Source organism: Veillonella magna (genome assembly GCF_959600285.1).
Classification (GTDB): domain Bacteria; phylum Bacillota; class Negativicutes; order Veillonellales; family Veillonellaceae; genus Veillonella_A; species Veillonella_A magna.
The window spans coordinates 57,672-115,342 of sequence record NZ_CAUGKU010000006.1; the positions used below are offsets into that span (position 1 = coordinate 57,672).

The 57,671-nt window shown below is 44.0% G+C and carries 55 protein-coding genes, 1 other RNA gene and 1 other annotated feature (1 of these 57 only partly in view); all 56 genes read left to right on the forward strand.

The window, feature by feature from the left end:
• Nucleotides 1-39 precede the first annotated feature (39 nt).
• Nucleotides 40-228 (forward strand): 4-oxalocrotonate tautomerase, encoded by a 189-nt coding sequence (locus Q5873_RS04710; protein WP_028255627.1) that lies wholly within the window; start codon nucleotides 40-42, stop codon nucleotides 226-228.
• An 84-nt stretch (nucleotides 229-312) separates the two neighbouring features.
• Nucleotides 313-1,767: an IMP dehydrogenase gene (gene guaB / locus Q5873_RS04715; RefSeq protein ID WP_028255628.1), complete on the forward strand. Its 1,455-nt coding sequence runs from the start codon at nucleotides 313-315 to the stop codon at nucleotides 1,765-1,767.
• An 18-nt stretch (nucleotides 1,768-1,785) separates the two neighbouring features.
• Nucleotides 1,786-2,511, forward strand: a complete 726-nt coding sequence (locus tag Q5873_RS04720; RefSeq protein WP_303059540.1) for a WecB/TagA/CpsF family glycosyltransferase — start codon at nucleotides 1,786-1,788, stop codon at nucleotides 2,509-2,511.
• Nucleotides 2,512-2,525: 14 nt separating this feature from the next.
• Nucleotides 2,526-3,167: a phosphatidylserine decarboxylase family protein gene (locus Q5873_RS04725; RefSeq protein ID WP_205087387.1), complete on the forward strand. Its 642-nt coding sequence runs from the start codon at nucleotides 2,526-2,528 to the stop codon at nucleotides 3,165-3,167.
• The gene (gene pssA / locus Q5873_RS04730; RefSeq protein WP_303059542.1) at nucleotides 3,160-3,831 is read left to right on the forward strand and encodes a CDP-diacylglycerol--serine O-phosphatidyltransferase; all 672 of its coding nucleotides are present in this window, start codon (nucleotides 3,160-3,162) and stop codon (nucleotides 3,829-3,831) included. The genes Q5873_RS04725 and pssA overlap by 8 nt, the downstream gene beginning before the upstream one ends.
• A gap of 16 nt (nucleotides 3,832-3,847) precedes the next feature.
• Entirely contained in the window at nucleotides 3,848-5,107 is a 1,260-nt protein-coding gene (locus tag Q5873_RS04735; RefSeq protein WP_303059544.1) for a glycosyltransferase family 2 protein, read from the forward strand.
• Nucleotides 5,108-5,184: 77 nt separating this feature from the next.
• On the forward strand, nucleotides 5,185-5,955 hold the full coding sequence (gene surE / locus Q5873_RS04740; protein WP_288300833.1) for a 5'/3'-nucleotidase SurE: 771 nt from the start codon (nucleotides 5,185-5,187) through the stop codon (nucleotides 5,953-5,955).
• Between the two features lie 90 nt (nucleotides 5,956-6,045).
• On the forward strand, nucleotides 6,046-6,627 hold the full coding sequence (locus tag Q5873_RS04745) for a phosphatase PAP2 family protein (RefSeq protein WP_051245861.1): 582 nt from the start codon (nucleotides 6,046-6,048) through the stop codon (nucleotides 6,625-6,627).
• A 5-nt stretch (nucleotides 6,628-6,632) separates the two neighbouring features.
• Nucleotides 6,633-7,343 (forward strand): TVP38/TMEM64 family protein, encoded by a 711-nt coding sequence (locus Q5873_RS04750; protein WP_288189956.1) that lies wholly within the window; start codon nucleotides 6,633-6,635, stop codon nucleotides 7,341-7,343.
• A gap of 126 nt (nucleotides 7,344-7,469) precedes the next feature.
• Nucleotides 7,470-8,663, forward strand: coding sequence for an aminotransferase-like domain-containing protein (locus Q5873_RS04755; RefSeq protein WP_303059548.1), 1,194 nt, complete (start codon nucleotides 7,470-7,472; stop codon nucleotides 8,661-8,663).
• 236 nt (nucleotides 8,664-8,899) lie between these two features.
• Nucleotides 8,900-9,727 carry an Mrp/NBP35 family ATP-binding protein gene (locus Q5873_RS04760; RefSeq protein ID WP_028255636.1) on the forward strand — a complete coding sequence of 276 codons (828 nt, stop codon included), beginning with the start codon at nucleotides 8,900-8,902 and terminating at the stop codon, nucleotides 9,725-9,727.
• A 145-nt stretch (nucleotides 9,728-9,872) separates the two neighbouring features.
• Nucleotides 9,873-11,273 (forward strand): anion permease, encoded by a 1,401-nt coding sequence (locus Q5873_RS04765; protein ID WP_028255637.1) that lies wholly within the window; start codon nucleotides 9,873-9,875, stop codon nucleotides 11,271-11,273.
• Between the two features lie 226 nt (nucleotides 11,274-11,499).
• Nucleotides 11,500-12,780 carry a M18 family aminopeptidase gene (locus Q5873_RS04770; RefSeq protein ID WP_303059551.1) on the forward strand — a complete coding sequence of 427 codons (1,281 nt, stop codon included), beginning with the start codon at nucleotides 11,500-11,502 and terminating at the stop codon, nucleotides 12,778-12,780.
• 9 nt (nucleotides 12,781-12,789) lie between these two features.
• The gene (locus Q5873_RS04775; protein ID WP_205087380.1) at nucleotides 12,790-13,476 is read left to right on the forward strand and encodes a hypothetical protein; all 687 of its coding nucleotides are present in this window, start codon (nucleotides 12,790-12,792) and stop codon (nucleotides 13,474-13,476) included.
• 268 nt (nucleotides 13,477-13,744) lie between these two features.
• Nucleotides 13,745-17,194 carry a pyruvate carboxylase gene (locus Q5873_RS04780; RefSeq protein ID WP_303059553.1) on the forward strand — a complete coding sequence of 1,150 codons (3,450 nt, stop codon included), beginning with the start codon at nucleotides 13,745-13,747 and terminating at the stop codon, nucleotides 17,192-17,194.
• Between the two features lie 273 nt (nucleotides 17,195-17,467).
• Nucleotides 17,468-18,616: a Coenzyme F420 hydrogenase/dehydrogenase, beta subunit C-terminal domain gene (locus Q5873_RS04785; RefSeq protein ID WP_303059554.1), complete on the forward strand. Its 1,149-nt coding sequence runs from the start codon at nucleotides 17,468-17,470 to the stop codon at nucleotides 18,614-18,616.
• Nucleotides 18,617-18,671: 55 nt separating this feature from the next.
• Entirely contained in the window at nucleotides 18,672-19,589 is a 918-nt protein-coding gene (locus Q5873_RS04790) for a VirK/YbjX family protein (protein WP_303059556.1), read from the forward strand.
• A 42-nt stretch (nucleotides 19,590-19,631) separates the two neighbouring features.
• Nucleotides 19,632-20,129, forward strand: coding sequence for a transcriptional regulator NrdR (nrdR, locus tag Q5873_RS04795; protein WP_028255642.1), 498 nt, complete (start codon nucleotides 19,632-19,634; stop codon nucleotides 20,127-20,129).
• A complete protein-coding gene (locus tag Q5873_RS04800; RefSeq protein ID WP_303059558.1) occupies nucleotides 20,122-21,054 on the forward strand; it encodes a dipeptidase in 933 nt (310 codons plus the stop codon). Before nrdR ends, Q5873_RS04800 begins: the two co-directional genes overlap by 8 nt.
• Nucleotides 21,051-21,641, forward strand: a complete 591-nt coding sequence (gene gmhA, locus Q5873_RS04805; protein ID WP_205087375.1) for a D-sedoheptulose 7-phosphate isomerase — start codon at nucleotides 21,051-21,053, stop codon at nucleotides 21,639-21,641. Before Q5873_RS04800 ends, gmhA begins: the two co-directional genes overlap by 4 nt.
• Nucleotides 21,619-23,100, forward strand: coding sequence for a D-glycero-beta-D-manno-heptose-7-phosphate kinase (gene rfaE1, locus Q5873_RS04810; protein WP_303059560.1), 1,482 nt, complete (start codon nucleotides 21,619-21,621; stop codon nucleotides 23,098-23,100). Before gmhA ends, rfaE1 begins: the two co-directional genes overlap by 23 nt.
• Nucleotides 23,097-24,062, forward strand: coding sequence for an ADP-glyceromanno-heptose 6-epimerase (gene rfaD / locus Q5873_RS04815; protein WP_288189866.1), 966 nt, complete (start codon nucleotides 23,097-23,099; stop codon nucleotides 24,060-24,062). The genes rfaE1 and rfaD overlap by 4 nt, the downstream gene beginning before the upstream one ends.
• 55 nt (nucleotides 24,063-24,117) lie before the next feature.
• Nucleotides 24,118-24,639: a D-glycero-alpha-D-manno-heptose-1,7-bisphosphate 7-phosphatase gene (locus tag Q5873_RS04820; RefSeq protein WP_303059562.1), complete on the forward strand. Its 522-nt coding sequence runs from the start codon at nucleotides 24,118-24,120 to the stop codon at nucleotides 24,637-24,639.
• Nucleotides 24,626-25,657: a glycosyltransferase family 9 protein gene (locus Q5873_RS04825; RefSeq protein WP_303059564.1), complete on the forward strand. Its 1,032-nt coding sequence runs from the start codon at nucleotides 24,626-24,628 to the stop codon at nucleotides 25,655-25,657. Before Q5873_RS04820 ends, Q5873_RS04825 begins: the two co-directional genes overlap by 14 nt.
• A complete protein-coding gene (locus Q5873_RS04830) occupies nucleotides 25,641-26,681 on the forward strand; it encodes a glycosyltransferase family 9 protein (RefSeq protein WP_303059565.1) in 1,041 nt (346 codons plus the stop codon). The genes Q5873_RS04825 and Q5873_RS04830 overlap by 17 nt, the downstream gene beginning before the upstream one ends.
• A 9-nt stretch (nucleotides 26,682-26,690) precedes the next feature.
• A complete protein-coding gene (locus Q5873_RS04835; protein WP_288300848.1) occupies nucleotides 26,691-27,674 on the forward strand; it encodes a 3'-5' exonuclease in 984 nt (327 codons plus the stop codon).
• A gap of 1 nt (nucleotide 27,675) precedes the next feature.
• Nucleotides 27,676-29,088, forward strand: coding sequence for an aminopeptidase (locus Q5873_RS04840; protein WP_288300849.1), 1,413 nt, complete (start codon nucleotides 27,676-27,678; stop codon nucleotides 29,086-29,088).
• Entirely contained in the window at nucleotides 29,072-29,470 is a 399-nt protein-coding gene (locus tag Q5873_RS04845) for a hypothetical protein (protein ID WP_288300851.1), read from the forward strand. Before Q5873_RS04840 ends, Q5873_RS04845 begins: the two co-directional genes overlap by 17 nt.
• 30 nt (nucleotides 29,471-29,500) lie before the next feature.
• Nucleotides 29,501-29,869, forward strand: coding sequence for an arsenate reductase family protein (locus tag Q5873_RS04850; protein WP_303059567.1), 369 nt, complete (start codon nucleotides 29,501-29,503; stop codon nucleotides 29,867-29,869).
• A 119-nt stretch (nucleotides 29,870-29,988) separates the two neighbouring features.
• Entirely contained in the window at nucleotides 29,989-30,927 is a 939-nt protein-coding gene (locus Q5873_RS04855; RefSeq protein ID WP_438364093.1) for an ABC transporter substrate binding protein, read from the forward strand.
• Between the two features lie 61 nt (nucleotides 30,928-30,988).
• Nucleotides 30,989-31,858, forward strand: a complete 870-nt coding sequence (locus Q5873_RS04860) for an ABC transporter permease (protein WP_028255654.1) — start codon at nucleotides 30,989-30,991, stop codon at nucleotides 31,856-31,858.
• Nucleotides 31,859-31,869: 11 nt separating this feature from the next.
• Complete coding sequence (locus Q5873_RS04865; RefSeq protein WP_028255655.1) at nucleotides 31,870-32,661, forward strand: ABC transporter ATP-binding protein; 792 nt, start codon at nucleotides 31,870-31,872, stop codon at nucleotides 32,659-32,661.
• Nucleotides 32,662-32,797: 136 nt separating this feature from the next.
• Nucleotides 32,798-33,064, forward strand: a complete 267-nt coding sequence (rpsO, locus tag Q5873_RS04870; protein ID WP_028255656.1) for a 30S ribosomal protein S15 — start codon at nucleotides 32,798-32,800, stop codon at nucleotides 33,062-33,064.
• 176 nt (nucleotides 33,065-33,240) lie between these two features.
• Entirely contained in the window at nucleotides 33,241-35,310 is a 2,070-nt protein-coding gene (locus Q5873_RS04875; protein WP_303059572.1) for a polyribonucleotide nucleotidyltransferase, read from the forward strand.
• 144 nt (nucleotides 35,311-35,454) lie between these two features.
• Entirely contained in the window at nucleotides 35,455-35,901 is a 447-nt protein-coding gene (locus tag Q5873_RS04880; RefSeq protein WP_303059573.1) for a dCTP deaminase/dUTPase family protein, read from the forward strand.
• 146 nt (nucleotides 35,902-36,047) lie between these two features.
• Nucleotides 36,048-36,536 (forward strand): ferritin, encoded by a 489-nt coding sequence (locus tag Q5873_RS04885; protein WP_288189856.1) that lies wholly within the window; start codon nucleotides 36,048-36,050, stop codon nucleotides 36,534-36,536.
• A gap of 282 nt (nucleotides 36,537-36,818) precedes the next feature.
• The gene (locus tag Q5873_RS04890; RefSeq protein ID WP_303059576.1) at nucleotides 36,819-37,712 is read left to right on the forward strand and encodes a formate/nitrite transporter family protein; all 894 of its coding nucleotides are present in this window, start codon (nucleotides 36,819-36,821) and stop codon (nucleotides 37,710-37,712) included.
• A gap of 216 nt (nucleotides 37,713-37,928) precedes the next feature.
• On the forward strand, nucleotides 37,929-38,396 hold the full coding sequence (locus tag Q5873_RS04895; RefSeq protein ID WP_276788476.1) for a CtsR family transcriptional regulator: 468 nt from the start codon (nucleotides 37,929-37,931) through the stop codon (nucleotides 38,394-38,396).
• Between the two features lie 3 nt (nucleotides 38,397-38,399).
• Complete coding sequence (locus Q5873_RS04900) at nucleotides 38,400-38,936, forward strand: UvrB/UvrC motif-containing protein (RefSeq protein ID WP_276788479.1); 537 nt, start codon at nucleotides 38,400-38,402, stop codon at nucleotides 38,934-38,936.
• A gap of 12 nt (nucleotides 38,937-38,948) precedes the next feature.
• Nucleotides 38,949-40,016 carry a protein arginine kinase gene (locus tag Q5873_RS04905; protein WP_303059580.1) on the forward strand — a complete coding sequence of 356 codons (1,068 nt, stop codon included), beginning with the start codon at nucleotides 38,949-38,951 and terminating at the stop codon, nucleotides 40,014-40,016.
• 11 nt (nucleotides 40,017-40,027) lie between these two features.
• Nucleotides 40,028-42,460 carry an ATP-dependent Clp protease ATP-binding subunit gene (locus tag Q5873_RS04910; protein ID WP_303059581.1) on the forward strand — a complete coding sequence of 811 codons (2,433 nt, stop codon included), beginning with the start codon at nucleotides 40,028-40,030 and terminating at the stop codon, nucleotides 42,458-42,460.
• A gap of 162 nt (nucleotides 42,461-42,622) precedes the next feature.
• Nucleotides 42,623-44,002: a DNA repair protein RadA gene (radA, locus tag Q5873_RS04915; RefSeq protein ID WP_303059582.1), complete on the forward strand. Its 1,380-nt coding sequence runs from the start codon at nucleotides 42,623-42,625 to the stop codon at nucleotides 44,000-44,002.
• A gap of 89 nt (nucleotides 44,003-44,091) precedes the next feature.
• On the forward strand, nucleotides 44,092-45,237 hold the full coding sequence (locus tag Q5873_RS04920; protein ID WP_288300862.1) for a PIN/TRAM domain-containing protein: 1,146 nt from the start codon (nucleotides 44,092-44,094) through the stop codon (nucleotides 45,235-45,237).
• Nucleotides 45,234-46,409: a 2-C-methyl-D-erythritol 2,4-cyclodiphosphate synthase gene (ispF, locus tag Q5873_RS04925; protein ID WP_303059585.1), complete on the forward strand. Its 1,176-nt coding sequence runs from the start codon at nucleotides 45,234-45,236 to the stop codon at nucleotides 46,407-46,409. Before Q5873_RS04920 ends, ispF begins: the two co-directional genes overlap by 4 nt.
• Before the next feature lie 2 nt (nucleotides 46,410-46,411).
• On the forward strand, nucleotides 46,412-47,878 hold the full coding sequence (gene gltX, locus Q5873_RS04930) for a glutamate--tRNA ligase (RefSeq protein ID WP_303059587.1): 1,467 nt from the start codon (nucleotides 46,412-46,414) through the stop codon (nucleotides 47,876-47,878).
• A gap of 39 nt (nucleotides 47,879-47,917) precedes the next feature.
• Nucleotides 47,918-49,138 carry a peptidase T gene (pepT, locus tag Q5873_RS04935; RefSeq protein WP_303059589.1) on the forward strand — a complete coding sequence of 407 codons (1,221 nt, stop codon included), beginning with the start codon at nucleotides 47,918-47,920 and terminating at the stop codon, nucleotides 49,136-49,138.
• Nucleotides 49,139-49,206: 68 nt separating this feature from the next.
• Nucleotides 49,207-49,414 (forward strand) — a binding site (T-box leader).
• Between the two features lie 48 nt (nucleotides 49,415-49,462).
• Entirely contained in the window at nucleotides 49,463-50,911 is a 1,449-nt protein-coding gene (gene cysS / locus Q5873_RS04940) for a cysteine--tRNA ligase (protein ID WP_028255669.1), read from the forward strand.
• Entirely contained in the window at nucleotides 50,901-51,368 is a 468-nt protein-coding gene (locus tag Q5873_RS04945; protein ID WP_276627334.1) for a Mini-ribonuclease 3, read from the forward strand. Before cysS ends, Q5873_RS04945 begins: the two co-directional genes overlap by 11 nt.
• A 38-nt stretch (nucleotides 51,369-51,406) precedes the next feature.
• Nucleotides 51,407-52,132 carry a 23S rRNA (guanosine(2251)-2'-O)-methyltransferase RlmB gene (gene rlmB / locus Q5873_RS04950; protein WP_303059592.1) on the forward strand — a complete coding sequence of 242 codons (726 nt, stop codon included), beginning with the start codon at nucleotides 51,407-51,409 and terminating at the stop codon, nucleotides 52,130-52,132.
• Between the two features lie 4 nt (nucleotides 52,133-52,136).
• Nucleotides 52,137-52,694 (forward strand): YacP-like NYN domain-containing protein, encoded by a 558-nt coding sequence (locus tag Q5873_RS04955; protein WP_028255672.1) that lies wholly within the window; start codon nucleotides 52,137-52,139, stop codon nucleotides 52,692-52,694.
• A 97-nt stretch (nucleotides 52,695-52,791) separates the two neighbouring features.
• A complete protein-coding gene (gene sigH, locus Q5873_RS04960) occupies nucleotides 52,792-53,472 on the forward strand; it encodes an RNA polymerase sporulation sigma factor SigH (protein ID WP_028255673.1) in 681 nt (226 codons plus the stop codon).
• Nucleotides 53,473-53,477: 5 nt separating this feature from the next.
• Nucleotides 53,478-53,714 (forward strand): preprotein translocase subunit SecG, encoded by a 237-nt coding sequence (gene secG, locus Q5873_RS04965; RefSeq protein WP_028255674.1) that lies wholly within the window; start codon nucleotides 53,478-53,480, stop codon nucleotides 53,712-53,714.
• A gap of 80 nt (nucleotides 53,715-53,794) precedes the next feature.
• A complete protein-coding gene (gene rnr, locus Q5873_RS04970; RefSeq protein WP_303059621.1) occupies nucleotides 53,795-56,113 on the forward strand; it encodes a ribonuclease R in 2,319 nt (772 codons plus the stop codon).
• Between the two features lie 76 nt (nucleotides 56,114-56,189).
• The gene (gene smpB / locus Q5873_RS04975; RefSeq protein ID WP_028255676.1) at nucleotides 56,190-56,666 is read left to right on the forward strand and encodes an SsrA-binding protein SmpB; all 477 of its coding nucleotides are present in this window, start codon (nucleotides 56,190-56,192) and stop codon (nucleotides 56,664-56,666) included.
• Between the two features lie 69 nt (nucleotides 56,667-56,735).
• Nucleotides 56,736-57,079: a transfer-messenger RNA gene (gene ssrA / locus Q5873_RS04980) on the forward strand.
• Nucleotides 57,080-57,506: 427 nt separating this feature from the next.
• Nucleotides 57,507-57,671 carry the start of a hotdog family protein gene (locus Q5873_RS04985; RefSeq protein ID WP_303059597.1) on the forward strand. The gene runs 507 nt beyond the window's last position, so 165 of the gene's 672 nt are visible here — the first part of the coding sequence; the start codon lies at nucleotides 57,507-57,509; the stop codon falls past the right edge of the window.

The window sequence follows — 57,671 nt, forward strand, 5'->3', positions numbered from 1 at the left end:
AGAATTTATTTCTCTTTATTAATGATGGAGGTAATGGATATGCCAATCATTCATGTAGAATTAGTAGAAGGTCGTACGAAGGAACAGAAGAAACAGTTAGGGGAAGCAATTACGAAAGCAACTGTTGATATCGTAAAGGTACCGGTAGAAGCAGTAAAGGTTATCTTTGTTGATATGAAAGCCGATGAATTTATGGAAGGCGGCGTTTTACGTTCCGAACGTAAATAGAATATAGGAAGATGTTGATTACAGCGCTGCTATACAGCGCTTGCACACGGAAGGCGTATTGAAGTAAGGAGAAAGGAAGTTACCATGAGAGAAGATAAGTTTGGTCTACGGGGCTTGACTTTTGACGATGTGCTGTTGGTTCCGGCAGCATCAGATGTATTGCCACATGAAGTGGATTTAACTACGTATTTGACACGCGACATTAAATTAAATATTCCGATGATCAGTTCCGGTATGGATACTGTTACGGAATCCAAGATGGCTATCGCTATGGCACGTGAAGGCGGCCTCGGTGTTATCCATAAAAATATGTCGATAGAAGAGCAGGCCCATGAGGTCGACAAAGTAAAGCGCTCAGAGCATGGTATCATAGTTGATCCCATTTATCTTAGTCCGCAGAATTTATTATCCGATGCGGAAGAATTGATGAAGAAATACTCCATTTCCGGTGTGCCGATTACAGTAAACGGTAAACTTGTTGGTATTATTACTAACCGCGACTTGCGTTTTGAAAGCAATTTGGCGCGACCTATTGGCGAAGTAATGACACACGAAAATCTAATTACGGCGCCGGTAGGAACATCGTTAGAAAAGGCAAAGGAAATTTTGCGTGCTCACCGTATCGAAAAATTGCCGTTAGTAGATGGAGACGGAAACCTCAAAGGGTTAATTACTATTAAAGATATTGAAAAAGCAACAAAATATCCTAATTCTGCTAAAGATGGTAGCGGACGTCTTTTGGTTGGTGCTGCTGTCGGTGTAAGTAAGGATTTGTACGATCGCATGGATGCATTGGTAGCAGCCAAGGTCGATGTATTGATTGTTGATACGGCACATGGTCATTCTGCCGGCGTACTCCGTACGTTAAAGGAACTGAAAAAAGCAGTACCGCATGTTCCGGTTATTGCCGGAAATGTGGCTACCGCAGCCGGTACAGAAGCATTGATTGAAGCCGGTGCAGATGCGGTTAAGGTGGGTATCGGCCCTGGTTCCATCTGTACGACTCGTGTTATTGCGGGTATCGGTGTTCCACAGATAACCGCTGTATATGAAAGTGCTAAAGTGGCACATCGGTATGGTATTCCGATTATTGCCGATGGCGGTATAAAATACTCCGGAGATATTGCCAAAGCCATTGCTGCCGGTGCTCAAGTAGTTATGATGGGGAATATTTTGGCCGGTACGGAAGAAAGTCCGGGTGAAACAGTGATTTATCAAGGACGTAGCTATAAGGTATATCGTGGTATGGGTAGCTTGGGCGCTATGAAGCTTGGTAGTAAGGATCGTTACTTCCAGTCGGAAGCAAAAAAATTAGTGCCGGAAGGCATTGAAGGCCGTGTACCATACAAGGGAATTGCGGCTGATACAATTTTCCAAATGGTAGGTGGGTTGCGAGCAAGCATGGGATATTGCGGCTGCCATACTATCGAAGAAATGATGAATAATACACAGTTTATCCAAATTACAGCTGCCGGTTTGAAGGAAAGCCATCCGCATGATGTAAGTATCACGGTAGAGGCACCGAATTACAGCGGCTGATAGATGAGGTGTAAGGTTTTGCGTAAACAAGTAGACGTGTTAGGCGTACCTGTTGACGTAGTGACCATGAAGGAAGCAATTCAGCGTGTACAATATATGTATGAAGAGCCGGGGCTACATTTAGTAGCCACGGCTAACGCTGAAATGGTCATGTTAGCGCGACGGGATAAAGAATTACATACGATATTAAGCAATGCGGCATTAGTTGTGGCAGACGGTGCCGGCGTGCTTTGGGCCGGTGAACAGAAAGGACAACATTTCCCTGAAAGGGTAGCCGGTTGTGATTTGTCGATGGCATTGCTTGCTGAAGCGGCTAAACGGAGAACACCGGTATATTGTTTAGGGGCGGCTCCGGGAGTGGCTGAACAGGCGATTCGCAATGTAGAAAAAAAAGTAGGTTCATTGGTCGTAGTCGGTACTCATTCCGGCTTTTTTGATGACCGAGAAGAGGCACGTATTATAGATGCTATTGCCCAAAGCGGTGCTAAGCTGGTACTGGTAGCGCTGGGTGTGCCTAAGCAAGAAAAATGGATTAGCCAGAAGCTGGCACATTTGGATGGTGTGGTAGCTATTGGCATAGGTGGGTCGTTTGATGTTATGGCCGGTGTAGTAAAACGAGCACCGTTGTGGATGCAACGCAATCGTATTGAGTGGCTGTATCGCTTGGCTAAGCAGCCGCAACGCATCTTGCGGATGTTGGCGTTACCGCGGTTTATGTGGGCCGTATTAACAGCAAAAAAATAGAGAGGTGGTGCGCGATGCCCACAGGGATTATTGTAAAAGAAGGGTATCCGTTCATAGGGATTACTTTTCTTGTTACTTTTCTTGTCGGATATTTTGTTTCGGTATACGTAGCAATTATTCCTTTCATATTAGCTTGTTTTTTTACTTTTTTCTTCCGCAGTCCTAAGCGACAAATTCCGGAGGATCCCAATGTATTGGTTTCTCCTGCGGACGGGAAGGTGATGGATGTATCCGAAGTGTATGAAGATACATTTCTTGGCACTGAATGCAAAAAGGTAACTATTTTCTTATCCGTGTTCGATGTGCATGTCAATCGGGCACCGATGGCAGGTCGGATTACCTTTAGACAATATACATGCGGCGGATTTTTACCGGCGTATAAATCCTCGGTAGGTTATGAAAATGAACGTCATTCTATTGGGATTGACAATGGGCGTATATCTATTTTGGTGACACAAATTGCGGGCTTGTTAGCGCGGCGTATTGTGTCTTGGACTGATTTGGATAGCAACCTGGAAAAGGGGCAGCTTTACGGTATGATTAAGTTCGGTTCCTGTACGGAGCTCTTTGTACCAAAAAACGTGACGATTTGCGTTAAAAAGGGAGATCATGTTAAGGGCGGAGAAACTATTGTCGGGAGGCTGAACGATGAATAAATCAATTTTTCCAAACCTATTTACCGGTGCTAATTTAGCATTTGGTGTTATCGGTATTACATTTTCGGCGCAAGGTAACTTTACGGCAGCTGCTGTCTGCGTATTTTTATCATTGCTGGCTGATGGCTGTGACGGGCGTGTGGCTCGAGCATTAGGCGTGTCCGGGCCGATGGGTCGTGAGCTAGATTCCTTAGCCGATGTAGTCGGCTTTGGTGTTGCTCCTGCGTTTATGCTATTTGCTCGTGAGCTTACAGAATATGGTTGGCTAGGCTATGTACCACTTTTGGTATTCTCTGTCTTAGGCGCTTTCCGTCTGGCACGCTTTAATATTATGGCGGATGATGTACATGGGTACTTTTTAGGATTGCCAATTCCGGCAGCCGGTTGTATGGCAGCTGCGTATGTATTGAGTGGTATTCACATACCGGCATGGCTATTGATGATAGCTATGATTGTTGTGGGGTATTTGATGGTAAGTAATGTCCATCATCCTGATTTTAAAGGTAAAGGTGCTGATCCGGTGCATATGCCGGCGTTACTTATTGTAGCTGTATTAGCAGTGATTGCATTGGTTCTTGATTGGCACTCCTGGCCGGTATTGATTTTTTCGTTATATGCGGTATTTGGTATTTGCAATACTGTAATTACACTAATGAAACAGTAAGGGGCGGAGGACGTAAATGGATTACCTTCTTGACCTTGTCATGATTCCGTTACAAGTAATTATTGTATTTTATACAATTTATTATTTTATATTAGCGGTATTCGGAATGTGGCGAAGAAAAGAGAAAAAGCAATATGCGCCTAAAAACTCATTTGCAATTATTGTCTGTGCACATAATGAAGAAGCTGTTGTAGGACAATTGGTGGAAAATCTGCGAATTTTACGCTATCCTAAAGAGCTGTACGATATTTTTGTAGTCGCTGATAACTGTACCGATAAAACAGCCGAGGTAGCTGCTAAAGCCGGTGCTACCGTATATGAACGCTCCAATGATAAAGAAGTAGGTAAAGGGTATGCCATGGGCTGGATGTTTGATCGTGTTTTTGCCATGAAGCGTACATATGATGCTTTTGTTATTTTTGATGCCGATAATTTGGTGCATCCTAATTTCCTTTTGGAAATGAATAATCACTTGGAAAAAGGCGAACCTGTTATTCAAGGGTATCTGAATGCTAAAAATCCGACAGATACTTGGGTAGCCGGGACATTTGCCATTGCCTTTTGGATGGTAAACCATATGTGGCATTTGGCAAAGTATAATCTTGGCTTATCCACGGCTCTCGGTGGTACAGGAATGTGCATTCGTACCGACATTATTCGTGACTACGGTTGGGATTGTAACTGTTTGACAGAAGACATGGAATTTTCTATGAAACTGTTGATCCACGGTGTAAAGACAACGTGGGCTCATGATGCAATTGTGTATGATGAAAAACCGTTGGGGTTTATGCAATCCTGGCGACAACGTAAGCGTTGGGCACAAGGCCATTTTGATTGTGGAGAACGGTATATTCCCAAACTATTTATCGAAGGCATTAAGCAAGGCAATTATCGTATTTTGGATGGAATTATCCAAATTAGTCAGCCTTATTTCTTATTGCTGTCAGCGTTCTATTTGATTATGACCTATATCAATGCCTTTGTGCCGGTGTATACGAATATTATTTATCAAATATTGCCGGTTACAGTATGGACAATTATTGGTATCGGGCAGTATTTGTTCCCTCTGATTGTATTGGCAACGATTAAGGTTCCGCCTAAAGTGTGGTTGTACTATCTGGTATATCCGATTTTTATGTACACCTGGGTACCGGTAACTTTCTTGGGATATTTGAATCGTCATGATAAAGTGTGGGCGCATACGCAGCATACGCGAGGAGTGGCTTTGGGTGAAGTGAAACTCACGCGTATGGGTGATGTAGATAAAGATAAGTAAAGAGAAATGTATACGTAAAAATAACCGGAGCCAGTTATGACCCGGTTATTTTTGTACAATAAAAGAAAGGTGATGGAATGCATATTTTAGTAAGTAATGATGATGGTATTATGGCTCCGGGGATTATAGCGTTGGCAGATAGGCTGGCACAGAAACATCGTGTTACGGTTGTGGCACCGGAGAAGGAGCAGAGTGCAAAATCGCATGCGTTGACAATTCATAATCCCGTACAGCTTATTGAAATGAATGGAGAGGGGGTAAACCCTCGGCGCTATGCATTAACGGGGACTCCAACGGATTGTGTTAAATTTGCACTTTCCTATTTATTAAAGGATGATAAACCTGATTTGGTAGTATCCGGCATAAATAATGGATTCAATCTCGGATCCGATGCGTTGTATTCCGGTACGGTAGGGGCCGGTATGGAAGGGCTTTTCTTCGGTGTCCCTGGGTTGGCTGTATCTGTGGAAAAATTTTCCGAAGAACGAGGAAAAGAAATTATTCCTTTCGTATGTGACTTCATTGAAGAAGTTTTTGAACATCAGGGCTATTACGGTATGTTGAATATGAACTTCCCGCTTACGGGATGCTGTGATTGGGAGCATTGCGACGTAGTCAATCAGGGTCTCATGCCTTATGATGGTATTGTACGCCGAGAGGAATTACCGGATGGCAGAGTGCAATACCACATAGGGGGCAGTCTTGTTTTTAAAGGAGAAGATCGTCCTACCGATGTAACCTCTATTAAAGAGGGACGGATTACTGTTGTGGCGTTGGGATGGCAGCAACAGGATCAAGGTGGAACGGAAATTGTTTCGACGATGGTAACTGCTAAAAAGAAGGCATAATTGGTTCACTGTATTTTCATTTATAATACATATAATAGAAAAACAGGTGAAGTATGCCTGTAAACGAGTAGTGTAGCGAGGCAATTACATATGGAATATTTGGTAGCACTGGATTATCAGTGGTTTCAGGTGATCAACGGATGGGCCAATCATTATAGAATTCTCGATGCGGCTATGGTATTTTTTACTAAATTGGGTATTCCGTTGATGCTATTGTATTTAGCATCTCTGGTAGTACGAGGTGATAATGCGGAAAAACGTTTACGCAATAGAACCACTGTTATGGTGGCGTTGTGTGCCGCCGTTTTGGCTTTGGCAATTAATGGTATACTAGCACAGCTATTCTTTAGAGATCGGCCATTTATTGATCATGCTGTCAATCTTTTGGTATATCATGATGCAACGTCGTCGTGGCCGTCCAATCATGCCGCAATTTCGGCAGCCATGGCTATGTCGCTTTGTTTTAGGCGGCGTTGGGGTGCGCGCGTTTGTACTACCATCGCGGTATTGGTAGCATTGTCGCGGGTATATGTGGGAGTACATTACCCAATGGATATAATCAGTGGCTTTATTATTGGTATTGTCGCGTCGTTTATTATCATCAGTATCAGTGAAAAGCTAGAGCATTTGCTAATACGATTGCAATCACATTATGAAAAGCAAGGGAGTTAAGGAGTATGTCGGGGAAACGAGAAAAACGGACGGAAACATGGATACGGATAGGTTTCGCTGTAGCAGTTATTGTGTTGCTGATCGGGATTGAAGTTATCAAACCCGGATTTTATCGAGAAATGGCAGACTTGGCGGTTACCGGAGATGTGAAGCATATAGCGGCCGTATTGCAAAGTTATGGCCCGATGGCTATGGTCATCAGTTTTGTGTTAGACGTATTCATTAACGCGGTTGGCGTACTGCCGTCTATTTTTTTCTCTACCGCTAACGGACTGGTATTCGGGTTAGTTCCAGGCATTATTATCTCGTGGCTGGCAGAAACGGTCGGTGTCGTTATTAGTTTTGTCATCATGCGGTACTTTCTTCGTGAGTCGGCCTTGACATTAATACAGAAGAGTAAATTTCTTCTGAAAGTAGATGATTTTAGCGATAAAAACGGACTGATGGTCATGCTGTTCGCAAGAGCTATTCCGTATTTCCCCAGTGGCCTTATCACTGCATTGGGGGCGGTAAGTCGTATTAGCTTACGTGATTATATCATTGCCAATCTTATTGGTAAGTTTCCCTCCACTGCCTTGGAGGTAGTCGTCGGTCATGATGCGGTCATGTTTCATGAGCACATGAATCGTCTCGGTGTGGTTGCTGTGGTAGCAACTGCGGCTTACGGACTACTGTGGTATTTGTATCGTCGCTATCGCAAGGCGAGAGAAGAATAAAATATAGGTAAGTAGTTAAGAGAGTGTAACTTTGCGTGACACTCTCTTTTTGTGTATAATGGGATACATCTGTAGGGTCGCTTTAGAGCGACATGGTAGTAAACAGTAGGAGAGAGGTAGTAACATATGAAATTTAAATTACCGAAAAAATCAATGCACAAAGGTCCAAACTTTATCCGTGAAGTATTTGAACGCGGAGCGGGTATACCGGGATTTATCAGCTTCGGCATTGGAAATCCCGCATCGGAAGCAATTCCTGTTAAAGAAATTCAAAAGGCCTTTGATGAAATAGTTCATACAAATCCAATTGAAATTTTGCAATACGGTCCTATGCAGGGGGATGCTCATCTGGCAGAGCTTACGCGGCAGCGCTTAATTAATGTGCGACATATGCCGGCAGAAGGACAATCTATCTTAATTTCTATTGGTGCCGGGCAGGATTTGGGATTAGTGCCTCGCACTATATGTGAAGACGGCGACGAAGTGTATATGGATGCTTATACTTTTACCAGCGGCATTAACGCAGTGCGGAATTGCGGCGCAGTACCGGTAGGCATCGCTATGGATGAAAAGGGCATGATTCCGGAAGCGCTTGAAAAGGCGGCAAAGTCGGGAAAGGGTAAATACATTTATTTAATTCCTAACTTCCAAAATCCGACAGGTATTACCATGCCGTTAGAACGTCGTCGCGCTATTTATGACATCGCGCGGACGTATGATTTGTTGATTTATGAAGATGATCCGTATGGTGAAATCCGCTTTACTGATGAAGTTGTACCGACATTTAAATCGATGGATGAAGATAATCGCGTCATTTATGCCGGATCTTATTCCAAGACTGTATCCGCAGGTTTGCGGGTAGGCTTCTTATATGGACCGGAAGAAATTATCGGAGCCATTCAGATGGTAAAGAATAATTGCGATGGTCAAATGCCGCTGGTAACACAGCGGGTTGTGGCTCATCTATTAGATACGATAGACTATGATGAACAGATAAAAAAAGTAGCCCGAGTATATAAGGAAAAATGCGATTTAATGTTGGATACATTTAAAAAGTATGGCAGCAGTAAGGTGCGTTTTACAACGCCGACGGGAGGCATGTTCGTATGGATGACCATGCCGGATGGCGTAGATTGCGATGTTTTCTTTGAAACCTGTATGGAACATAAGGTAGGGATTGTGAAAGGTGCTGCTTTTGCTGCTGATGGAATTCCGGCAGGTCAATCCTTCCGATTAAGCTTTACCTTCCCATCGAAGGAGCAAATCGTGGAAGGCATGAAGATTGTAGGAGCGCTGACAAAAGAAGTATGTGGCGATTGAGCGAATTTGATTATATTTATAAATTTTGATTAACTGATAGTTAATGACAGCAGAATAAGAATAATCGGTAGTTTTCATAAGGTAGTTATACCAATATTGAAAATTATCGATTATTTTTTTAGTTTGCTTTTGATGGATATTGAAGATTTACAATGGGTATGATAGAATAACATGCGTGGGAGCATGTGCTCCGGATATAAAAATAGTTACATACTTGATGAAAGTAGGTGTTTATAATGGCTTGTGGTAGTTCGGGCGGATGCAGCGGTTGTTCTTCTGCATCGACATGCGGTAGTGCACAGCAACAGCCGCAGGATTTAACAGCAAAGTTGAATCCGTTAAGTAGTGTTAAACATGTAATCGGTGTCGTTAGTGGTAAAGGCGGCGTAGGTAAATCCTTAGTGACTAGTATGCTTGCTATTTCCATGGCGCGTAAAGGCTATAAAGTTGGTATTCTTGATGCGGATATTACCGGTCCGTCGATTCCTAAAGTATTCGGCGTAAAAGGTAAAGCACGTGTTGATGAAGCCGGCATGTATCCATTACCGTCCAAAGGCGGCATTGATATTATGTCAGTTAACCTATTATTGGAAAACGAAACAGATCCGGTGTTATGGCGTGGTCCTATCGTTGGTAATGTGGTTAAACAATTTTATACCGATGTGATTTGGCAGGATTTGGACTATTTGTTTGTAGATATGCCACCGGGAACCGGTGACGTAGCTATTACCGTATACCAGTCCTTGCAGTTAGATGGTATTGTGGTTGTTACTTCCCCGCAGGATTTGGTAGCCATGATTGTAGAAAAAGCCGTGAAGATGGCGGACCTTATGCAGGTTCCGATTATCGGTGTGGTGGAAAACTTCTCGTATTTCCATTGCCCAGACAATGGCAAAGATTACAAAATTTTCGGGGACAGCCATATCGATGAAGTGCTGAAACGGTATAATTTGTTGTTAATGGCACGACTTCCTATCAATCCGGATATTGCCGCATTATGTGATGCCGGCAAGCTTGAAGACATTGAAAAGACCGGCTTGGAAGATGTCGTATTGCCTCAATAATAGGTAAGTAGGTGTAGAGAGGGGAGACTCAGGGGGATACTAGGTAGGATATGTACCTGCCTGCGTCTTTGATGCAGGCAGGTTTTTTTAGTGGGTGGATAGTAACTCGTTATGTTTTCTAAGTAGAAAAGGGGCGCAGAACTATATGAAGAAGTATCTATCGTGGATTATTCCCATCGTAGTAGGTGTGGGCATTTGGTTTACACCGGTACCGGATGGATTAAAGCCACAAGCATGGCACTTGTTTGCTATATTTGCAGGTACTATTTTAGGATTTATTTTACAACCACTCCCGATTGGGGCATTATCGATTATCAGTATTGTAGTAGCCGGATTGACGAATACCTTGAAAATCAATGAAGGATTATCTGGATTCTCCAATGCTGCTATTTGGCTGATTGTAGCAGCCTTTCTATTTTCGCGTGGCTTTATCAAAACAGGTTTAGGGAAACGTATCGCCTATTCATTGATTAAAGCCGTCGGTAGTAGTTCCTTGAAATTGTCGTACGCATTGGTGTTAAGCGATTTGATTTTATCGCCGGCTACACCGTCTAATACAGCTCGTGCCGGTGGGGTAATTTTCCCGATAACAAAAAGCTTGGCATCTGCCTTTGGGTCGGAACCGGGTAGTACAGCTCGTAAAATTGGGGCATACTTGATTCAGGTTATTTATCAAGGTAATACGATTACCTCGGCTATGTTCATGACTTCCATGGCTGGTAATACGTTGGTTGCTTCTTTGATTGCTGAGTCCTTCGGCATGGAAATGACATGGGGCATGTGGGCTATGGCTGCTATTGTTCCCGGTATTGTTGCCTTAATCGTTATGCCGTTTATTCTTTACAAGGTATATCCGCCGGAATTGAAGGATACACGCGACATCCAGAAGATGATTGGTAAAGAATTAGCAGATCTGGGACCTATGTCCTACGGTGAAAAGGTTATGCTTGGCGTATTTATCTTGTCGTTGATTCTTTGGGCTACCGGACAATTCACACATATCAATGCTACGGTAGTTGCTTTGCTTGGCGTATCGATCCTGCTTGTTACTAAGGTATTGGAATGGAAAGACGTAACGGAAGAAAAAGGTGGCTGGGATACCTTAATTTGGATGGGCACCATGATGGCGTTAGCATCCTTCTTAACAAAGCTTGGTTTTATTCCTTGGTTTGCTAAAATTGTGGGAGCACAAGTAGCCGGAACCAGCTGGTTTGTAGCCTTCTTGATTTTGGTACTGGTATATACCTATTCGCATTATCTTTTTGCCAGTCTTACCGTTCATATTTCGGCCATGTATGTTGTATTCGTTGCTGTAGCAATCAGCGCCGGAGCACCGCCGTACTTGGCTATGTTGGCCTTGGCATTCTTCTCGAACTTGTGTATGTCCTTGACACATTATGCAGCCGGGCCGTCGCCGGTTTGCTTTAATGCCGGGTATGTACCGCAAAATACGTGGTGGCGCTTAGGCTTTATGGCATCGGTGATTAACCTTGTTATTTGGCTTGGTATCGGCTCTGTATGGTGGAAAGTATTGGGCTTGTGGTAATGGGTTTGATTACCCCCTCTATGGGCACATAAATAATCAGACGTAAAAGAGCTATCCTTCAATGGATTTTCCTCGGAGGATAGCTCTTTTTTGTTGTGATTCAATCACTATTAGTAGCGTGTCTCTCTTATTCGCTAATTATATAGAAGAGGGTGCTGTTTTGGTTGCAACTGTAGATGTGATATAATAAAGGCAATATAATACTAATTATAACGGAGGTGCGAGAATGACAACAGCAGAGCATCTGTTAACATTTATAAAGCAGAGCACATCACCCTATCATACGGTGAGCAGTGCCGCCAATATACTGGAAGAAAATGGATTTAAAGAATTGGCTTTGAATGAAGAATGGCATTTGTCTGAAGGTAGTTATTATGTGAAGGTATACGGAACGACACTGTTTGCTTTTCATATCGGTCGTCGGGTGCGTTCTTCCATGCGCATTGCCTCGGCTCATACCGATTTCCCGGCTATACGCGTAAAACCGAATCCTATCAGTAAGGAAAAAGAATATGGTAAGCTGAATGTCGAAACGTATGGAGGATTGATTTTAAATACATGGCTGGATCGACCTTTGTCAATGGCCGGTGCCGTTGTATGCCGTGGAGCATCACCATTCTCTCCGGTACAATATTTGATTGATATGAAAAGGCCGTTGTTTACAATTCCTAATTTGGCCATTCATATGAATCGAGCCATGAATGATGGCGTAGCGCTCAATCGTCAGAAAGATATGTTACCGTTGGCTATGATGTGCGGTGATGAAACACCGACGGAAAAACAATGGATGGAAGTCTTGGGAAATGAAATCGGCTGTGCGCCGGAAGATATTTTATCCTATGAATTAACATTGTATCCGGCAGAGGATGGATGTATTTTGGGTTTACAAAATGAGTTTATCAGTTCTCCACGCCTTGATAATCTGACATCTTGCGTGGCATGTTTGACAGGTATCACGGAAGCGGCTCAGGCAAAAGCCGAAGGATTGCGTGTGATTGCTCTCTTCGATAATGAAGAGGTAGGCAGCCGTACGAAACAAGGCGGTGCTTCCATGATATTACCGACTATAATCCATCGTATTTACGATGCCTTGGGATTATCGGCGGAGGCATGTCGTGCCGATATAAGCGGAGGATTTATGGTTTCTGCCGATGTAGCTCATGCATATCATCCCAATCACGGTGAAAAAAATGATATTACCAATGTACCGATTTTAAACGGTGGGGTAGTATTAAAAATTGCTGCCAGTCAATCCTATGCCGGTGATGCAATGGCGCTGGCTACGGTTCGTGATTTATGTGAAACAAACGACATACCATGGCAGCGTTATGTAAATCGTTCAGATATTCCCGGCGGCTCTACGGTAGGGTCCATTTCTTCAGCTATGTTGACGATGCGTACCATGGATGTGGGGGTTGCGTTATTGGCCATGCATTCTGCACGAGAAACTATGGGGATACAAGACCAGGCTGCATTAAATTCATTGATGAAGGCATTTTTACGATAGGTGATATACATGCTGGATACATATGTTGGATTTATTTCACATGGTCTGGAAACATGGCAAGGGCAGGGCTTGATTGTGTTACTGTTTTTTCTCGCCGGTTTTACTACCGCATTATTGCCGGAAACAGTAGCGACGATTTTACCGCGCTTGGCCGGACATGTGTATAAACGTATTTATTTCGCAGTGGGGATGGTTATTTCAGTTATCGGTATCGGAGTGGTGTCTTCTTGGATATTGGGACCTTCGATAATTGGCAAAGGCGCCTATTATTTATGGAGTGCATTACTGGTGGCGATGGCATTGCAGTGTTTTGAGTGGGTTGCTTTTATTCATCCGGCTCCGTTAGGAGGGCTTCGTACGGCACGACGGACGGAGAGAAAAAGTTCTACCGCACAACGCCTCTTATCTATTATGGTACAAGGTATCCGTGTGGGTGCGACGTGGCGGTATGACCGGTTGCCTATTTATATTTGGCTTATTGCCGGGATTGCTTTGGTGGGGTGGCGTCTGGCATCACTTATGACGATTGCCTTTATTTTAGGTGATATAATACCGATTTTCTGGCTGACCAATCGGATGGAACGATTGGCCGGTTTGGTGACTAAACCTGATTATCGAAGAGGGATTCGCCTCTTTAAACGGTTGATGGGGATTATTATGTTACTGGAAGCATTGTATTTTGTTGGTCATGTATAAGGCAAGTATGACAAATATATATGATTGACAGAAGATGATTAAAATAGATAGAAATCATATAAAAAATGGGGAATGTAAGCCGTATTGATAGTATACGGAATAGACATCCCCCTTTTTCTGTCTTGCTCTGCTGGAAAATACCGGTTTTTGACGTATATGCAGATAAATTAATGGACAATTGACTGCCAACGGTGTAGGATTAAAGGTAGGTTTGAGGCCATCTCCTAAGTGAGGATGGGGGAAGGCTGTTTCGTGAGGAGGAAAGACCATGAAAGAAATAAAATCTGTATTGGTAGCGAACCGCGGTGAAATTGCGATTCGCGTATTCCGTGCGTGTAATGAAATGGGCATTCGGACAGTAGCTATCTATTCGAAGGAAGATGCTCTTTCCTTACATCGAAATCAAGCGGATGAAGCGTATTTGGTAGGCCGTGGTAAGAAACCTGTTGATGCCTATTTGGATATCGAAGATATTATCCGCATTGCACACGAACATGATGTAGATGCTATTCATCCGGGTTACGGGTTCCTGTCTGAAAATGCAAAATTTGCCAGACGCTGTAAGGAAGAAGGCATTATTTTTATCGGACCGAATGTAGAACATTTGGAAATGTTTGGTGATAAAGTAAATGCTCGTATCCAGGCTAAGCTAGCTAATATTCCTATGATTCCTGGCAGTGATGGTCCGTTAAAAGATTTTGATGAATTAGAAGCATTCGCTAAAACGCATGGCTTCCCGCTGATGATTAAAGCAGTAAACGGCGGCGGTGGTCGCGGTATGCGTGCCGTGTCTCGGATGGAAGAACTACGGGATGCATACGATCGTGCTAAATCAGAAGCTAAGATGGCTTTTGGCGATGATGATGTATATGTTGAAAAGTTAATTGTAGAACCAAAACATATTGAAGTGCAGGTTATTGGGGATACGCATGGCAATGTAGTTCATCTCCATGAACGTGACTGTTCCGTACAGCGCCGTCACCAAAAGGTTGTCGAAATGGCACCGGCCTTTGCCGTACCCGTGGAAACACGTCAAAAAATATGTGATGCAGCAGTTCAGATTATGAAAAATGTGCATTATGTAGGGGCTGGTACTGTAGAATTTTTGGTAACCAACGATGGTAATTTTTATTTTATCGAAGTTAACCCGCGTATTCAGGTAGAACATACAATTACCGAAATGGTTACCGGTATCGATATCGTACATACGCAAATTCGTGTAGCCGAAGGATATTCCTTACACGATAAAGAAGTCGGTGTGCCGGAACAGAAGGATATTCGTTGTGATGGACAGGCAATCCAGTGCCGTATTACAACAGAAGATCCAAGTAATAACTTTATGCCTGACACCGGTAAGTTGTTAGCTTATCGCAGTAGCGGTGGCTTTGGTATTCGTCTTGACGGTGGTAATGCCTTTACGGGATCGGTTATTACACCGTATTATGATTCTTTGTTAGTGAAAGCGTCCTCTTGGGCTTTGACACCGAAGGAAGCTATTAACAAGATGCTTCGCTGTTTACGTGAGTTCCGTATTCGTGGTGTTAAAACGAACATTCACTTCTTGACAAATGTATTGGAAAGTCCTGAATTCCAGGCCGGTACTTGTAATGTAAACTTCATTGATGAACATCCGGAACTGTTTGTGTTCAAACAAGAACGTGACCGTGGTACGAAGATGTTACGCTATATTGCGGATGTTACTGTAAATGGGTATGCCGGTACGGGTAAACAGGAGTTACCTGATTTTGAACCGATTCAGTTACCGCCGACACTGGCTATCGAACCGCCGCGCGGAACCAAACAGCGCTTTGATGAATTGGGACCGGAAAAATTTGCGCAATGGTTAATGAAGGAAAAACAAGTCTACTTTACGGATACTACGTGGCGTGATGCTCATCAATCCTTATTTGCTACGCGTTTGCGCACAGCCGATATGGCTCGTGTTGCCGGTGAAGCAGCGCGCGGTGTACCGAATCTGTTTTCCTTGGAATGCTGGGGCGGCGCAACCTTTGATGTAGCTTATCGATTCCTTCATGAAGATCCGTGGGAACGACTTCACATGTTCCGCAAAGAAGTACCGAATGTACTTTTACAAATGTTGTTGCGCGGTGCTAATGCTGTTGGTTATACCAGCTATCCGGATAATGTAGTGCGCAAATTTATTCAGCTGGCCGCTAAAAACGGGGTAGATGTATTCCGCGTATTTGATAGCTTAAACAGTTTGGACAACATGCATGTTGCTATTGATGAAGTTCGTAGTCAGAATAAATTGGCTGAAGTATCTTTGTGTTATACCGGAGATATTTTAGATGCATCTCGTCCTAAATATAATTTGGCTTACTATGTAAATATGGCGAAGGAACTTGCCAATGCAGGGGCTAATATTATCGCTATCAAGGATATGGCAGGCTTGTTGAAACCACAGGCTGCGTATAACTTGGTATCCGCTTTGAAAGATGCTGTTGATTTGCCGATTCACTTACATACACATGAAGGGGCCGGCAATGCTATTTATACCTATGGTCGTGCTATTGATGCAGGCGTAGATGTAGTCGATGTAGCCTACTCGGCATTTGCTAATGGCACTAGCCAACCGAGTATGAATTCCTTGTATTATGGTTTAACAGGTCATGAACGCCAGCCGTCTATGGATGTGGACTACATGGAAAGCATGTCCCACTATTTTGCATCAATTCGTCCATACTATAAAGGGGTAGACCACACCTCTCCGTTTCCGAGCACAGAAGTGTATCAGCATGAAATGCCGGGCGGACAATTTTCAAATTTGCAGCAGCAGGCTAAGAGTGTAGGCCTTGGCGATCGGTGGCCGGAAATTAAGAAGGTATACCATCAGGTCAGCATGATGTTCGGCGATATTATCAAGGTAACTCCGTCTTCTAAGGTTGTTGGTGATATGACGTTGTATATGGTGCAAAATGGTTTGACCGAACAAGATATCTACGAGAAAGGTGAAACCTTGGACTTCCCGCAATCGGTAGTGGAATTCTTCGAAGGGCGTTTGGGTGTGCCGTATCAAGGATTCCCGGAAAAATTGCAAAAGATTGTATTGAAAGGGAAACAGCCGTTAACGCAGCGCCCGGGGGCAGCATTACAACCGGTAGACTTTGAGGATGTACGCAAGAAACTAGCTGATATGGGTGCCGGCACTACCGATGAAGATGTGATTGCTTATTGTTTATATCCGAAGGTATTCAGCGATTATGTAGAATTTACCAAGGATTACGGTGATATTTCCGTACTGGATACGCCGACATTCTTCTTCGGGATGCGTCGTGGTGAGGCGATTCACGTTGTCATTGAAAAAGGTAAGATGCTCATCATTAAATTGATTCACGTTAGCGAAGCCGATGAAGATGGCAAGCGTATAGTAAGCTTTGAATTTAACGGTCAGCCCCGTGATATCAAGATTCAGGATAAACACGTTAAGACCACCGGCGTAGTTCGTCATAAAGCAGATAAGACGCAGCCGGGCGAAATCGGTGCCACCTTGTCGGGATCCGTTGTTAAGATTTTGGTTAAAAACGGACAGGCTGTTGTAAAAGGAGAACCGCTTATCGTTACAGAAGCTATGAAGATGGAAACAACGATTACTTCTCCTATCGACGGTTTGGTTGGTGAAGTATATGTTCGTGAAGGCAGTCGTATCGAAAGTGGCGATTGTCTCATGAAGATTGAAGATAAAGGCAGTCAGCAGTAATTGGTACTATTACTTTATAGTACATATAGGTTGCCAGACTATGTAATTAATTGCTATATGCGAATGATAGACTGTTAATTTGTATTTAGCCGGAGCAGCTCTTCAGGGTAAGATATACCCTGAAGAGCTGTTTTTAGTTTTCTTACGGATTATAGAGGGACTACTTAATAAACGGAGCAATATGTTGTATAATAAATGGATGAATGTAGATACTGTATTTTATAATGCCCTGCAGTGGTGATGGCTACAAGCCGTAGTAGGAAGGAGTCAAGTATGCTTGAGTTGGCAAGAGAAGAATGCAATGGGTGTGGTGCCTGCTATAATGCCTGTCCGATGAATTGTATAACAATGGTCCCCGATGAACGAGGATTTTTATATCCTAACATCGATACGGCGGTGTGCATTTCTTGCGGTGCTTGCGAAGCAGCTTGCCCTCCGTTGACGCCGCTGATGACGTTAACATCCGAGTCTACAGTGTATTTGACCTGTTATGAGCATGAAGGATTTTTGGAGCCGGCAGCAGGTGGCGCTATCTTTGCTATGTTGGCGCGATATGTCATTGAGAAAGGAGGTACCGTATTCGGCGCTTCTTTTTCCCCGGATATGGAGTTGCGCCATCGCAGTGCTACCGAGTTAAATGATATTTTTAAATTGCAAGGGGTTAAGCTTTCGCAAAGTGATACAAAACATACTATGCGAGAGGCTAGAGCTCTCCTTAATGATGGTAAATGGGTGTTATATGCAGGGACGCCTTGTCAGATAGAGGGATTCTTAGCCTTTTTGGGACGTGAATACGAAACGCTGATTACCATTGATTTCGTATGTTCCGGCGTCAGTTCGCCACGCTTGTTAGCGTACTACTTGGAAGGACTGTACAAGGATTACGGTGAACCGGTTGTATCATTACGGGTTCGGGAAAAGTATAAAGGTTATAAAGAGCCGTATGTCAAAATATTCTGCAAGCCCAGTGTTAAGATTTTTGAATTAGCACAAAGAAATTCGTATGTACAATTATATGAGAAGGGCTATGGCTATCGGCCGTCTTGTCGGAGTTGTCAATTCCGTAAGCCGCATCATTTGTCTGACTTTACGATAAGTGATGCGTGGTCGGCGGTGGATGATAGTTTTGCCGCAGATAATCGAGGCTTGACTATCGTGCAACTTAATACGGAACAAGGCGATGCAGTTTGGAAAACGTGTCTGGATATTGTTGAAGATAATCGCCGATTATTACGTGCCGTGCCGTATGACCTGGAAAAAGAAAAAGTAGTAAATGCCGGATTTACCTCAGATAAACAAGTGGATGAGGATATGGAAGAAGCTTTGTTCAACGATTTAAAAACGAAACGGTTCCGCAAGGCGGTTAAGGCGTATATAGAAGAACCTAAGAAAAGCTTTTGGAGTCGTTTGCTAGGGCGTTAAGCAAGAGCGGGATGAAGTAATTAAAAACCGAATAGGTGATATAGGAGGATTTTTTGTGTTAACTTATGCAAAGAAGCAATGGCGACAGGGTCGCGAAATTTACGGATATCATAGCTGGAGAGAAAAACGACGGATTTTTCTACATACGTTACGTTCTTATAAAAACTACAGCCAGTTGCAGGCGTTAAAAGCATACTTTGATACCTACACGGCCTTTCCCGGTTTGCTGGAAGAACATGTGGGGATCTATGAAGTAATCAATCGTATCTTTTTATATAAAAACTCTACGGCAAAGGAACGTTTGCAGTGTATTATGGATCATTTTGATAGATTGCCTCAGTATTTTACGACAGAAGCCATTCGTCGGATGTACACTAACGACCAGTCGCAAGAAGTTGTGATTTGGAGTAATGAAGAGTTGGATTTACGCGCTACGTTATGGTTTCACACGGGACAACGCAAGGAAGGATTCCTAAGCTTATTCCTTTTTATGGGTGACCAAGGAATTTATCATATTAATTTCCGTCTCGGCTATGGCTATAAAAAGGAACCATGCATTTGGATTGGGACTATACAAGGTTGCCGTGAAGGATTGGCGAATGCCAAAAAATTAACCAAAAAGATGTTTGGGTATCGTCCGAAAAATTTCATGTTCTTTTTACTGCGGCAGCTGGCTACAAACATGGGAATACATTCGCTGTATGCCGTGTCGGACGAAGGCTTTTATACAAATACACATTTGATTCGAGGAAATCGATCTAAAAAAGTTCGCTTTGATCCGTTTTGGGAAGAGATGGGGGGAACGGTGTGTCCTGAGGATGCTCGTTTTTATCGGATTCCCTTGGAGGAAGAGCGTAAAACCTATGAAACGGCTAAGACACATAAGCGTAATATGTATCGCAAACGTTATGAAATGTTAGATACTTTTATTGAAGAAATTGCAGCCCGTAGCAAAGAATATTTGCGTAAATAGAGTAGGGCCGGCAATATGTTGAAAAAGAGGTGAAGTGCGACTATGAGATGTCCCTATTGTAAGCATGAAGACAGCCGTGTAACGGATTCACGGGCAACAGATGATGGCAAGAGTATTCGTCGTCGTCGACAGTGTATGAGTTGCGGCCGTCGTTTTACAACATATGAATATATCGATCGTCCGCCATTGGCTGTGATTAAACGTAGCGGTGGTACGGAAATGTTTGATGCTAATAAATTATTACGGGGCATTAGTCGCTCTTGTAATAAGCGTGGCATTGACAGTGAAGTATTGGAAGGAATTGTGAAGTCCGTGGAAGAATCGCTTCGCAGCGAGGGTAAAATGGAAGTACCTACTGAACGTATTGGAGAATTGGTGTTGGATCAGTTGCGCGATATCGATCAAGTAGCCTATGTGCGTTTCGCATCGGTATATCGTAAGTTTGATAATATTGACAGCTTCATGGATGAACTGGAGCAGCTGAAGAAACTTAGCAATAACAGACGCGGACGGCGTCAGCAAGGAGACAGTGATGATTGATTTACACTGTGATACGATTATGCAACTTATAAATCATCCCGGCATGGGAGATTTAATGAATAATTGCTGGAAAATAGATATAGAAAAATTAAAACGCGGTGGTTACTATCTGCAGGACTTTGCTCTATTTGTGGAATTGGATCACGAAGCGGATCCTTATGCTCGCTATGAGGCCATGCGTCAGGTATTTGCAAAGCAGATGGAATTATACAGTCCTTATATTCGTCATGTGAAAAGCTATGATGAGTATAAAGCGTGTCGTCGTGATGGTGTACTCGGCGCATTGTTATCTGTAGAAGAAGGTGGCGTGTTCGGCGGTAGCTTGGAAAAATTAAAGAAGGCCTATGACGATGGTGTTCGCCTAATTACTATTAGTTGGAATTTTCCTAATGGACTATCTTATCCTCATGGACCGGAATATGAGGGTAAAGGGCTTACCAAGACAGGAGTAGCTTTTGTAGAGTATATGGAAGAATTAGGGATTATGGTAGATTGTTCGCATCTAAATGATGCGGGGATGTTCCAGCTTGTGGATATGATGAAAAAACCGTTAATTGCTTCACATTCCAACGCACGCGCCTTGACGCCGCATACAAGAAATTTAACAGATGAACAGATTCGGAGTATAGCGGAAAAGGGTGGCGTTATCGGACTTAACTTTGCCCAGGCATTTTTGGGAGAGTCAAGGGTAAGTCAGATTCGAGATATGGTACGTCACACGATGCATATATATCAGGTAGGCGGCAGTGATGTGTTGGCACTGGGAACTGATTTCGATGGTATCAGACCGGACACGGAAATTGAAAATGCTGCGGATGTACCGCGATTGTTTACGTCTTTAGCCGAAGCGGGATTACCGGAAGAGGCAATAGAAAAAATGGCATGGCGGAATGCTGAACGGGTTATGAAGGAGTGGCTGGCATGAACGAAGCAATACAAGGATTAATCGCACAGCGATTTAGTGATCATCTGGATGTTTTTGGACAGACGATGGAACAGATGGAGGTCATCAGTGATATAGCCGAGCGATGTCGGGCTGCCTTAACAGCAGGACAAAAAATATTGTTTTGCGGCAATGGCGGTTCCGCTGCCGATGCACAGCACCTAGCGGCAGAGTTGATCGGTAGATTTCAGAAAGAACGACGCTCCTTAGCGGCGGTAGCATTGACGACAGATACATCTATCCTAACAGCAGTGGCTAATGATTACGGCTATGAAGAAGTATTCGCTCGGCAAGTAGAAGGTTTGGGGCGTTCCGGCGATGTGCTGATTGGTATTTCCACCTCCGGCAACAGTAAAAATGTAGTAAAGGCTGTGGAAAAGGCCCGTGATATAGGTATGCATACAATTGCTTTCACCGGTGAAGGCGGTGGGAAATTATCGTCTTTGTGTGATATCACGTTAGCAGTGCCGTCTAAAGTTACGGCACGGATTCAGGAAATGCATATTTTGGTAGGCCATATTATATGCGAATTGGTGGAAGAGGATTATGGTAACGCAGACGATAAATGATTTTTTAACAACAAAGCTGCCGGAGCTTTCTATTGCCGTTATTGGCGATATCATGGTTGACAGATATGTGTTTGGCGATGTGGGGCGTATTTCGCCGGAAGCACCGGTACCGGTAAATCGAGTGACGGATATTCGTGAAGTACTGGGTGGCGCGGCTAATGTAGCATCCAATTTGGCAAATTTGGACTGCCATGTATTTTTGGCAGGATTAGCCGGTAATGATGAACATAGTCCCTTATTACAGCGTCTTTTGAAAGAGAATGGTATTGATGATAGCGGTGTTCTTTACGAAGATAGTCGCCATACAACGACTAAAATGCGTATCTTAGGCGCACGGCAGCAAATGTTGCGCCTGGATTTTGAAGAACCGCGTGATATAGCTAAGGGAGAAGCGAAACACATTATTACTTGGCTTGAGGAAAAAGCGAAGACGGGATTGGATGGTATTGTTATTTCCGACTATGGCAAAGGTGTATGTACCCCGCAAATGTTAGAAACAATCCTCTCCATCGCCAGAGAATATAATATTACTACTATCGTTGATCCTAAGGGAAATGATTGGACAAAATATAACGGAGCTACCTTTATTACTCCGAATGTAAAAGAGTTGTCGGAACGTGTAGGCTATGCAGTGGCCAATACAGATGAAGCTATCGTCAAGGCAGCTAAAAATGTATTGACCACGGTACAGCTTGATTATGTCGTGGCAACACGTTCTGCCAAAGGGATTACCGTTGTTGGGCGGACGGGTAAAATTTGGCATAGTCAGGCAACGCAGCAAGAAGTATTTGATGTAAGCGGTGCCGGTGATACGGTTGTGGCTATGATTATTACAGCAATTGCCGCAGGTCTTACTATGCGTGCTGCTTTACACGTAGCAAACGGTGCTGCCGGCATTGTTGTATCGAAGGTAGGCACCTATCCAATTCATCGTCGGGAACTGTTGGAGTTATGGCGCAACGTGCGTCAGCGGCGTCGACGTGCCGTTGATTTTTACGATCGGCACTCGATGGCACAACAGATTAGACAATGGCAAAATGATGGTGATACGGTAGTTTTTACTAATGGTTGTTTTGACATTCTTCACTGCGGACATATTTCGTATTTGGAAGCGGCTGCAAAGTTGGGAGATCATCTGGTGGTGGCACTTAATTCCGATGCATCTGTAAAACGTTTGAAAGGTGAAGCACGACCTATCAATAATGAAACCGATCGCGCAACTATGATGCAGGCGTTGGGATTTGTGTCCGGCGTGGTATTCTTTGATGAAGATACACCGGCGGAGCTCCTTAGTGAATTAAGACCTAACATTTTAGTTAAAGGCGGTGACTATACGCCGGAGAATGTTATCGGCGGTGAATACGTAGATCGCGTAGAAATTTTACCATTTAAGGACGGATATTCTACGACGGGCATTATTGAGCGTATTAAAGCTTTGGTGAAGGAGGGAAAACTATGATACTAGTAACAGGCGGGGCCGGATTTATTGGCAGCAATATAGTAAAAGAATTAAATAATCGCGGCCGTAATGATATTTTGATTGTTGATGATTTAACAGACGGACGAAAAATCAGAAATTTGCAGATGTTGGATTTCTATGATTATGTGGATTGTCTTGATTTTGATGAAGCAGTTGCCAATGGGACGCTAGATGTAGGCCCGCTAGAAGTTATTTTTCATCAAGGGGCCTGTGCGGATACAATGAATTACGACGGCCGCTATATGATGAAGAATAATTTTGAAGGAACGAAAAATTTGTTCCATTTTGCCCAAGAGCATCGAATTCCGTTTATTTACGCATCATCTGCATCTACTTACGGTCATGGAAATAAAGGCTTTCGCGAGGAAGCTGCCTGTGAAGAAGCATTGAATCCTTATGCGTATTCTAAATTATTTTTCGACCGTTACGTTCGCCGATGTAAGGATTCCTTACAATCACAGGTGGTAGGGTTGCGGTATTTTAATGTATTCGGACCTAATGAAAATCACAAAGATAAGATGGCGTCATTAGTACGTCAAATGTTTTATAAATTGCAAGAAACCGGTGAAATAACTCTGTTTGAAGGCACGGATGGTTATGGTGACGGTGAACAGGTACGTGATTTTATTTATGTAAAGGACGTAGTTAATGTCAATTTATTTTTCTGGGAACATCCGGAATTGAGCGGAATTTACAACTGCGGAACTGGTGAAGCAAAAAGCTTCAATCGATTCATGAAGGCGGTAATAGCCTATGCGGGCAAGGGTACTATTCGCTATATTCCGTTCCCGGAAGTATTAAAGGGAAAATATCAAAGCTTTACAGAAGCAGATACGACCAAATTATTGGCAGCCGGATATGATAAAGGCTTTACGCCACTGGAAGAAGCGGTAGCCGAATATTGCGAGTTATTGGATCATAATGAAGGATACCTGCGTTAGCGAACTGGTGTATAAACATTAGTGTAGTATGTGGGATGAAAGAGGGAGGACAGTCGTGAGAAAAACACTTTTTCTCGATCGTGACGGAGTTATTAATGTAGATGTCCACTATTTACATCGCATTGAGGACATGAAATTTATGCAGGGCGCAATAAAGGCTCTGAAGGTAGCGGTAGAGGCCGGTTATCAATTAATTGTTATTACCAATCAAAGTGGTGTGGCGCGAGGGTATTATACGGAAGACGATGTACAAACTTTGCACCGGTATATGGGGGAACAACTGGCTGCTGCGGGAGCACCAATCACAGCATTCTATTATTGTCCACATCATGAAAAAGGAGTAGTACCGGCGTATACAAAATCTTGTGAATGCCGTAAGCCGCTCCCCGGTTTAGTGTTACAGGCGGTGCGTGAGCATCAGGTGGATGTGGCGCACAGCTTTATGATTGGTGATAAACCTAGCGACGTTGCTACTGCTGAGGCGGCCGGTATGGACGGATACTTGTTTGAAGGTATCGATTTAGCGGATTTCTTGCTCCCCATTTTAGCGAAAAGAGGATACGATGAAAGCGTATAAACGAATTTTAATTATAAAAATGAGTTCTCTCGGTGATGTTATTCACGCATTACCCACATTGTATGCTATTCGCAAAAATTGGCCGGACGCTCATATTACGTGGGCAGTGCATGAACAATTCAGTCAAGTCTTGCCTGGCAAACCATGGATAGATGAAATTATATACATTGATAAAAAGAAACTCACATCCTTGCCGTATCTGTGGCAGTTGCGAAAAGAGTTACACCGTCATGAGTTTGACATGTGTTTGGATTTACAATGTTTAGCAAAAAGCGCTTTGGTTGCTTGGTTGTCGGGAGCGAAGGAGCATTATGGCTATTGGGAATTGCGCGAAGGTAGCGGTTTGATTAATAGAGCATTGGTAGGGCCTCATAAAATGGGGCATGTGATTGAGCGTTATCTGGATACTGTACGCGCCTTAGGCGGTACGGTAGATAGGGTAGAATTTCCATTGCGCCGAGATCCCAAAGAAGCTGATGCAGTAAATACAATGTTGCAGATGCACGGTATGCCGAAAGGCATGCCTTACATCGTCGTAGCTCCGGGGGCACGCTGGGCGGTTAAGGAGTGGCCTTCTGGGAATTATGGTTTTTTGTGTAAGCGATGGGCAGAAAAAGGAATGTATACGGTGCTCGTAGGTTCCTCGGCAGAAAAAGCAAAGGCAATGTCTATTAGGGATATCGCGGGTACAACGTATTGTATTGATATGACGGGGAAAACTACATTGCAGGGACTAATAGAACTTATAGCCGGAGCCTCTATGTATGTGAGTGCCGACACGGGACCGTTACATATAGCCAATGCGCTGAAAGTTCCGTTGATTGCTCTGTTTGGTCCCACTTCGCCGCAGAGGACGGGGCCGTACGGCGGTGCACATGTGCATTGTCTTATTTCTCCTACCAGCAAAGCAACCCCGGAACATCCCTTGGTAGATGATCCGGAGTGTATGAAGCAAATTACGGTAGATGACGTGTGGTCGCTCTATGAGGAGGTGTCAAACCATGGAATTAAACCATAAACGCATTGTCGTTACATTTTTGATGCATTTAGGCGATGTAATTTTGACGACCCCCTTCATGTATGTGTTACGACAGGCTGCCCCGGATAGTCATATTACGTATGTAATGGATGAGAAACTTAAAGATGTTATGCTGTATAACCCGTACATCGATGAAATTATAACGGTTGATAAAAAGGGAAAGGATAACAGTATAGGGGCGTTGTATCATATTGCACGAAATATTCATTGCAAGGTGCAGCCGGATGTGGTGATTAATTTACATCCTAACGAGCGAACGTCCTTTTTGGCATGGGCTATCGGTGCTAAGAAAACCGTGGGGATGAGTCACTTTTTATTTCGTCCGTGGATGACAACGTATACACGATTAGATAGACGTACGCGTCATGCGGCTGATATGTATATCAATGTGTTGGAGCAGCTCAAGGTACCCATTGTGCCGAATAAGGGATTGCAGATTTTTAGTTGTCCGCAGTGGCAGTCTACGGTAGATGATTTATATGAGGCCCAAGGAGTATCGGCATCCGATACGCTGGTTGGTTTTAATGTAGGAAGCGCAGTACCGGAAAAACGTTGGCCTAAGGAGCGTTTTGCAGCCATTGCCGATACATTGGCTGATGAAGGCTATGTACCGGTATTCTTCGGGGGACCTATGGACGAAGAAATGGTGTCGGAGGTAGTTGCCGGTATGTCGCATACACCGATTGTCATGACAGGTCGCTTGGGATTAGGGGAATTAGCGGAAGCGATTAAGCGTTGCCGTTTGTTCATCACCAATGATTCGGGTCCTATGCATGTAGCTGTCAGCCAACAAGTGCCGGTAGTTGCTCTGTATGGTCCGTCAAATCCTAAATTTTACGGACCGTATACAACGAAGTGTATTGTTCTTGAATCAATGACAGACTATGAAATCGGCAAAAGTATGAAGCAGATTATACGCGAAGGAAAGTACAAAGGTCTTGGCGTTATATCTGAGGAGACTGTTTTGGAGGCAGCTCATACTTTATTGCAGAAACAGGAATAGTAGGTAGATATGGAGTATGTAATATTTGATTTAGAGTGGAATCAGCCGTATGATAATGATATAAGTTTCATCAAGCGTACAGGTATGCCTTTGGCCGGTGAAATTATTCAAATCGGAGCAATTAAGCTGGATGCAAAATTTCATCACATAGATAGCTTTAACTGTATTGTGAAACCAAAATATTTGAAGCGAATGCATTGTCATGTACAGCGATTAACTCATATCACAAATGAAGATTTGGCGTTGGGGACCGACTTTGTCACAGCATTTCGACGATTCGATGCATGGTGTGGTGATGATGTGGTGCTACTGACTTGGGGCGTAGATGATATTACGATGTTACGCGATAATTTGCGATTACATAAATTGCCGGGACAGTTGCGATTGCCATGGTATGATGCTCAACTGTTATATGCACACTTCATGCATGGTAATCAAGAGCAGGTGTCGTTGAAGCGGGCCATGGAAGAATTATCTATTTCTTCCGATGATTTAACGGCTCATGATGCATTGCACGATTCTATTTTTACCGGTCGTGTTTGTCAGCAAATACCATTGGCGGAGGGAATGGCGATTTACGATGAATTGACGCGTGAATCTACACATTCCGTGTACTTTCCCGATCCGTTGGCCTTCTTTATTTATGAAAACTTCGAAGATAAAGAAGAAGGGTTTCGATTACCGAAGGTACATCGCGTGTATTGTCCACGCTGCCAGGAACCACTTCAGCTGCGACGTGTGGAGCGCATCGCCAGAGATAAGCAAATGACAATCGGTCACTGCAAAAAGCACGGTGATTTTGCCGTATTGTGGCGTGTTAGCAAATATATGGCACGACATAGATTACCGCGGTTTTATATTACAAAGACGATAACGGAAGCTCCGCCTTTTATGACGGCGCTATACGAAAAGAAAGCACATATAAACAAAGTAAAGTGGGAACGCTATTTGGCGCGTAAAGCACAAATGGAGTCTCAAGGAAAGGAAGGATAGTATGGAACGTAAATATGCATGGCATGAATATAACGAACAGGATATGAAGGCGCTTAACGCATTATGCGATGAATATATGGCCTTTCTTGATGCAGGCAAAACGGAACGGGAATGTGTACAGCAGTCCGTAGCATTGGCAGAAGCCAAAGGATATCGTAATTTAAAAGAGGTATTGGCAAAGGGAGACGCCATTAAAGCAGGTGATAAACTGTATGCGGTGCAGATGAAAAAAGCAGTAGCTCTTTTTAATATCGGAACGGAGCCGATTGAAGACGGTATGAATATTTTAGGGGCTCACATTGATTCACCTCGCCTTGATGTAAAACAAAATCCTTTTTACGAAGATAGCAATTTAGCTTTTTTTGATACCCATTACTACGGTGGCATAAAAAAATATCATTGGGTAGCCATGCCCTTAGCCTTACATGGGGTGGTTGTCAAGAAAGATGGTACGGTAATTCCCATTTCCATTGGGGAAAAAGAAACAGATCCGGTGTTCTGCGTAACGGATTTGTTACCACATTTAGGTCAGGAGCAAATGGAAAAGAAAGCGGCCAAGGTGATTGAAGGAGAAGCATTGGATTTGCTTATTGGCAGTCGTCCGGTAAAGGGAGAGTTGAAAGAAGGCGTAACCAAGTTCTTGCAGGATGTATTCACTAACGAATATGGTTTCGAAGAGGAAGATTTGTTGTCAGCAGAATTGGAAATTGTACCGGCCGGTAAAGCTCGGGAAATGGGTTTCGATCGTAGTATGATTATCGCCTATGGTCAAGACGATCGCGTATGTGCATACACTTCTTTAGCGGCTATGCTGGAAGTTGATACGGTAGCGCGTACTAGTTGCACCTTGTTGGTGGATAAAGAAGAGATCGGTTCTGTTGGGGCGACAGGAATGCAGTCACGATTCTTTGAAAATATTGTGGCTGAATTATTGGAAGGCATGGGTATAACCTCGCCGTTGGCCGTACGCCGTACATTGGAAAACAGTCGGATGCTTTCTTCCGATGTAAGTGCCGGTTATGATCCGTTGTATGCATCGGCCTTTGAAAAGAAAAATGCGGCATTCCTCGGTAAAGGGGTTGTTTTTAATAAGTTCACCGGAGCGCGCGGTAAATCCGGTTCTAATGATGCCAATGCAGAATATATGAGTTTGGTGCGTCGCATTATGGATGATAATAAAGTTACTTTCCAGACAGCCGAATTAGGCCGTGTTGATCTTGGCGGTGGCGGCACTATTGCGTACATCATGGCATTATACGGAATGAATGTTATCGATTGCGGCGTAGCTGTATTGAGTATGCATGCGCCGTGGGAAGTAACAAGTAAAGCCGACATTTATGAAGCTAAAAAATGCTATGTAGCCTTTTTACAAGCAGCCGGAAAGGAGTCGGTATTAAATGACCTCTGCAAATAATTTTGCCGGTGCGCCGTTAGCGGTAAACCCTGACAGTCATGGCGGACGGAAGCATAAGACAGTACATATTGACATATTTGATATTCCGGCGGATGAAGCGGAACAATTTTTAAAGGATCGCGATTTTTGTATTCGCGAGGCTACAAAAGTAATGGAACCGTATTGCGAACGCGTCGCCGTTGATTGTTTAGACCCTGATGAAGGACAGGCCGTCGTAGGCTATTACCATACAGGTGAGGTTTTGATGAGTGTTGTTTTGGATCCTTTCGAAATTCCCGTTATGAAGGTAGCCTATGAAAGAGGTAAATTGAAAGAATATATCTTGGCTGCCAATGGGCTGACGGAAGATATGATGGTGGAATTGTCTAAGAAGGAATCATAGTTCTTAGCGCACAAGAAAAGGAGAGATTGTATGCTGTTTATCGAGTATCCTAAGTGCACTACTTGCCGTAAAGCAAAAAAGTATTTAGTGGATAAAGGAATCAACTTTACGGCGCGAGATATAAAGGAAGATAATCCGACTAAGGCGGAAATACGGGAATGGCAACCTAAAAGTGGTAAGGAGTTAAAAGCGTTCTTTAATACATCCGGGCAGATATATCGCAGTGAACAGCTGAAAGATAGATTGCCGTCTATGAGTGAAGAAGAAAAAATTTCTTTATTGGCAGCTAATGGTATGTTGGTGAAGCGTCCGATATTGGTGTTGCCAGATACTGTGCTGGTTGGGTTTAAAGAGGCCGAATGGGAAGCGGCGTTAGTTAGAAACGGACTATTGAAATAGTTGGAGAAACACGCTATAATAAACTCAATCTATCCGTGATGGGCGGATATTTGTAGCATAGTAGAAGGGAGTAGTTTCGCATGTGGAAGAAACGAATTGTAGGTGCCATAGCAACACTTATGGCAGTAGGACTCATTGCAGGATGTGGCGGGAGCCAGGGAACGACGAGCGGAGATAAACAGTATAAGGTCGGTGTGGTGCAGTTGGTAGAACATCCGGCACTGGATGCGGCCAACAAAGGGTTCGTTGATGGTTTGAAATCAAAAGGCTTCGATAAGAATGTGGTATTGGATCAGCAAAATGCACAGGCCGATCAGTCTAATTTGAATAGTATTGCACAGCGATTTGTATCGGATAAGAAGGACTTAGTATTGGCTATTGCCACGCCGGCAGCACAGGCGATGGCTAATGCTACAAAGGATATTCATATATTGGGTACGGCGATTACCGATTATAAAACGGCAAAGCTGGTTCAATCCGATGAAAAACCGGGTACGAATGTAAGTGGTACTACGGATATGAATCCGATTGAACAACAGGTAGACCTGATTATTAAATTGGTGCCTAATTTAAAAACACTGGGTACTATTTATACAGCTAGCGAAGTGAATTCGCAATTGCAGGTAGAAAAGATGAAGGCCTATGCGGCTACGAAGGGTATTACTGTGGTAGAAGCTACGGTGTCTAATGTAAACGATATTCAGCAGGCAGCACAAAATCTTGCATCGCAGGGTGTACAGGCCATTTACATACCAACGGACAATGTGGTAGCCTCGGCATTTGCCAATGTAGTTAAAATCACTGATGCAGCAAAAATCCCTGTATTCCCGGCAGAAGAAAACATGGTTAAGGCCGGTGGGGTAGCTATTTATTCGGTAGATTATTATAAACTGGGCTTCCAGACCGGTGTGATGGCAGCTAAACTGTTATCCGGGGAAGCAAAGATTTCGGATATGCCAATCGAACGTCAGAAAGAAATGAAGCTAGTTATTAACAAGGAAGAAGCGGCAAAGCTGGGTATTGCCATTCCGGCTGATTTGGCGCAGGAAGTAAAGTAGGTTTGTAACAAGCAGGAAAAGGGCATCTGATGCCCTTTTCTTTTTTAACCGGGAGGAAATTATGACAGATTTAATTATTGCCACATTGGGGCAGGGATTGTTGTGGTCCCTCTTAGCCATTGGTGTATTTATAACATTCCGCGTACTTGATATTGCTGATTTGACGGTAGAAGGAAGTTTTCCTTTAGGAGCAGCCATTTCGGCTACGCTTATCGTTGAAGGCGTAGATCCCGTGGTATCAATTTTAGCCGCTGCCATCGGGGGAATGATTGCCGGTGCTGTTACGGGATGGATTCATACAAAATTAAAGATTCCCGCATTGTTGGCAGGGATTTTAACGATGATTGCCCTATATTCTATTAACTTACGTGTTATGGGTAAAGCCAATGTGTCCTTATTGCGAATGGACACCATTTATACGTTCTTTGAAAAGCTGAGCTTCATGCACACATGGGCATTGGCATTGGTAGGTTTATTAGTAGCTGTTGTTACTTGCGTTGTATTATTCTGGTTCTTCGGTACGGAAATAGGAGCTTGTTTGCGAGCAACCGGCGTAAATCCTCAAATGATTCGCGCGCAGGGGGTTAATACTGATACCATGATTGTGTTAGGCCTTCTTCTTTCCAACGGTTTTGTCGCTGTTTCCGGCGCTTTAATTGCACAGGGGAATGGCTTTGCCGATGTCGGTATGGGGGTAGGTACCATCGTAATCGGCTTGGCATCGGTAATTATTGGTGAGGTTCTTTTTGGAACCCGTTCTTTCGTATCGAACCTGATTTCCGTTGTACTGGGTTCCATCGTGTATCGTATTGTTATTGCCGTAGTGTTGTATCTCGGTATGCCACCAAATGATTTGAAATTATTTACGGCTGTATTGGTAGCTATTGCCTTGTCGTTACCGACATTGAAGGCAAAATGGCAGAGTCGCTAAGGAGGGGTACCATGCTAGAACTTACGGGAATTGTGAAAACCTTTTTTAAAGGGACGGTAAATGAAAAAACAGCTCTCCGCGGTGTGGATTTGCGATTGGAAAGCGGTGATTTTACGACGGTTATCGGCGGTAACGGAGCAGGTAAGAGTACGTTGCTGAATTCCATTGCAGGTGTATTCCCTGTGGATGAAGGAAAAATTGTTATTAATGATACGGATGTAACAAAAATGCCGGAATATAAACGGGCTGCTTTTATAGGGCGTGTATTTCAGGATCCTATGCTGGGGACGGCAGGTAATATGCAAATAGAAGAAAATTTATTGCTAGCCTTACGCCGCGGTAAACGCATGGGATTGAAATGGGCCTTTGTACCTAAAGAACGAGAATTTTTCAAAGAACGATTATCTTTGCTCGGTTTGGGTCTGGAAGATCGACTGACAGCGCGTATGGGATTGCTTAGCGGTGGTCAGCGTCAATCGATTACGTTGTTAATGGCGACGATGATGCGTCCTGATTTATTGTTGTTGGACGAACACACGGCAGCACTGGATCCTAAAACAGCAGCTAATGTATTAACCTTAACGGAACAACTGGTTGAGGAACATAAGTTAACGACATTGATGATTACGCATAACATGCGCGATGCACTTCGTTACGGGAATCGCCTTATTATGATGGATAACGGAAAAATCATTTTTGATGTTCGTGATGAAGAAAAGAAAAAACTCACCGTCAAAGATTTATTGGAACGTTTCGAGGTAGCCGGCGAAGGGGGCCTAAGCGACCGTATGATGTTGGGATAACCTCTTTACAGCAATACGGATATAGTGTATACTGACATAGGTCACCGATGAGAGTGGCTAACGCAGGCGAAGTAACCGACTTCTCCGACGACTACTTCAGCTTTGCGAGGTTATGATAATTAAGGAGGATACAGAAATGTTAACTACTGAAGCAAAACAGGCAATCATTAAAGAATTTGCAGTTCATGAAGGCGACACCGGATCTCCGGAAGTACAGATTGCAATCTTGACTAATCGCATCACTTACTTGACGGAACACTTGAAAGAACACAAGAAAGACCATCATTCCCGTCGTGGTTTGTTGAAATTGGTTGGTCAGCGCCGTAACATGCTCGACTACCTTCGTCGCAAGGATATCGAACGTTACCGTGCAATCCTTGAAAAATTGAACCTTCGCAAATAATTTATTTGCTGATACGTATAGGAGTGGCTATGGCCACTCCTATTTTTGTAGATAAATAAATTGCCTTTTTCGGCTATTTCCTTTAGAATAGTAGGGAAATCTAAAAATGTTTATAGTTATAAGAAAGCGACACAGGTCTTTACGATTTGTTGGATGTCGCCAGAGGAGGAATCGGAATGGAACAATTCCAAATGGAATTAGCCGGTCGTACCCTAACGATTGAAACGGGGGAGTTGGCTAAGCAAGCAAGCGGTGCCGCATTGGTTCGCTATGGTGATGCGGTGGTATTAGTGACGGCTACAGGATCTAAAGAAGCCAAGGATATTGACTTTTTCCCGTTGACTGTTGACTACGAAGAAAAAATGTATGCCGTTGGCCGTATTCCGGGAGGCTTTGTAAAACGTGAAGGACGTCCGCCGGAAACAGCTATTTTACACAGTCGTTTGATTGACCGTCCGATTCGTCCTCTTTTTGATAAAGGATGCCGCAACGAGGTACATGTAGTGGCAACGGTATTATCTGTTGATCAGGACAACGCACCGGAAATTTGCGGTATGATTGGTGCTTCGGCAGCATTGGCTATTTCCGATATCCCGTGGGCAGGTCCGATTGCGGGTGTACGCATGGGGCGTGTAAACGGTGAGTTTGTTGTTAACCCAACGGTAGCACAATTGGAAGAAAGTGATCTCAATGTTGTTGTAGCCGGTACAAAGGATGCTATTCTGATGGTTGAAGGCGGTGCTCAGGAGGTACCGGAAGAAGTACTGCTGGAAGTTATCATGACTGCACACGAAGAAATCAAGCGTATCGTAGCATTCCAAGAAGACATGGTAGCTAAGGTAGGCAAGGAAAAGCGCGTGTTCCCTGTTCATGAAATTGATGAAGAAGTGTCAAAGGCTGTACATGAATATGCACATGATGCTTTGGATAAAGCGGTTCGCTGTGCAGATAAGCAGCAGCGTGACGCACAGCAGGAAGCTGTGTTCGCTGAGGTGTTGGCTCATTTCGAAGAAATTTATCCGGAACAGATGCAAGATGTGTCCATGACATTAGAAAAAATGGTGAAGGAAATTGTTCGCCATATGATTACCGTGGAAAAAATTCGTCCGGATGGTCGTAAGTTGGATGAAGTGCGTCCGATTTCTGTGCGTGTTGGCGTATTACCGCGCACGCATGGTTCCGGATTGTTTACGCGTGGGCAAACACAGGTATTGAATATCTGTACGTTAGCACCATTGTCTGAAAAACAGACAATAGATGGTATTGGTATAGAAACGGAAAAACGTTATATTCATCACTATAACTTCCCGTCATATTCGGTAGGCGAAACAAAATCATCTCGCGGACCGGGACGTCGTGAAATTGGTCATGGTGCTTTGGCAGAACGTGCGTTGGTGCCTGTTATTCCGTCGGAAGAAGAATTCCCGTATGCCCTCCGCTTGGTATCTGAAGTGTTGGAATCTAATGGATCCAGCTCTATGGCCAGTGTATGCGGCAGTACCTTATCCTTGATGGATGCAGGCGTACCGATTAAAGCCCCGGTAGCAGGGGTCGCTATGGGACTTGTAACCCAAGGTGAACATTACACCATTTTGACGGATATTCAGGGCATGGAAGACGCACTGGGCGATATGGACTTTAAAGTAGCCGGTACGACAAAAGGTGTTACGGCAATTCAGATGGATATCAAGATTTCCGGTTTGTCCCGTGAAATACTCAGTGAAGCATTACAGCAGGCTCACAAAGGACGTATGCATATTATGGGCAAGATGATGGAAGTCATTGATGCTCCTCGTGGTGAAATGTCTCAGTGGGCACCGCGTATTATCACGATTCATATCGATCCGGATAAGATTCGCGATGTAATCGGTCAAGGTGGTAAAGTAATTCGCGGAATCATTGAAGAAACTGGCACGAAGATTGATATCGAAGATGATGGTACTGTATACATTGCTTCCGTGGAAGCGGCCGGTGCTAACCGTGCTATCGAAATTATTACCAGCCTGACAAAGGAACCCGAAGTAGGCGAAGTGTACATGGGTAAAGTAACGCGTCTGATGAACTTTGGTGCTTTCGTAGAAATTTTACCGGGTAAAGAAGGATTGGTACATATTTCTAAGCTCGCTAAAGAACGTGTGGAAAAAGTGGAAGATGTAGTTAATGTAGGCGATGAAATTATGGTTAAGGTTATTGAAATCGACAAACAGGGTCGCATTAACTTGTCTCGCAAAGACTGCTTAAAATAAAAATCATGACAACCCGCTGTGGTTATATTGTGCGGAGTATATGGCGGTTGCCTTCACAGTGTTGATGGCAGCCGCATTGCTTGACAGTATATAACTAGTTAGGGTGGCGTAGTTATGAAATGAACCGATAAGGGAGTTATTTAGATGGATATACGTGGATTTGAGGTTGTGTCCGCTTATGAAGATGCAGGTATTAATTTGCCGCAACGCAAGACAGCGGAAAGTGCCGGCTATGATATTGAATGTGCAGAAGCGGTAGAGATTCAACCGGGTGAAATGAAGTTAATCCCAACGGGGTTAAAAGCGTTTATGAATTATGATGAATATTTAGCCATTCATATTCGTTCCAGTATGGCGATTAAACGCGGATTGATGTTAGTGAATAGCACAGGAATTATCGACAGCGACTATTATAATAATGAAGATAATGAAGGACATATTCTAATTGCTATTCGTAATATGGGACATGAAACCGTAACCTTAGCTAAGGGAGAACGTGTAGCGCAGGGAATATTCTCTAAATATTTAGTAGCCACAGATGATCAAGCGACGGGCATCCGGACAGGTGGGATAGGTAGTACGGGCAAGTAATATCTCGATTATTAAAGCCATGTCGGAGAAAGAAATTTGTTCTGACTCGGTAAATAATATATAGAAGGTTTTCGCTTTCTGTGATATAATCATCATAGAGTGTAGATGAAAAATTTTCGATATATTATCGATAGGAGGTTTTCTTGATGAATCAGAAAATTGCAAAAGCATTAAATGAACAAGTTATTTTTGAATTTAATTCCGCATACCTATATTTAGCGATGTCTTTAGCTATGGCCGATGCTCGTTTTAAAGGCTTTGCTGCATGGTTGCGATTCCAGTATCAGGAAGAGATGGATCATGCATTTAAGTTTGTGGACTATCTCGACAGCCGCAACGAGAGTGTAACCTTAGGTGATATCAAAGCGCATGCTGTTGATTTTACGGATCCTTTAAAGGTAGCCGAAGCAGTATACGCGCATGAACAGGTGATTACCGGTAAAATTAATGATCTCTATGCATTGGCTGTAGAAGAAAAAGATTATGCTACGGTAAATTTCCTCAACTGGTTTGTAACGGAACAGGTAGAGGAAGAAGCCAATGCACGTGATTTGGTAGATGAATTTACATTTGCCGGCGATAGTCGCGCAAGCCAGTTGTTTGTGGATGCTCGTTTAGGCGGTCGTACTAAATAATTCTTTGACTACTAATTACATAGGTTTGAAAGAGTTGTTACAGTTATTGCTGTGACAACTCTTTTTCTTTTTGAAATATTTCGTTTATAAGGGTCCCGATAAATAATATATAAACATTTCTAATTTTTATATTAATTTAACTGGACAAATATATTTTATTGGCGTATTATAATATGTATATAAATAATTATTATTATGTGTTTGAGTAATCAATGGATAGGGGGACAAAATATGATAATGGATACTCAAGCAAAAAGTACATGTCAGGATAGGAGGTAAAAAATGGGGACTATGATGTTATCACCGAAGGAGACAGTTGAAGCAGTAATTGATATCGGAGTAAAGAAAGGAAGGCATACCTTACATTACAGCCTAAGCATGGGGGTGTTGGCCGGTGCTATGATTGCTTTAGCTGCTGTGGGATCTAATGTAGGCACATTTAACTTATTGGGAGATGCCTCTTTGTTGGGCGTGGGAAAAGCATTACAAGGAGTGATGTTCGCCGGAGGGCTGGCCATGGTTGTAACAACAGGTACGGAATTATTTACGGGAAATGTACTCTTAACATTGGCTTGTTTAGAAAGAAGACTATCTTTTCGCCAATTGATTTCCAATTGGTGGAAGGTGTGGTTAGCCAATTTTATCGGTGCTTTACTTGTTGTTGTTGCCGTATATGGAAGCGGTCAATTTCATTTTGGTCAAAGTATGTTAGGTGCTATGACGGTAAAAGTAGCTCTAGGAAAAATAAATCTATCCTTTGTAGAAGCCTTCATACTGGGAGTGCTCTGTAATTGGCTGGTATGTTTGGCCGTATGGATTAGTTTTTCCGCAAAGAGTATAACGGGAAAAGTAGTAGGTATATTCTTTCCTATTTGGCTTTTTGTTGTCAGTGGGTATGAGCACTGCATTGCCAATATGTATTATGTGCCGGCAGGGATCATGGCATCACAGGATAGCAGTGTTATGCAAGCACTAGTTTCTATGGGAATCAGTGAGCAGGCTGTATCTTCATTAACATGGAAAGCATTTATTGTTAATAATTTACTTCCCGTAACATTGGGAAATATTTTAGGCGGCGCTGTGATGGTAGCCGGAATTTTTTGGTATGCGCATTGTTGCTCACGCGTACCGTTACGATTAACGGCTAAATCACATAATATATCAATTCAGCGATAACTTCGATATGACTGCAAAGAAGAGAAACACTTCTTTGCAGTTTTTTATAAAAAAGTTTAACTTTTTGACTTTTTGCCCTTGACAAAAGTCAAAAAGTCTAATATTATATAGCCAAGGTCAAAAGAACAAAAGAACAAAAGACCAAAAAGTAAAAAGAAGTGATGTATATGAGTCATCGATCAAGATGTCATCAGAGAATATAATGAGGTGATGATTATGGGAATCTTGGCAGATAGGATTGAACAATTCATTTTGGAGAAACTCTTGGAAGATCAAGAACAAGCGATTGTGTTGCGCCGTAATGAATTGGCCGATGAACTTGAATGCGCCCCATCACAAATCAGTTATGTATTGAGTACTCGTTTTTCTACTGATAGAGGTTTTACCGTAGAGTCCCGTCGAGGATTAGGCGGCTTTATCAGTATAACCCGTATTCCGGTTTCAGAAAATGTTGCCTCTCAGCAGGTGAAGAAAGAAGCCGTTCAAGATAAAAAGCCACTTACACTTGGTGCAGTAGATAATGCCTTATTTGATTTGATAAAGCATAAACTACTGACCAAGCGAGAGGCTGCGTTTCTTCACGAGGCGTTTGCGATTTTGATGGAAGAGTCCAATCAAGAGCAGCGGACAAAGCAGGTTCGTCGTTTATACGATGCGGTACTAAAATTAACGAGGGAGGCATAAGCTATGCTTTGTGATGAATGTAAGAAAAAAGAAGCTACTGTCCATATGACAAGCGTAATTAATAATAAGAAGACCGAAAGTCACTTATGTGCGGACTGTGCGGCTAAGCACGGCGGATCCGGTAGTCCCTTTGGTACTTTCGGATTTGGCGGAAGCATTTTTGATAATGATTTCTTCACTAACGATTTCTTTACCAATGCGGTATATCCTGATGGAATGTTGGGACGACGAGGCCAAACGTGCAGCGGTTGCGGTATGACTTTCGCCGATTTTAATCGCACAGGAAAGTTTGGATGTGACCGGTGTTATGAAACGTTTGCCGGAGAAATTGATCCGTTGGTAAAACGTTTACAAGGGTCATTGGACTATGAAGGTCGTGTACCGGGACGAGGTACGGGGGTATTTAAGACAAAACATCAGATTAAACGATTGCGTCAAGAATTGACAAAAGCAATTCAGGCAGAACATTTTGAAGAAGCAGCTAAGCTGCGCGATGAAATTAAAGTCTTGGAAGATTCATTGCAGCAAGGCGAAGCGTAAGGAGGGATTACGATGTTAGATCGAATTTTGGATGAGCCTCTCAGTAATTGGCTGAAACGGCCGGAACAAAGTGATACGAAAGAACACATCGTTATTTCCAGTCGTATTCGTTTGGCTCGTAACTTTAAAGATATAGTATTTACCAATCGTCAAGATAAAGAAGCACTGGCGAAGGTCGACACTATGATGCGAGGTATCTTGGGAGTATTAAAGAAGGCTGACGGTCATGAATATTCCAATATCAGCCTTGATAAGCTGTCGGATGCGGAACGGGAAATCCTAGTGGAAAAGCATTTGATTAGTCCGGCTATGGCACAGAAAGCACCATACAGAGCGTTGGTTGTATCCGATGATGCATCTGTAGCCGTTATGGTGAATGAAGAAGATCACATTCGTATACAAGCAATGGCACCGGGGCTTGACTTAAGCAGTGCTTATGCTCATGCGGTGCAGGTAGATGATGCAATTGAAAGTAAATACGATTACGCATTTAATGAACATTTCGGCTACTTAACAGCATGTCCTACCAATGTGGGGACGGGCATGAGAGCTTCGGTTATGATGCATCTGCCGGCACTGGTAATGACAGGACGTATTAACCGCGTAGTACGCAGCATTTTACAGTTAGGCTATTCTGTACGCGGACTATACGGTGAAGGTTCGGACGCATTGGGACATATTTATCAAGTATCCAATCAGTTAACAATGGGCATCAGCGAAGAGGATACCATTGCGCAGCTTGAAAAGGTTATTAACGGTTTGGTTGCTGAAGAACGTAAGGCGCGTCAGGCACTGCATGACGGTGACTGGGAAGCCTTTGAAGATAGAGTATGGCGTGCATATGGCACTTTGGAATATGCACGTCGCCTGTCCGGCGAAGAAGCATTGTCGCTGTTAAGCGATGTACAACTGGGCATGGACATGGAAATATTGCCGAAAAAAGGCGATACATTCTTTAACGAATTAATTGTGATAACAAGACCGAATTTCTTGGCGAAGTATACCGGTAAAGATGCGATGACAGCATCTGAACGAGATAGTTATCGCGCTAAAGTGATTCGTTCTTATATAGAAAAATGAGGTGATGGGATATGATGCAACGATTTACAGACGGAGCACAACGAGCATTAGCAATTGCTCAGGAAAAAGCAAAGGAGTTCGGCCATGATTATGTGGGTACAGAACACTTATTGCTTGGTTTATTAGAAGAAAAAAACAGCGTTGCCGCTAAGGCATTGCATAAATTAGGTTTACAGGATAAAGAGGCAGAAAAGGCTGTTCTTGATGCAGTCGGTCGCGGTTCTAATCATGGTGGTACATTATACATGACACCGCGTACGAAACGAGTTCTTGAATTGGCTGTGGATAGTGCTAACCGCATGCAACACAGCTATGTGGGTAGCGAACATATTTTGCTAGGCATTCTCAGTGATGGCGGCGGCGTGGCAGTAGCCGTTTTACAGGCATTCGGTATTCGTGCCGAAGATATTGTAAAGGAAATTCAGGCTATGGTAGGTCGTGAAGGTGGCAGTAGCTCCGAAAGCGCCGGCGCTAACAGCGATCTCGGCGAAATAGCCGACTATGCCGTTGATTTGAACGAAGCAGCTAAACAAGGAAAGATTGATCCGGTTATCGGTCGTGACAATGAAATTAATCGTGTTATTCAAATTTTGAGTCGTCGTACGAAAAACAATCCGGTACTTATCGGTGAACCGGGTGTAGGTAAAACGGCGATTGCCGAAGGATTGGCACAGCGTATCGTAAGTCAGAATGTGCCGGAAATCTTACGTAACAAACGTATTATTTCGCTAAGCTTGTCTTCTATGGTAGCCGGTGCCAAATATCGTGGTGAATTTGAAGAACGGCTGAAAAAAGTTATTGATGAAGTACAGTCTCATGATGATATGATTGTGTTCATTGACGAATTACATACATTGATTGGGGCCGGTGCTTCTGAAGGTGCTATGGATGCGGCGAATATTTTAAAACCGGCGTTGGCTCGCGGTAGCTTCCAAGTTATCGGTGCAACTACGCTGGATGAATATAAGAAACATATTGAAAAAGATGCAGCTTTGGAACGTCGTTTCCAACCGGTACAGGTAGGTGAACCGAGTGAAGAAGACGCACTGGAAATTTTGAAGGGGTTACGCGATCGGTATGAAGCATTTCATAAAGCAAAAATTACCGATGAAGCATTAAAGGCCGCCGTAGAATTGTCCAGTCGGTACATTTCCGATCGTTTCTTACCGGATAAGGCCATCGACGTTATGGATGAAGCAGCTTCTAAAGTGCGCATGCGCGTATTTACCGCTTCGCCGGATGTTAAGAAATTGGAAGCAGAGTTGGCTGATGTACGCAAAGAAAAAGAAGCAGCTATTACAGCACAAAACTTTGAAGAAGCTGCTAAACTGCGTGACCGTGAAAAAGCATTGACGGAAGATATCGAAGCTAAACAGGAAGCCCGTTCCAAAGAAGATGAAGAAAAATTAGTTGTTACGGAAGAAGATATTGCCGAAGTTGTATCTGATTGGAGCGGTGTTCCGGTAGCACGTATCGCCGAAGAAGAATCGCAGCGACTCCTTCGTTTGGAAGATGAATTGCATGAACGCGTAGTAGGTCAGAATGAAGCCGTAGTAGCCGTAGCTAAGGCAGTACGTCGTGCACGGGCTGGCTTAAAAGATCCGAAACGGCCTATTGGTTCGTTCCTCTTCTTAGGACCGACCGGGGTAGGGAAAACCGAATTGGCTCGTTCCTTGGCAGCTAGTCTGTTCGGTGACGAAAATGCTATGATTCGACTTGATATGTCGGAATACATGGAAAAGCATACTGTGTCTCGCTTGGTTGGGGCACCTCCCGGATATGTTGGTTATGATGAAGGCGGTCAGTTGACGGATGCGGTACGTCGTAAACCATATAGCGTAATTCTTTTTGACGAAGTTGAAAAGGCACATGCAGATTTCTTCAATATTTTGCTCCAGGTATTGGATGATGGCCGTCTGACGGATAACCAAGGTCGTACCGTTGATTTCAGAAATACGGTTATTATCATGACCAGTAACTTAGGTGCTAAATTCCTTAAAACGGATGATGCAGCTGTGATGGGATTCTTAGCCGGTAAGAATAAAGATGGCAAAGAAGCAAACGATAATTTTGAAGAAGCTAAGAAATCGACGATGGAAGCAGTAAAACGTCATTTCAGACCCGAATTCTTAAACCGTATTGACGAAATGATTGTATTCCACCCGTTAACCGGCGATGATTTAAGCAAGATTGTCACCATCCTGTTGCGCTCCGTAACAAAACGTTTACACGAACGCGGATTGGAATTGGAAATCAGCGATGATGCTATGAAGTTATTGGTAAAAGAAGGTTCCGACTTTGCCTTTGGTGCACGCCCGCTGAAACGTGCTATTCAAAGACTTATTGAGGATCCGATTTCTGACTTGATTTTGAAAGGAGAGGCTAAGGAAGGTAGTACCATCAAAGCAGAAGCTAAGGATGGCGAAATTGAATTGACGGTATAACTGCAAGGCACGTCCTCGCCGAAACAGATATCATCAACAAGAGAATTAATATTGCAACTTTAGCTAATACATGATACATTACAGATAGTAATGCAGGGATTAGCGATGGAAATCACGAATACTGTAACAGGTATTCGTGATTTTTTTATATAAGGAGGATGTATGGCGAAGGTAAAGACTACATTTTTTTGTAATAACTGTGGTGCCGAATCACCGCGGTGGTTAGGCAAGTGTCCTCAATGCGGGCAATGGAATACATTGGTTGAAGAGGTAGTACACGATAACAATAAAAAATCAACATCCGCTGCGTATCGACCGGTGGATAGCACCGCGACAAAGCCTTTGGCGTTGGATGATATACAAACGACGGGCGTGGCTCGTCTTGCAACGGGGTACGGCGAAATCGACCGTGTACTCGGCGGCGGTATTGTACCGGGATCCTTAGTACTGCTTGGTGGAGATCCTGGTATAGGCAAATCTACGCTACTCTTACAAGTTTCCGGACATATTGCAGAAAAAAGCGGTGTAGTCTTATATGCATCCGGCGAAGAATCGCAAACACAGTTAAAACTGCGGGCGGAACGACTTCACATTACCGGCAAACGCTTGCAGGTAATGGCGGATACACGCCTTGACGGTGTTTTAGCAGAAGCGGTTCGAAATAAACCGGTACTGCTTATTGTCGATTCCATTCAAACCATGTATACCGAAGATATTGAGTCGGCGCCGGGAAGTGTGGGCCAGGTAAGGGAATGTACGGCGCGATTATTACGATTTGCTAAAGAAACAGGTGTACCGGTAGTTATTATCGGTCACGTCACTAAGGAAGGAAATATTGCAGGGCCGCGTATGCTGGAACATATGGTAGATGTTGTACTTTATTTTGAAGGAGAACGGTCGTATCAATTTCGTATACTCCGGGCCATAAAAAATCGTTTCGGTTCCACCTCGGAGACGGGGTTGTTTGCCATGGAAGAAGAAGGTTTGGGAGAACTACTGAATCCGTCGGCCACATTGTTGGCGGAGCGTACCGAAGAGGAAAGTGGTTCGGCCATTATGGCATACCTGGAAGGTGTTCGCCCTATTCTGGTAGAAGTGCAAAGTCTAGTGGTGACCACAGCATTTGGTATGCCGCGCAGAACATCCATCGGTTATGATTTGAATCGTTTGATTGTGTTATTGGCGGTGTTGGAAAAACGATGTCGGTTAACGTTGGGAAATAAAGATGTTTATGTAAATGTTATCGGCGGACTCAAAGTAAACGAGCCTGCTTGTGATTTGGCAATGGCCGTAGCTATCGTTTCCAATTTAAAAAATCGAGCTGTGCCGGCAGATATGGTTATTCTCGGTGAAGTCGGCCTTACCGGAGCCGTGCGCAGTATTCCTCGTATTGAGCAACGTATACAGGAGGCGGCAAAGCTTGGTTTTAGACGTTTTATCGTTCCGGCCGGTAACAAACAACAGTTAAAAAAGTTGAACGGAGATGTAACGGTACATGGTGTAAGTACAGTCGAAGAAGCATTACAGGCTGTATTTGGGTAATAAAATCATGGAATACCTGAAATTGTTCATGTATAATTTATAATTTTGCTGTACAATATTATGTATATGGAAAGGAGGTGAAACGAAATATGTATAGGATTTTACGATATGTCATAGCCATCTTATTCGGAATCATGGGCTTCATGTTAATGGAGGCGTCCATGCCGATTTTATCGCCTATTATTGATGTGAAGTTTTTAAAAATGGGCTTTTTCGGTGTATCGCTGATGAAGATTTTAGCACTGATACTAGGCACCGGCCTAGGCGGTGTGGTAGGCTACTTGATTTCAGCCTTTGTACTCGACCAGGGGATTCGCATGTCTAAACATGTAGAGCGTGTGTTATCTCATGTGCCGAGTCAAGAATTAATGGCCGGCACAGCCGGATTACTTTTCGGACTCATAATAGCAAATTTAATCGGCTTGGCATTTTACAGAGTTCCTATCATAGGCTCCTATATTCCTATCGTGTTAAGTGCTGTTCTTGGTTACATCGGCATGCAACTGGCCTCGCGAAAGGGTCCGGAATTGTATACTTCTCTATTGCAGTATAAGAGCGCACCGAAGGCGAAGAAAAAAGAAAAAGGAGACACAAAAACTACGGCAATACAGGACGATCGTTTTTCCGGTGTATCGGAAGCGAAACTGCTGGACACATCGGTGATTATCGACGGTCGTATCGCCGAGCTGTGTGCTACCGGATTTTTAGAAGGTCCATTGGTAGTCCCTCTTTTTGTATTGGAAGAGTTGCAGCGTATTTCCGACTCGTCGGATACATTGAAACGTAATCGCGGCCGACGCGGTTTGGATATTCTGCAGGATATGCAGCAACGTGATCTCATTCCTATTATTGTTATTGACGATGATTATGATGATATTGCCGAAGTAGATTCTAAATTGATGCGGCTGGCTTTGGAACGACGTTGGAAGATTGTTACTAATGATTTCAATCTTAATAAGGTAGCGCGCTTACAAGGCATTGCCGTATTGAATTTAAATGATTTGGCCAATGCGTTAAAGCCGGCCATGATTCCGGGCGAATGGATTCGTGTGCAGGTTATCAAGGAAGGAAAAGAAAACGGTCAAGGCGTAGCCTATCTGGATGACGGAACTATGATTGTCATTGAAAACGGCGCCGAATATGTGGATACGTCTATTGATGTTATGGTTACTTCAATTTTACAAACCAGTGCGGGCCGTATGATTTTTACACGCGCTAAAGGGAGTAAGGAATGATTAGTTGTATTTTGTTGGTGGCCGGATGCGGTCGTCGCATGTGTATGAATAAGAATAAAATATTTCTTCGCATCGGAGGACTCTCCTTGGTGCAGTGGAATTTAAAACATCTGCGAGAGGTTACGAATCTGGCAGAGGTAGTTATTGTTACGGCTCCCGGCGAGCGTGCCTCCATTCAAGACGAAGTGGCGGCTATGGGAGAATTTCCCTGGCGCGTTGTGTATTGTGATGGTGGCAAGGAACGGCAAGACTCGGTAGAAAACGGACTGGCTATGGTCGGTGACGATTGCAATGTCGTACTGGTTCACGACGGTGCGCGTCCTATGGCTACGGCCGAACTGTTTGAAGCGGTAGCGGTAAGGGCTGCCGAAGTCGGAGCTGCTTTAGCGGCGGTGCCGGCCGTGGATACCATCAAACAGGTGGATACCGATGCTTCACAAAGTTTGGCTACGTTGCCGCGGGATGAATTATATATTGCGCAAACGCCGCAGGGCTTTCGCAAAGATGTAATGATAGCCTCAAGACGCTATGCGGTTACGCATAAGGTGCGAGGCACAGATGATGTTTCATTGGTAGAAGCCATGGGAGAGCCGGTGGCCATTGTTGCCGGTGATTACAAGAATATCAAGATTACAACGCCGTCGGACAGACAGGCAGCCATGTGTTATTTAGGAGGGAAACAGCCCATGATGCGCGTAGGCTATGGCTACGATATTCACCGATTCAAAGAAGGACGCCCTTGCATTTTAGGTGGTGTTACCATTGAGAGTCCCATAGGGCCGGACGGTCACTCCGATGCAGATGTACTGATTCATGCCTTGATGGATGCTCTGTTGGGAGCTGCGGGATTACGGGATATCGGCTATTATTTCCCGCCGGAAGACATGCAGTATAAAGGGATTTCCAGCATGGAGCTGTTGCGCCGTGTGAATTTATTGTTGAAAGAAGAAGGGTTAAAAGCCTATAATGTAGATGTTATGGTTATTGCTGAGGCACCGAAGTTAAAGCCACATATTGAGCAAATGAAAGAAAACATCGCTCGTGTGCTGGACATGGAGCCCGGCTATATAAGTGTAAAGGCTACTACCAACGAAATGCTTGGTGCCTTGGGCCGAAAAGAAGGTATTGCGGCACAGGCAGTAGTTACACTGTGTGAAAGAGAGGATTTGTGATTATGTCAAAAATGAAAGTTCGTTTCGCTCCGAGCCCGACGGGCCCGTTCCATATCGGTGGCGCACGCTCCGCTTTATTCAACTGGTTGTTGGCTCGCCGCGAAGGAGGTACATTCCTACTTCGCATTGAAGACACCGACTTAGTGCGCTCTACCCGCGAAAGTGAAGAAAATATTAAAGCCGCTTTAAAATGGTTAGGCATGGATTGGGACGAAGGTATTGACGTTGGCGGAGACAACGGTCCGTATCGCCAGACAGAACGACTCGATATTTATAAAGAAGTGACGGATCGTCTCATTGCAGAAGGCAAAGCATATTATTGCTATTGCACGGAAGAAGAATTGGAAGCAGAACGTCAAGCGCAGTTGGCACGTGGGGAAACACCGAAGTACAACGGTCATTGCCGTCATTTGACGGAAGAACAACGCGCTGCTTACGAAGCGGAAGGACGTAAGCCGACGGTACGACTTCGCGTACCTCTTAACGAAACCGTTGCGTTTGATGATATGGTTCGCGGTCATGTATCCTTTGAATCAAACGGTATCGGCGATTTTGTTATTGTTAAGTCCGACGGTATTCCGGTATATAACTATGCCGTTGTCATCGATGACCACACGATGGAAGTAACCCATGTTATTCGCGCGGAAGAACACTTATCTAATACGCCGCGACAGATTGTTATCTACAATGCCTTGGGCTGGGAGGTACCGACGTTCGGTCACATTTCGTTGATCATGGGCAAAGACGGTAAGAAGATGAGTAAACGTCATGGTGCTACATCGGTAGAACAATATAAAAACCTCGGTTACTTGCCGGAAGCAATCAATAACTTCTTGGCTCTTATGGGTTGGGCTCCGGAAGGCGAACAGGAACTCTTTACGACAGAAGAATTGATAAAGAACTTCTCCATGGATCGCGTTGCTAAAAACCCAGCTGTATTCGATATTGATAAGTTGAATTGGATTAACTTCAATTACATGAAGAAACTTACCGATGAAGAATTATATACATTGTGTTTGCCATCGTTACAGGAAGCAGGCTATGCATCGGCGCAGCCTGATGAAGAGGAAAAAGCACGTCTTACCATGTTGTGTGTATGCTTAAAGGATCATATCAGTTACGGTGCGCAAATTAAAGAAGAAGCGGCTATGTTCTTTACCGACAGCATCAGTATTGACGAAGAACACCGTGACGATATCAAGGCTGTGTTGGCGGAAGAATCCTGCCCGACTGTATTAGCTGCTTTCAGCGATAAATTAAAAGCGATGGACGAAGTGACTCCGGAACAGGTAAAAGCAGCCATTAAGGCCATCATGAAGGAAACCAAACTGAAGGGTAAATTCGTGTTTATGCCGATTCGTGTGGCCATCACCGGACAGATGCACGGACCGGACTTAAACTACATCGTGCCGTTACTCGGTCGCGATACCGTAGTGGCACGCTTGGCATCCGTAGATACATTGGCATAACACAGGTAGCGCCGTCAGGCGCATAAGGGAGGCAGTACAATGGAAACTATGTTGGAACGTTTTATTCGTTATACAAAAATTAATACGCGGTCAAATGAAGAAAGCACAACGGTGCCCTCTACCGAATCTCAGGTGGCCTTTGCCAAGATGTTGGCGGAGGATTTAGAACGCATCGGTATGCAAAACGTAATGATCAACCCGCGAAATGGTTTTGTAACGGCGGCATTGCCGGCGAATACGGATAAAAAGGTACCGGCTATAGGCTTTATTGCTCATATGGATACCGCAGATTACAATGCGGAAGGTATTTCTCCGCGCGTTATTGAATCCTATGACGGTAAGGACATCCTGCTAAATGAAAAGGAACAAATTTACAGTCGCGTAAAAGACTTCCCGAATTTAAAAAATTATGTAGGAAAAACACTGATTGTTACCAACGGTACAACCCTATTGGGCGGTGATGACAAGGCAGGCATCGTAGAAATCATGGAAGCCTTGCAATACTTAATGGCTCATCCAGACATCGAACATGGTCTTGTTATGTGTGCCTTCGGACCGGATGAAGAAATTGGCCGCGGGGCCAATTTGTTTGAACCGGATACCTTCCCTGTTGACTTTGCTTATACGGTGGATGGTTCTTGCTTAGGTGAACTGGAATACGAAACATTTAACGCTGCCGGAGCTACGGTTACCTTAAAGGGAATTTCCGTACATCCCGGCTCGGCAAAGAATACCATGATCAACTGCAATAAATTGGCGATGGAATTCGATCGCATGTTACCGCAGTGTGCCGTACCGGAATTAACCGAAGGCCATGAAGGCTTTATTATGTTGCAAAGCACTACTACGTCTATCGACAGCGGCGAAATGAGTTATATCATTCGCGATCACGACAGAGCAGCCTTTGAAGCTAAAAAACAATTATTCCTATTGGCAGGAAAAGTATTGAATGAACGGTACGGTACAGATGTAGTAACGATATCCATGAAAGATAGTTACTATAATATGTACGAAATTATTAAGGATCACATGGAATGCGTGGATGTTGCCAAGCGCGCCATGGAAGAAGCCGGCGTAAAACCGATTATTCAACCGATTCGCGGCGGTACCGACGGTTCGAAAATTTCCTTTATGGGAATACCGACGCCGAATATTTTTACCGGTGTAGAAAACTTGCACGGTCGTCATGAATTTGCTTGTCTTGATGATATGCAAAAAGCGGTTGCCACTATTGTTAATATCTGTGATACGAATAAATAGTTTACTCTGAAATACTTTGACTTTATACGGCGGTCGTGGTATAGTATTGTATATTGAAAATTTACAATGTAACGACTATGATTGAAAGAAGTACTTTTACACTAGCTTTACAGCGAGGACCGACCGGTGGAAGGGTTCAAGTATAGAAAAAAGGAATGCGTTCAGGAGTTGGTGGGTCGAATGATGCAGTAGACTAGCCCGGCGACGCCCGTTATGCGTATTGAGTGAGCGTGTACAGCGCTTAACAGAGTGGAACCGCGGGCCACCGTCTCTGTATGAGATGGTGGCCCTTTATATTTTTACGGAAGTGAGGCATCGGGGACGATGAGAGAAGTTAAAGTATTCAACACAATGACGAGGGAGAAAGAAGTATTTAAGCCTGTAAAAGAGGGGGAGGCTAAAATTTACGTCTGTGGCGTAACTCCCTACAATCACCCCCATATCGGTAATGCGCGCCCGTTTGTAACTTGGGATGTGATTCGCCGTTACTTAACGCATATCGGTTACAAAGTAACCTATGTGCAAAACTTTACGGATGTAGATGATAAAATTATTAACACCTCCAATGGCGAAGGCGTAAGCTGGGATACCATTGCTAATCGTTATATCGATTCGTATTTTGAAGTCATGGATGCCCTCAATGTACGTCATGCCGATATCTATCCGCGCGTGTCGGAACACATTGATGACATCATTGCCATGATTTCTCGTTTGGTGGAAAAAGGATACGCATACGAGTTGGACGGCGATGTGTATTACAGTGTAGAAAAATTCGAGCATTACGGTGAACTGTCCGGTCGTACGTTGGATGATATGGAAGCCGGTGCTCGCGTTGATGTAGACGATCGCAAGCATAACCCGATGGATTTTGCGTTGTGGAAAAGCGCTAAACCGGGGGAACCGTACTGGGAAAGTCCTTGGGGCAACGGTCGTCCGGGATGGCATATTGAATGCTCTGCCATGAGTAATAAATACTTGGGTGAGGAATTTGATTTCCACGGTGGCGGCAGTGACTTGATCTTCCCGCACCATGAAAATGAAATTGCCCAGTCAGAAGGGTGCAACGGTCATCATCCGTCCGTGCGCTACTGGTTGCACAATGGATTTATTACCATTAACCAAGAAAAAATGAGTAAATCCTTGAATAACTTCTTCTTGGTAAAAGATATCTTGGCAGAGTACAGTCCGGATGCATTGCGCTACTTCCTTTTGAGCACGCATTATCGCAGTCCTTTGGATTTCAGCGACGAACGCTTGGAAGAAGCCAATAAATCATTGGAACGCATGACGACGGCTATCGAAAACTTATTGTATTTGGAAGGCTGTGAAGACGGCCCGTGTGATGAAGAAGCAGCAGAATTATTAAAGAAGGCAAAAGCTTACGAAGAAGAATTTGAAGAAGCTATGTCCGATGATTTCAACACCGCATTAGCCGGAGCACCTATGTTCGGCTTGGCAAAAGAAATCAACATTTATTACCAGTCGGTACAGAACCAATCCGGCACGGTATGCCGCGAAACTATTGCGGAAGTAAAACGTATTTTCCGTATGATGACGGATATTCTCGGTATTTTGGAACAAGCATGGGAAGGTCCGAAGGCAGACGGAAAAGAATATGATGCGCTTATGCAGGTGATTCTGCGCGTACGTCAGCATTGCCGCGATAAAAAATTATGGGACGTAGCGGACGCAATTCGTGACGAATTGAATGAATTGGGTATTATTATCGAAGATTCTCCGCAGGGAGCACGGTGGAAGAAACGTGAAATTTAAACAATATCAGTTTTTACGAGACAGAGCTGTTGCTATATTGAAAGAACAAGAAACGCATGAGGGAACGCGCACCGTTGAGGCGGCAGAGGATTCCCTCATGCTTGCCTATATGGGGGATGCGCTGTATTCTCTATATGTACGTGAACGTGTGATTGCTACGGGCATTGCCAAAGTGCAGGTACTTCACACGATAGTGACGGAATTTATCTGTGCCAAATCACAGGCAAAGGCGTTACCGGTATTGGAAACCTTGTTTACGGAAGAAGAACATGAGGTGGCCAGACGGGCACGCAACGGTCATGTGAACGTGCCGAAGAGTGCTACCGTACAGGAATACCGAGCCAGTACGGCATTTGAAGCCGTACTCGGTTATTTATATTATGAAGGGCGCCGGGATCGATTGCAGAGCCTGATGGAAAAAGCATTTTCGGTTACGCTGGAGAATTTACACTTTTAACTATCCGAAGAGTGCTGAACTGATAAGAAAGGACGACCATGGAAGAATATATTGTAGGACGCAATGCTGTTCGCGAGGCATTGCGGTCGGGACGACCCATTCAACGCCTGTTGGTGACTACCGAGAAAGGGCAAGGCTCACTGAAAGAAATTATTGCCTTGGCAAAGGATAAGGGCATTGAAGTACGTCGCGTACCGGAATCACAGCTACAGGCTTGTGCTCACGGCAATGTGCATCAAGGCGTGGCGGCCATGGTTGCCACCGTACATTTTGCTTCGTTGGATGATGTACTGGCACAAGCAAAGGGAACGCCGCTGCTTATTCTGACGGACGGTATAGAGGATCCGCACAATATGGGGGCAATTATTCGCACCGCAGAATGTGTAGGCGCTACGGCTGTTCTCATACCGAAACGTCACAATGCACCGATTAACGCAACGGTGGCGAAGACATCGGCCGGGGCGGTAGAGTTTATTCCTTTAGTGCAAGTGGGCAATGTGGCACAAACCATTAAGGAGTTACAGAAGCAGGGATTTTGGGTAATGGGCGCTCATATGGAAGGCGACAGAACGATGTACGAGGCAGACATGACAGTACCTACTGTGTTGGTGGTGGGGAACGAGGGCAAAGGCCTTAGTCGTTTAACCAAAGAAAGCTGTGATTTCTTAGTGACGATTCCTATGGCAGGACGCCTTAATTCCTTGAACGCTTCGGTAGCAGCGGCATTGCTCATGTATGAGGCACAGCGACAAAGGCAGGCTTGATACTATGAAGGCAGACATATTGCTGGTTGACGGATATAATGTAATTTTTGCATGGCCCGAACTCAAACGATTGAGTAAGCAATCATTATCGCATGCGCGCAGTCGTTTACGACATATACTGCAGAACTATGGTATGTTCAAGGGCTATTACGTTATTTTGGTATTTGACGGTAAGTATGCGGGAATGGCACCGGCGGAGGAGGAAGTGTCGCCGGACTTTTTGGAAGTGTATACGGCGGAAGGCGTGACGGCGGATTCATATATTGAAAAAGCAGTATTTATCCGTAAAAACAGCTTCCGCAATATTTATGTGTGCACATCGGATCACGCGGAACAAAACCAGATTCTCGGTTCCGGGGGCCTTCGTATTTCCGCGCGGGAACTATTGCGGCAAGTAGAACGGGCCAAGTTGGATGAACGACGTCATTACAGACATACGCATACCGGTGACAGCGTTCGGTTGGAACGCAATGAATTCGGTCGTCTTATCGAGGGGACAAAGGCAGCCGAAGGTTGGGAAACAATGCGCCTTAACGGCAAGAAACGAGAGAACAAGGAATAGTAAGTAAATACGAATGAACCCTTGCGTTACGGCAAGGGTTAACGTATAATGGAGGATGTATTGATACATCGTTCTTGTATGTAACGGAGGGCCATAAATGAGCGTGATAAGACAGCATTATGAAGGTTATGACCGCTTTGAGGGCTTGAAGGATGAGGACATTGTCAGATATATACAGGCAACTAAAGATGAAATTGCTATAGATTTTCTTGTAGAGAAGTATAAGAATTTTGTACGAGCTCGAGCACGGACATATTTTATTGTCGGTGCGGACAGAGAAGATTTAATTCAGGAAGGGATGATTGGTCTTTATAAGGCCATGCGTGATTTTAAAGCCGATCGCACCGCATCGTTTAGGGCATTTGCCGAATTGTGTATTGTACGACAAATTATTACAGCAATAAAAACAGCGACGCGGCAAAAGCACATTCCTCTGAATTCATATGTATCTCTCAATACCCCGATTTACACGGATGAGTCGGAACGTAAATTGGAGGATGTCATTTCTGAAGGACAAGTAGCCAGTCCGGAAGAGGAAATGATAAACCACGAGGACTTGGTAGCTATGGAAAATTCCATTGGTATCATCCTCAGTAAATTCGAAGCTCGGGTAATGACGGCCTATTTAGATGGGAAAAGTTATCAGGAAATCGGTGAAGAGGTAGGACGCAGTGTCAAGTCTATCGACAATGCTCTGCAACGGGCCAAACGCAAGTTGGAGCAACATTGGGGAATTCACCATAAAAATAAAGGCGCGGCAGCCGGTAAGGAAGGATGAACGAAGTGAAAAGCTTTTTGATGTTTGCAGAGGTAATCGTTTCTGTATTATTAATTGTGGTAGTGGTGATGCAGTCAAGCAAGAGTGCAGGCATGGGCGGTGCTGTATCGGGCGCGGCTGATTCCGTGTTTGGCGGTAAAGCACGCGGCATTGACGGATTTTTATCCAAATGCACTATCGTGTTGGCGGTTATTTTTGCCGTGTTGAGCCTTGTATTAGGGTTCTTATTAAACCAATATTAATAGGAGGGCCTGCGTATGCAGGTCTTTTTTTATAGAAAGCGAGACGACAGTATATGCGAGAGGCAATAGACAGACAAGAAATAAAAGAGCAGTTGCTCACTTTTTATAAAGACATTGCACCGGAAGCCTATCATGTGGAGGATGCAGCGTATATGCTGGGCATGAAAAGCGCCGATGAGGTAGCGGCCTTTATGGATGCCGTGGATGAAGCAAAGCGGGACGGGCTATTGATGACAAAGGACGGAGAGTATTATAGGTATGCGCCGGCAGTGGCCAAAGGAATGATGGCAGAAGGAATTTATAAAAGCTATCGCAAGAGCTTTGGCTTTGTGGTAGGTCCCAATTTGGAAGAGGATATTCATATTTCCGAAGAACATCGTCACGGAGCTATGCAGAACGACAAGGTGCGAGTGCGGATTATCGGAGCCGAGAAGGGACGACGCCGAGAAGGTGAAATCGTAGCGATTATCGAACGAGCCAATACGATTATTGTTGGTACTTACGATCGCCAGAAAAAATTTGGCTTTGTGAAACCTGACGATGAACGGATTACCGAGGATATTTATATCAGCCTGGATCATGCGCTGGATGCACGTAGCGGTGCTAAAGTGGCGGTGGAAATTATTAAATGGCCGGAAGGCAATGAATTGCCGGAAGGACGTATTACTGCCGTACTCGGCTATGAAGGTGACAAGGGTCTTGACATTAATTGCATTATGGCACAGCATAAGATCCCCTTTGCTTTCCCCGAAGATGTACTGAAGGAAACGGAGTCTATCAGCATGACCGTTCTGCCCGAAAAGGGTCGATTGGATTTACGGAACGAACCGATGGTTACCATTGACGGCGAAGATGCGAAAGACTTGGATGATGCGGTCAGTGTTAAGCGCTTGCCTAACGGACATTGGCAGCTGGGTGTTCACATTGCGGATGTAAGCAACTATGTGGTGGCGAATACGGCGATCGATCGCGAAGCGTACAGCCGTGGCACCAGTGTGTACCTGGTTGACCGTGTAGTACCGATGTTACCGACGATTTTATCCAACGGAATTTGTAGTTTAAATGCCGGTGAAGACCGTTATGCCATGAGTTGCATTATGGAAATCGATGACGATGGTACTGTGGTGGAATCAACTATCAGTCCTTCGGTTATTCGGGTTGACCGACGCTGTAGCTATCGCGAAATTTACCAAGCCTTGGAAGAAGACATTATTCCGGACACCTTAGTCCCGCTGATGCCGATGGTAAAAGAGCTGCGGAACGTGGCCGAAACATTGATGGCCATGCGTCATCGGCGCGGTGCTATCAATTTTGAGTTCCCGGAATTTAAAATTATCCTCGACGGTGACGGTACGCCACTGCGCATCGTTAAACGGGAACGGACGATTGCGGAAAAAATCATCGAAGAATGTATGCTGATTGCCAACGAAACGGTAGCTTGTTATCTGCGCGATCATGCACCGGCCTCGGTGTATCGTATTCACGAAACGCCGAATGCGGAAAAACTGGCAGCGCTGCAAAACGTACTGCAGTATTTGGGACGTAACGAACGCTTTACCGAGGATGTGACGCCTAAGGATGTACAGAAATTTTTGGAAAGCGTCAGCGGTGAAGATATTGAGCAGGTCGCCCAGGTCATGACACTTCGCTCCATGCAGCAGGCGCGTTACTCTGCCAACAATGCGGGACATTTCGGTTTGGCATCGGAATGTTATACGCATTTTACATCGCCGATTCGCCGTTACCCTGATTTGATGGTGCACCGTTTGCTGAAAAAAACGATGCATTGGCATGACGGCTACAGCAAGCGCGATGACGATATAGCGTATTTGGCAGAAGCAGCCGAACACTGCTCCATGCAGGAACAGGTAGCGGTGGAAGCCGAACGCGATACGGATGATTTGAAAAAAGTACAATATATGGAACGCTATGTCGGTGAGGTATTTACAGGACGGATTAATTCCATTACCGGATTTGGGATGTTCGTCGAATTGGAGAATGGCATTGACGGATTGGTACACGTATCCATGATGGAAGATGACCACTACTTCTTTGATGAAGATCATTTCCTATTGGTAGGACGTCGCACGGGCAAACAATATCACCTGGGACAGGAAGTAACGGTTACGCTGATTAAGGCAGACACGGAACGACGCCAAATTGATTTTGTCCTCGGCGAAGTAGAAAACTTAGCCGCCTTGCAACGACGTTGGCTGGATAAAAGTATGAAGCGCGACAGTCAGGCCGGTCGTAAGAAAGGTGATGCCAGATCATCTGCCGGGGGTAGGAGCAAAGCTAAGAAGAGTCGCAACGGTAAATCCGGCAGCGGGAAAGGAAAAAAGAAAAAGGCCCATGCATCGCGTAAGCGCAATCGCAGTAAAGGAAAACATAGAAAATAGTTGAAAGCATAAAAAGAATTGAATGCATGAAAAAGGAATAAAAATATAGAAAAGAATTGAAACAGGAGGGATACCATTGGCAAAGACAAAGAAGGACAGTACCAGCTTAATTGCGGATAATCGCAAGGCACGCCATGATTATCATATTCATGAAACCTATGAAGCCGGCATTGCCCTAACCGGGACAGAGGTAAAATCGATTCGCCAAGGTCGACTCAATTTGAAGGACAGCTTTTGCGGTATTGAAAATGGAGAGCTCTTTCTCTATCAGGCACACATTAGCCATTACGAACAGGGCAATCAATTCAATCATGAACCGGAACGGACGCGTAAGCTGTTAATGCATAAGGCGGAAATTCATAAATTGTTGGGGCAGGTCAAAGAGAAGGGCTTCTCTTTAGTGCCGTTGAATTTTCACTATAGTCATGGCCTGATTAAAGTTACCGTAGGTCTTGTGACAGGGAAAAAGAATTATGATAAGCGACAGGATATGGCGGAACGAGATGCGAAGCGTGATATTCAGCGGCGCATGAAAGAACAAGATCGCTATTAATTAAAATAATTGACAAGCTAATGAGGTATTGCGTATAATAAAGTTTGCACATGATATGTGCGTACTCGCGGGGACGTAATGGTTTCGACAGGGATGCGTGTATCATGGATAGCGAGCCGGCGTTCCATTAGGCCGTTAAACGGTGGAACCTTTAAATTAAACGCAAAAGAAAACTTTGCATTAGCTGCATAAGCTACGTCTTACCTCTCTTCGCCCGTGAGAGGGGATAAGGCGTCAAACTACGGGCTGGTTTAACTTACTTGCTCAAATAAGTTAAATAAGATTCCTTGAGCTGGGACAGTGTAGTTTGTCGTTGTACAATAGCTGTCTGAGATTTAAAACAGCGACTGCGCTCGGAGAAGTCCTTGGGGCACCGTTTTTGGACAGGGGTTCGATTCCCCTCGTCTCCACCACATGCTTGGTCGGTTTTGCGAAATGTGTTAATCATGGAGAAATATCGGCCAAATACATTCCATTATACTGTGAGAGGTAGCATTTAATATTAAATTTTTCAATTACCTCAATTTTTTTCCCCCTCGCTATCCTCTCAGCAAAACAAGCCACTATGTAAGTAGTGGCTTGTTTTGTTATATACTAGCATTTTATGAAGAAGGTTGCGTTTGCATTATTGTGGTGACTCTGCTTTTTTTATTGAAAGTAATGTAGCAATAATTGAAAGAATTGGATAACACAGTGATGTGTTGTGTAAAGAGAGCATATATGAAGAGAGCATATATGAATGACCACATCTTTGTTAACTTTGTCATATTACCTAGTTGACTAACATATATATATCTTCTATAATCGATACGTAGAAATCAAAATTGAGGAGGGACAGCGGTGTATACATTGTTTCGTGCTATGACGGCAGCGGATATACCGAAGGACGTTGTTATTGCTTCTTTGGCATGGCGGCAACACAATCCATCTCGTGCCGGAGTCTATGACAAAAGTCCGGAAACGAAGGTGCGTTGTCGTGGAAATCGCTACCGTTTCTTTGCTGTC

Bases quoted from the DNA above. Each gene is read 5' to 3' on its own strand.
- Q5873_RS04710 (WP_028255627.1), top strand. From the start codon at position 40: ATGCCAATCATTCATGTAGAATTAGTAGAAGGTCGTACGAAGGAACAG.
- guaB (WP_028255628.1), top strand. From the start codon at position 313: ATGAGAGAAGATAAGTTTGGTCTACGGGGCTTGACTTTTGACGATGTG.
- Q5873_RS04725 (WP_205087387.1), top strand. From the start codon at position 2,526: ATGCCCACAGGGATTATTGTAAAAGAAGGGTATCCGTTCATAGGGATT.
- pssA (WP_303059542.1), top strand. From the start codon at position 3,160: ATGAATAAATCAATTTTTCCAAACCTATTTACCGGTGCTAATTTAGCA.
- Q5873_RS04735 (WP_303059544.1), top strand. From the start codon at position 3,848: ATGGATTACCTTCTTGACCTTGTCATGATTCCGTTACAAGTAATTATT.
- surE (WP_288300833.1), top strand. From the start codon at position 5,185: ATGCATATTTTAGTAAGTAATGATGATGGTATTATGGCTCCGGGGATT.
- Q5873_RS04745 (WP_051245861.1), top strand. From the start codon at position 6,046: ATGGAATATTTGGTAGCACTGGATTATCAGTGGTTTCAGGTGATCAAC.
- Q5873_RS04750 (WP_288189956.1), top strand. From the start codon at position 6,633: ATGTCGGGGAAACGAGAAAAACGGACGGAAACATGGATACGGATAGGT.
- Q5873_RS04755 (WP_303059548.1), top strand. From the start codon at position 7,470: ATGAAATTTAAATTACCGAAAAAATCAATGCACAAAGGTCCAAACTTT.
- Q5873_RS04760 (WP_028255636.1), top strand. From the start codon at position 8,900: ATGGCTTGTGGTAGTTCGGGCGGATGCAGCGGTTGTTCTTCTGCATCG.
- Q5873_RS04765 (WP_028255637.1), top strand. From the start codon at position 9,873: ATGAAGAAGTATCTATCGTGGATTATTCCCATCGTAGTAGGTGTGGGC.
- Q5873_RS04770 (WP_303059551.1), top strand. From the start codon at position 11,500: ATGACAACAGCAGAGCATCTGTTAACATTTATAAAGCAGAGCACATCA.
- Q5873_RS04775 (WP_205087380.1), top strand. From the start codon at position 12,790: ATGCTGGATACATATGTTGGATTTATTTCACATGGTCTGGAAACATGG.
- Q5873_RS04780 (WP_303059553.1), top strand. From the start codon at position 13,745: ATGAAAGAAATAAAATCTGTATTGGTAGCGAACCGCGGTGAAATTGCG.
- Q5873_RS04785 (WP_303059554.1), top strand. From the start codon at position 17,468: ATGCTTGAGTTGGCAAGAGAAGAATGCAATGGGTGTGGTGCCTGCTAT.
- nrdR (WP_028255642.1), top strand. From the start codon at position 19,632: ATGAGATGTCCCTATTGTAAGCATGAAGACAGCCGTGTAACGGATTCA.
- Q5873_RS04800 (WP_303059558.1), top strand. From the start codon at position 20,122: ATGATTGATTTACACTGTGATACGATTATGCAACTTATAAATCATCCC.
- gmhA (WP_205087375.1), top strand. From the start codon at position 21,051: ATGAACGAAGCAATACAAGGATTAATCGCACAGCGATTTAGTGATCAT.
- rfaE1 (WP_303059560.1), top strand. From the start codon at position 21,619: ATGGTAACGCAGACGATAAATGATTTTTTAACAACAAAGCTGCCGGAG.
- rfaD (WP_288189866.1), top strand. From the start codon at position 23,097: ATGATACTAGTAACAGGCGGGGCCGGATTTATTGGCAGCAATATAGTA.
- Q5873_RS04825 (WP_303059564.1), top strand. From the start codon at position 24,626: ATGAAAGCGTATAAACGAATTTTAATTATAAAAATGAGTTCTCTCGGT.
- Q5873_RS04830 (WP_303059565.1), top strand. From the start codon at position 25,641: ATGGAATTAAACCATAAACGCATTGTCGTTACATTTTTGATGCATTTA.
- Q5873_RS04835 (WP_288300848.1), top strand. From the start codon at position 26,691: ATGGAGTATGTAATATTTGATTTAGAGTGGAATCAGCCGTATGATAAT.
- Q5873_RS04840 (WP_288300849.1), top strand. From the start codon at position 27,676: ATGGAACGTAAATATGCATGGCATGAATATAACGAACAGGATATGAAG.
- Q5873_RS04845 (WP_288300851.1), top strand. From the start codon at position 29,072: ATGACCTCTGCAAATAATTTTGCCGGTGCGCCGTTAGCGGTAAACCCT.
- Q5873_RS04850 (WP_303059567.1), top strand. From the start codon at position 29,501: ATGCTGTTTATCGAGTATCCTAAGTGCACTACTTGCCGTAAAGCAAAA.
- Q5873_RS04855 (WP_438364093.1), top strand. From the start codon at position 29,989: ATGGCAGTAGGACTCATTGCAGGATGTGGCGGGAGCCAGGGAACGACG.
- Q5873_RS04860 (WP_028255654.1), top strand. From the start codon at position 30,989: ATGACAGATTTAATTATTGCCACATTGGGGCAGGGATTGTTGTGGTCC.
- Q5873_RS04865 (WP_028255655.1), top strand. From the start codon at position 31,870: ATGCTAGAACTTACGGGAATTGTGAAAACCTTTTTTAAAGGGACGGTA.
- rpsO (WP_028255656.1), top strand. From the start codon at position 32,798: ATGTTAACTACTGAAGCAAAACAGGCAATCATTAAAGAATTTGCAGTT.
- Q5873_RS04875 (WP_303059572.1), top strand. From the start codon at position 33,241: ATGGAACAATTCCAAATGGAATTAGCCGGTCGTACCCTAACGATTGAA.
- Q5873_RS04880 (WP_303059573.1), top strand. From the start codon at position 35,455: ATGGATATACGTGGATTTGAGGTTGTGTCCGCTTATGAAGATGCAGGT.
- Q5873_RS04885 (WP_288189856.1), top strand. From the start codon at position 36,048: ATGAATCAGAAAATTGCAAAAGCATTAAATGAACAAGTTATTTTTGAA.
- Q5873_RS04890 (WP_303059576.1), top strand. From the start codon at position 36,819: ATGGGGACTATGATGTTATCACCGAAGGAGACAGTTGAAGCAGTAATT.
- Q5873_RS04895 (WP_276788476.1), top strand. From the start codon at position 37,929: ATGGGAATCTTGGCAGATAGGATTGAACAATTCATTTTGGAGAAACTC.
- Q5873_RS04900 (WP_276788479.1), top strand. From the start codon at position 38,400: ATGCTTTGTGATGAATGTAAGAAAAAAGAAGCTACTGTCCATATGACA.
- Q5873_RS04905 (WP_303059580.1), top strand. From the start codon at position 38,949: ATGTTAGATCGAATTTTGGATGAGCCTCTCAGTAATTGGCTGAAACGG.
- Q5873_RS04910 (WP_303059581.1), top strand. From the start codon at position 40,028: ATGATGCAACGATTTACAGACGGAGCACAACGAGCATTAGCAATTGCT.
- radA (WP_303059582.1), top strand. From the start codon at position 42,623: ATGGCGAAGGTAAAGACTACATTTTTTTGTAATAACTGTGGTGCCGAA.
- Q5873_RS04920 (WP_288300862.1), top strand. From the start codon at position 44,092: ATGTATAGGATTTTACGATATGTCATAGCCATCTTATTCGGAATCATG.
- ispF (WP_303059585.1), top strand. From the start codon at position 45,234: ATGATTAGTTGTATTTTGTTGGTGGCCGGATGCGGTCGTCGCATGTGT.
- gltX (WP_303059587.1), top strand. From the start codon at position 46,412: ATGTCAAAAATGAAAGTTCGTTTCGCTCCGAGCCCGACGGGCCCGTTC.
- pepT (WP_303059589.1), top strand. From the start codon at position 47,918: ATGGAAACTATGTTGGAACGTTTTATTCGTTATACAAAAATTAATACG.
- cysS (WP_028255669.1), top strand. From the start codon at position 49,463: ATGAGAGAAGTTAAAGTATTCAACACAATGACGAGGGAGAAAGAAGTA.
- rlmB (WP_303059592.1), top strand. From the start codon at position 51,407: ATGGAAGAATATATTGTAGGACGCAATGCTGTTCGCGAGGCATTGCGG.
- Q5873_RS04955 (WP_028255672.1), top strand. From the start codon at position 52,137: ATGAAGGCAGACATATTGCTGGTTGACGGATATAATGTAATTTTTGCA.
- sigH (WP_028255673.1), top strand. From the start codon at position 52,792: ATGAGCGTGATAAGACAGCATTATGAAGGTTATGACCGCTTTGAGGGC.